General features: G+C 39.5%; 52 protein-coding genes and 1 pseudogene (1 of these 53 running past the window's edge). 39 read left to right on the top strand and 14 right to left on the bottom strand.

Features of this window, described 5'->3' with window-relative positions; translation table 11 throughout:
* The 4 genes from AC3ANL_RS24115 to AC3ANL_RS24100 form a co-directional block, all read right to left on the bottom strand.
* Positions 1-518: the 5' portion of a zinc-dependent alcohol dehydrogenase gene (locus AC3ANL_RS24115; protein WP_488326845.1), read on the bottom strand. Its footprint begins 508 nt before the window's first position; the window shows 518 of its 1,026 coding nt (coding positions 1-518); the start codon lies at positions 516-518; the stop codon falls past the left edge of the window.
* Positions 519-654: 136 nt separating this feature from the next.
* Complete coding sequence (locus tag AC3ANL_RS24110; RefSeq protein ID WP_488326844.1) at positions 655-1,488, bottom strand: carbohydrate ABC transporter permease; 834 nt, start codon at positions 1,486-1,488, stop codon at positions 655-657.
* Positions 1,489-1,506: 18 nt separating this feature from the next.
* Positions 1,507-2,454, bottom strand: a complete 948-nt coding sequence (locus AC3ANL_RS24105) for a carbohydrate ABC transporter permease (RefSeq protein WP_488326843.1) — start codon at positions 2,452-2,454, stop codon at positions 1,507-1,509.
* Positions 2,455-2,459: 5 nt separating this feature from the next.
* Positions 2,460-3,149 (bottom strand): YesL family protein, encoded by a 690-nt coding sequence (locus AC3ANL_RS24100; protein WP_488326842.1) that lies wholly within the window; start codon positions 3,147-3,149, stop codon positions 2,460-2,462.
* Positions 3,150-3,415: 266 nt separating this feature from the next.
* Between AC3ANL_RS24100 and AC3ANL_RS24095 the strand changes: the two genes are divergently transcribed.
* The 3 genes from AC3ANL_RS24095 (at position 3,416) to purU (ending at position 6,790) form a co-directional block, all read left to right on the top strand.
* A complete protein-coding gene (locus AC3ANL_RS24095) occupies positions 3,416-3,703 on the top strand; it encodes a putative quinol monooxygenase (protein WP_488326841.1) in 288 nt (95 codons plus the stop codon).
* Between the two features lie 423 nt (positions 3,704-4,126).
* On the top strand, positions 4,127-5,764 hold the full coding sequence (locus AC3ANL_RS24090; protein WP_488326840.1) for an Ig domain protein group 2 domain protein: 1,638 nt from the start codon (positions 4,127-4,129) through the stop codon (positions 5,762-5,764).
* A 126-nt stretch (positions 5,765-5,890) separates the two neighbouring features.
* Entirely contained in the window at positions 5,891-6,790 is a 900-nt protein-coding gene (gene purU / locus AC3ANL_RS24085) for a formyltetrahydrofolate deformylase (RefSeq protein WP_488326839.1), read from the top strand.
* 227 nt (positions 6,791-7,017) lie between these two features.
* Here the strand turns inward: purU and AC3ANL_RS24080 are convergent, their stop codons facing one another.
* Entirely contained in the window at positions 7,018-9,231 is a 2,214-nt protein-coding gene (locus AC3ANL_RS24080; protein ID WP_488326838.1) for an RNA degradosome polyphosphate kinase, read from the bottom strand.
* A 136-nt stretch (positions 9,232-9,367) separates the two neighbouring features.
* Positions 9,368-10,894 carry a Ppx/GppA phosphatase family protein gene (locus AC3ANL_RS24075; protein ID WP_488326837.1) on the bottom strand — a complete coding sequence of 509 codons (1,527 nt, stop codon included), beginning with the start codon at positions 10,892-10,894 and terminating at the stop codon, positions 9,368-9,370.
* A 412-nt stretch (positions 10,895-11,306) separates the two neighbouring features.
* Between AC3ANL_RS24075 and AC3ANL_RS24070 the strand changes: the two genes are divergently transcribed.
* The 4 genes from AC3ANL_RS24070 (at position 11,307) to AC3ANL_RS24055 (ending at position 16,936) form a co-directional block, all read left to right on the top strand.
* Complete coding sequence (locus AC3ANL_RS24070; RefSeq protein WP_488326836.1) at positions 11,307-12,245, top strand: FkbM family methyltransferase; 939 nt, start codon at positions 11,307-11,309, stop codon at positions 12,243-12,245.
* Positions 12,246-12,489: 244 nt separating this feature from the next.
* Positions 12,490-14,274: a LytS/YhcK type 5TM receptor domain-containing protein gene (locus AC3ANL_RS24065; RefSeq protein ID WP_488326835.1), complete on the top strand. Its 1,785-nt coding sequence runs from the start codon at positions 12,490-12,492 to the stop codon at positions 14,272-14,274.
* The gene (locus AC3ANL_RS24060; protein WP_488326834.1) at positions 14,249-14,995 is read left to right on the top strand and encodes a LytR/AlgR family response regulator transcription factor; all 747 of its coding nucleotides are present in this window, start codon (positions 14,249-14,251) and stop codon (positions 14,993-14,995) included. The genes AC3ANL_RS24065 and AC3ANL_RS24060 overlap by 26 nt, the downstream gene beginning before the upstream one ends.
* Before the next feature lie 135 nt (positions 14,996-15,130).
* A complete protein-coding gene (locus AC3ANL_RS24055; RefSeq protein WP_488326833.1) occupies positions 15,131-16,936 on the top strand; it encodes a carbon starvation CstA family protein in 1,806 nt (601 codons plus the stop codon).
* 83 nt (positions 16,937-17,019) lie between these two features.
* Here the strand turns inward: AC3ANL_RS24055 and AC3ANL_RS24050 are convergent, their stop codons facing one another.
* On the bottom strand, positions 17,020-17,295 hold the full coding sequence (locus tag AC3ANL_RS24050) for a CC/Se motif family (seleno)protein (protein ID WP_488326832.1): 276 nt from the start codon (positions 17,293-17,295) through the stop codon (positions 17,020-17,022).
* Positions 17,296-17,600: 305 nt separating this feature from the next.
* Positions 17,601-18,209: an MFS transporter gene (locus AC3ANL_RS24045; protein ID WP_488326831.1), complete on the bottom strand. Its 609-nt coding sequence runs from the start codon at positions 18,207-18,209 to the stop codon at positions 17,601-17,603.
* Between the two features lie 184 nt (positions 18,210-18,393).
* On the opposite strand from AC3ANL_RS24045, the gene AC3ANL_RS24040 reads away from it, so the two are divergent.
* Entirely contained in the window at positions 18,394-19,503 is a 1,110-nt protein-coding gene (locus tag AC3ANL_RS24040) for an FtsZ/tubulin family protein (RefSeq protein WP_488326830.1), read from the top strand.
* A 58-nt stretch (positions 19,504-19,561) separates the two neighbouring features.
* Here the strand turns inward: AC3ANL_RS24040 and AC3ANL_RS24035 are convergent, their stop codons facing one another.
* Positions 19,562-20,314: an ABC transporter permease gene (locus tag AC3ANL_RS24035; RefSeq protein WP_488326829.1), complete on the bottom strand. Its 753-nt coding sequence runs from the start codon at positions 20,312-20,314 to the stop codon at positions 19,562-19,564.
* A complete protein-coding gene (locus AC3ANL_RS24030) occupies positions 20,311-21,042 on the bottom strand; it encodes an ABC transporter ATP-binding protein (RefSeq protein WP_488326828.1) in 732 nt (243 codons plus the stop codon). The genes AC3ANL_RS24035 and AC3ANL_RS24030 overlap by 4 nt, the downstream gene beginning before the upstream one ends.
* Positions 21,043-21,316: 274 nt before the next feature.
* Between AC3ANL_RS24030 and AC3ANL_RS24025 the strand changes: the two genes are divergently transcribed.
* The 5 genes and pseudogenes from AC3ANL_RS24025 to nagE all read left to right on the top strand — a co-directional run bounded on the left by AC3ANL_RS24025 (position 21,317) and on the right by nagE (position 26,812).
* On the top strand, positions 21,317-23,014 hold the full coding sequence (locus AC3ANL_RS24025; RefSeq protein ID WP_488326827.1) for a metallophosphoesterase family protein: 1,698 nt from the start codon (positions 21,317-21,319) through the stop codon (positions 23,012-23,014).
* A gap of 250 nt (positions 23,015-23,264) precedes the next feature.
* A complete protein-coding gene (locus AC3ANL_RS24020) occupies positions 23,265-23,513 on the top strand; it encodes a hypothetical protein (RefSeq protein ID WP_488326826.1) in 249 nt (82 codons plus the stop codon).
* 172 nt (positions 23,514-23,685) lie between these two features.
* Positions 23,686-23,844: pseudogene (locus tag AC3ANL_RS24015) on the top strand (aromatic ring-hydroxylating dioxygenase subunit alpha); the annotation flags it as partial.
* Between the two features lie 215 nt (positions 23,845-24,059).
* Positions 24,060-24,827, top strand: a complete 768-nt coding sequence (locus tag AC3ANL_RS24010; RefSeq protein ID WP_488326825.1) for a TerC family protein — start codon at positions 24,060-24,062, stop codon at positions 24,825-24,827.
* Between the two features lie 539 nt (positions 24,828-25,366).
* The gene (nagE, locus tag AC3ANL_RS24005) at positions 25,367-26,812 is read left to right on the top strand and encodes an N-acetylglucosamine-specific PTS transporter subunit IIBC (RefSeq protein WP_488326824.1); all 1,446 of its coding nucleotides are present in this window, start codon (positions 25,367-25,369) and stop codon (positions 26,810-26,812) included.
* An 88-nt stretch (positions 26,813-26,900) separates the two neighbouring features.
* Here the strand turns inward: nagE and AC3ANL_RS24000 are convergent, their stop codons facing one another.
* Positions 26,901-27,728 (bottom strand): PRD domain-containing protein, encoded by an 828-nt coding sequence (locus AC3ANL_RS24000; protein ID WP_488326823.1) that lies wholly within the window; start codon positions 27,726-27,728, stop codon positions 26,901-26,903.
* Positions 27,729-27,934: 206 nt separating this feature from the next.
* Between AC3ANL_RS24000 and AC3ANL_RS23995 the strand changes: the two genes are divergently transcribed.
* From AC3ANL_RS23995 to AC3ANL_RS23955, 9 genes are all read left to right on the top strand, one after another.
* A complete protein-coding gene (locus tag AC3ANL_RS23995; protein ID WP_488326822.1) occupies positions 27,935-28,534 on the top strand; it encodes a methyltransferase in 600 nt (199 codons plus the stop codon).
* A gap of 271 nt (positions 28,535-28,805) precedes the next feature.
* Entirely contained in the window at positions 28,806-30,167 is a 1,362-nt protein-coding gene (locus AC3ANL_RS23990) for an arsenic transporter (protein WP_488326821.1), read from the top strand.
* A gap of 20 nt (positions 30,168-30,187) precedes the next feature.
* Positions 30,188-30,862, top strand: a complete 675-nt coding sequence (locus AC3ANL_RS23985) for a DUF2642 domain-containing protein (protein WP_488326820.1) — start codon at positions 30,188-30,190, stop codon at positions 30,860-30,862.
* 281 nt (positions 30,863-31,143) lie between these two features.
* A complete protein-coding gene (locus AC3ANL_RS23980) occupies positions 31,144-32,169 on the top strand; it encodes a DUF418 domain-containing protein (RefSeq protein ID WP_488326819.1) in 1,026 nt (341 codons plus the stop codon).
* A 180-nt stretch (positions 32,170-32,349) separates the two neighbouring features.
* Positions 32,350-33,300 carry an ABC transporter permease gene (locus tag AC3ANL_RS23975; protein WP_488326818.1) on the top strand — a complete coding sequence of 317 codons (951 nt, stop codon included), beginning with the start codon at positions 32,350-32,352 and terminating at the stop codon, positions 33,298-33,300.
* Positions 33,293-34,243, top strand: a complete 951-nt coding sequence (locus tag AC3ANL_RS23970; RefSeq protein WP_488326817.1) for an iron chelate uptake ABC transporter family permease subunit — start codon at positions 33,293-33,295, stop codon at positions 34,241-34,243. Before AC3ANL_RS23975 ends, AC3ANL_RS23970 begins: the two co-directional genes overlap by 8 nt.
* Positions 34,240-35,001 (top strand): iron ABC transporter ATP-binding protein, encoded by a 762-nt coding sequence (locus AC3ANL_RS23965; protein WP_488326816.1) that lies wholly within the window; start codon positions 34,240-34,242, stop codon positions 34,999-35,001. Before AC3ANL_RS23970 ends, AC3ANL_RS23965 begins: the two co-directional genes overlap by 4 nt.
* Before the next feature lie 19 nt (positions 35,002-35,020).
* The gene (locus tag AC3ANL_RS23960; RefSeq protein WP_488326815.1) at positions 35,021-35,977 is read left to right on the top strand and encodes a siderophore ABC transporter substrate-binding protein; all 957 of its coding nucleotides are present in this window, start codon (positions 35,021-35,023) and stop codon (positions 35,975-35,977) included.
* 189 nt (positions 35,978-36,166) lie between these two features.
* A complete protein-coding gene (locus AC3ANL_RS23955) occupies positions 36,167-37,627 on the top strand; it encodes a PAS domain-containing sensor histidine kinase (protein ID WP_488326814.1) in 1,461 nt (486 codons plus the stop codon).
* 52 nt (positions 37,628-37,679) lie between these two features.
* Here the strand turns inward: AC3ANL_RS23955 and AC3ANL_RS23950 are convergent, their stop codons facing one another.
* Complete coding sequence (locus AC3ANL_RS23950; RefSeq protein WP_488326813.1) at positions 37,680-38,216, bottom strand: ribonuclease H-like YkuK family protein; 537 nt, start codon at positions 38,214-38,216, stop codon at positions 37,680-37,682.
* A 405-nt stretch (positions 38,217-38,621) separates the two neighbouring features.
* Here AC3ANL_RS23950 and AC3ANL_RS23945 point away from each other — a divergent pair, with 405 nt between their 5' ends.
* The 3 genes from AC3ANL_RS23945 to AC3ANL_RS23935 all read left to right on the top strand — a co-directional run bounded on the left by AC3ANL_RS23945 (position 38,622) and on the right by AC3ANL_RS23935 (position 40,624).
* Positions 38,622-38,780 carry a hypothetical protein gene (locus tag AC3ANL_RS23945; RefSeq protein WP_488326812.1) on the top strand — a complete coding sequence of 53 codons (159 nt, stop codon included), beginning with the start codon at positions 38,622-38,624 and terminating at the stop codon, positions 38,778-38,780.
* Positions 38,781-39,027: 247 nt separating this feature from the next.
* Entirely contained in the window at positions 39,028-40,101 is a 1,074-nt protein-coding gene (locus AC3ANL_RS23940; protein WP_488326811.1) for a DUF2157 domain-containing protein, read from the top strand.
* Positions 40,094-40,624 carry a GDYXXLXY domain-containing protein gene (locus AC3ANL_RS23935; protein WP_488326810.1) on the top strand — a complete coding sequence of 177 codons (531 nt, stop codon included), beginning with the start codon at positions 40,094-40,096 and terminating at the stop codon, positions 40,622-40,624. Before AC3ANL_RS23940 ends, AC3ANL_RS23935 begins: the two co-directional genes overlap by 8 nt.
* Before the next feature lie 204 nt (positions 40,625-40,828).
* Here the strand turns inward: AC3ANL_RS23935 and AC3ANL_RS23930 are convergent, their stop codons facing one another.
* Complete coding sequence (locus AC3ANL_RS23930) at positions 40,829-41,605, bottom strand: GNAT family N-acetyltransferase (protein WP_488326809.1); 777 nt, start codon at positions 41,603-41,605, stop codon at positions 40,829-40,831.
* 180 nt (positions 41,606-41,785) lie between these two features.
* On the opposite strand from AC3ANL_RS23930, the gene AC3ANL_RS23925 reads away from it, so the two are divergent.
* Together AC3ANL_RS23925 and AC3ANL_RS23920 are read left to right on the top strand one after the other, a co-directional pair.
* Positions 41,786-42,385, top strand: a complete 600-nt coding sequence (locus AC3ANL_RS23925; RefSeq protein WP_488326808.1) for a biotin transporter BioY — start codon at positions 41,786-41,788, stop codon at positions 42,383-42,385.
* A 228-nt stretch (positions 42,386-42,613) separates the two neighbouring features.
* On the top strand, positions 42,614-43,084 hold the full coding sequence (locus AC3ANL_RS23920; RefSeq protein WP_488329821.1) for a nucleoside deaminase: 471 nt from the start codon (positions 42,614-42,616) through the stop codon (positions 43,082-43,084).
* Between the two features lie 116 nt (positions 43,085-43,200).
* On the opposite strand, the gene AC3ANL_RS23915 is transcribed toward AC3ANL_RS23920, so the two are convergent.
* Positions 43,201-44,070 carry a hypothetical protein gene (locus AC3ANL_RS23915; protein WP_488326807.1) on the bottom strand — a complete coding sequence of 290 codons (870 nt, stop codon included), beginning with the start codon at positions 44,068-44,070 and terminating at the stop codon, positions 43,201-43,203.
* A 182-nt stretch (positions 44,071-44,252) separates the two neighbouring features.
* On the opposite strand from AC3ANL_RS23915, the gene AC3ANL_RS23910 reads away from it, so the two are divergent.
* The 12 genes from AC3ANL_RS23910 to mglB all read left to right on the top strand — a co-directional run bounded on the left by AC3ANL_RS23910 (position 44,253) and on the right by mglB (position 57,531).
* On the top strand, positions 44,253-44,633 hold the full coding sequence (locus AC3ANL_RS23910) for a GntR family transcriptional regulator (RefSeq protein ID WP_488326806.1): 381 nt from the start codon (positions 44,253-44,255) through the stop codon (positions 44,631-44,633).
* A complete protein-coding gene (locus tag AC3ANL_RS23905) occupies positions 44,630-45,532 on the top strand; it encodes an ABC transporter ATP-binding protein (protein WP_488326805.1) in 903 nt (300 codons plus the stop codon). Before AC3ANL_RS23910 ends, AC3ANL_RS23905 begins: the two co-directional genes overlap by 4 nt.
* A complete protein-coding gene (locus AC3ANL_RS23900) occupies positions 45,510-46,259 on the top strand; it encodes a hypothetical protein (RefSeq protein WP_488326804.1) in 750 nt (249 codons plus the stop codon). The genes AC3ANL_RS23905 and AC3ANL_RS23900 overlap by 23 nt, the downstream gene beginning before the upstream one ends.
* Positions 46,256-46,966 (top strand): hypothetical protein, encoded by a 711-nt coding sequence (locus AC3ANL_RS23895; RefSeq protein ID WP_488326803.1) that lies wholly within the window; start codon positions 46,256-46,258, stop codon positions 46,964-46,966. Before AC3ANL_RS23900 ends, AC3ANL_RS23895 begins: the two co-directional genes overlap by 4 nt.
* A 227-nt stretch (positions 46,967-47,193) precedes the next feature.
* Entirely contained in the window at positions 47,194-48,375 is a 1,182-nt protein-coding gene (locus tag AC3ANL_RS23890) for a galactokinase (protein ID WP_488326802.1), read from the top strand.
* Positions 48,375-49,856 (top strand): UDP-glucose--hexose-1-phosphate uridylyltransferase, encoded by a 1,482-nt coding sequence (gene galT, locus AC3ANL_RS23885; protein ID WP_488326801.1) that lies wholly within the window; start codon positions 48,375-48,377, stop codon positions 49,854-49,856. The genes AC3ANL_RS23890 and galT overlap by 1 nt, the downstream gene beginning before the upstream one ends.
* A gap of 33 nt (positions 49,857-49,889) precedes the next feature.
* A complete protein-coding gene (locus tag AC3ANL_RS23880) occupies positions 49,890-50,951 on the top strand; it encodes an aldose epimerase family protein (RefSeq protein ID WP_488326800.1) in 1,062 nt (353 codons plus the stop codon).
* Positions 50,952-50,954: 3 nt separating this feature from the next.
* Complete coding sequence (locus AC3ANL_RS23875) at positions 50,955-51,944, top strand: LacI family DNA-binding transcriptional regulator (protein WP_488326799.1); 990 nt, start codon at positions 50,955-50,957, stop codon at positions 51,942-51,944.
* 217 nt (positions 51,945-52,161) lie between these two features.
* Positions 52,162-53,166 (top strand): sugar-binding protein, encoded by a 1,005-nt coding sequence (locus AC3ANL_RS23870; RefSeq protein ID WP_488326798.1) that lies wholly within the window; start codon positions 52,162-52,164, stop codon positions 53,164-53,166.
* Entirely contained in the window at positions 53,166-54,620 is a 1,455-nt protein-coding gene (locus AC3ANL_RS23865) for a sensor histidine kinase (RefSeq protein ID WP_488326797.1), read from the top strand. The genes AC3ANL_RS23870 and AC3ANL_RS23865 overlap by 1 nt, the downstream gene beginning before the upstream one ends.
* Position 54,621: 1 nt before the next feature.
* Positions 54,622-56,208, top strand: a complete 1,587-nt coding sequence (locus AC3ANL_RS23860; protein WP_488326796.1) for a response regulator — start codon at positions 54,622-54,624, stop codon at positions 56,206-56,208.
* Between the two features lie 258 nt (positions 56,209-56,466).
* On the top strand, positions 56,467-57,531 hold the full coding sequence (mglB, locus tag AC3ANL_RS23855) for a galactose/glucose ABC transporter substrate-binding protein MglB (RefSeq protein ID WP_488326795.1): 1,065 nt from the start codon (positions 56,467-56,469) through the stop codon (positions 57,529-57,531).
* Positions 57,532-57,671: the final 140 nt, after the last annotated feature.

Below are 57,671 nucleotides of genomic sequence, written 5' to 3'. Positions count from 1 at the left end.
TGAAGAGACAATAGCTGTGCCGCTAAATTCCCAATCATGCCCATACCTAATACAACAACAATATCTCCTATTTGTACATGGCTTTGGACTACGGAGGTCATACAAATTGCAGCTAACCTAGAAAAGACTGCCTTGGCCCCTAGCTCCTTATCATCAAGCTTAATAACTGGCCAAGGCCCATTTCCAACAGACACGATATTGTAGGCAGCATGAGTACCTATAGTGTAAACAATATCGCCTATTTGGTAGTTCTCTACCTTGCTCCCAACTTCTACGATTTCTCCTACTACCGAATATCCAGGATAAAAAGGATATTTCGCAAAATGATTATGAGGATCTTTAATCCCAACATGTGTACCAGTATACAAAGCTAACTCGGTTCCTGGGCTTATTAAACTATTAATGGTACGAACTAACACTTGCTTCTCTTCTAAAATATCACTTCCTAGCGAGTTAGATTCAAACTCAAGTTGAAAGGGTTCGGTAAACATTATTTTCTTATTAACATAGTGGTTCACGCTTCTCACCTCATTTTTTTCCGTTTTGGTTGGAGTGTTAAAAAAGTAAAGGCGCTTACTTTGCAGGGATAAACAAATTTTTTACACCTCCTTAAGCTATACTTGACCCAGCAACTAAACTAATTGTCCCAAAAGATTAACCCTTAACCCCTCCTAGGGCAATTCCTTCAATTACCTGTTTCTGGCCAATGATAAAGACGATAATGAGTGGGAGAATCGCTGATACAGCTGCCGCCATAATTAAGGAATAAAATTCACCATTTAAGGATGTGAATTTTTGCATCGCTAATTGTATTGTGTACAATTCATCTGTACGTAAGAAAATTAAGGGATTTTGGTAATCATTCCAAGTCCAGATAAAACGCAAGATTGCATAGGTTGCAATCGCTGGACGGACGATGGGCATGGCAATCGTCCAAAAAATTCTAAAATGACCTGCACCATCGACTTTGGCTGCATCTATATAGTCTGAATGAATCCCCATAAAGAACTGTCTTAACATAAATGTTCCTAATACACTAAAGCTTCCTAATAGGATTAAGCCGGTATGGCTGTCAAATAATCCTAAATAACGATATAAAATAAACTGAGGGACTAATATCGATTGTTGAGGCACCATAAAGGTTGTCAAAACAATGAGGAATAGAAATTTACCCGCTGGAAAATTTACTTTCGAAAAACCATAGGCTGCTAAGGCTGATACTGTTACCGAGATCAGCGTGGTCATGACAGTAATCTTAATCGAATTCCAATAATATAGAGCGAAAGTGTACTGACCTAACCACACTTCTTTATAGTTTTCCAAACCATTCGACCTTGTTGGAATCCACTCAATTGGAAATTTAAAAACATCTGCTTCAACCTTAAAAGAAGTAGATAACATCCAAATGAATGGTAATAAAAAGGCAATACTGACCACAAAAGTGATAACGGTGAACACTAGCTTTCTAATGCTAAACCCTTTCCCCATGAACTAACCTCCATATTTTTAATAATTCACCCATTTCTTCTGTAAAGCCCACTGAACTAAAGTAATCAGTAAGACGAAGAAAAATAATACAACAGCAATGGCTGAGGCATAACCAATCTTCAAATTAACGAAGGCGCTATCATACAAGTGCCACACAAGCATGGAAGTAGAATTAATAGGCCCGCCCTTTGTTAATACGGCAATTAAGTCAAATACTTTAAATGTCGCAATAATTCCAGTAATTAATAAAAAGAAAGTGGTCGGCGATAAAGCTGGCAGCATGATATGTTTAAATTTATCCAAAGGAGTTGCTCCATCCATATCGGCTGCCTCATAGAGCTCTCTAGGAATTGATTGTAAACCAGCTAAATATATGATCATATTAAAGCCAATAGATGCCCAAATTTGGATGATCATAAGGGAAATGAGTGCGAAATTAGGATCTGCTATCCACTTAGGTGGATTTTCTATCCCTAAGGAAAGTAAAAATTGATTAATCGGACCCTCAGTTGGACTAAATAAAACCTGCCATACTACCGCAATGGCGACAATGCTTGAAATGTACGGCATAAAAAAGGCTACTTTAAAGTAACTCTTCATATAGACATGCTTATCGATGACAATGGATATGAGCAAGGAGACAGCCATACATATTGGAACTGTTAATAGAAAAAGTAAATTGTTTAATATTGATTTAATAAACACTTCATTTGCAAAAAGTTCTTGGAAATTTTGCAATCCTACCCATTTAACGGACTTAATTCCTTGAATAAAATTCCAATCAGCAAAGGCTAGAAAAAACGTAGAAAGGATAGGGATAAGCGTCAAAACTCCCACCCCGATTAACATAGGGGACACAAACAAAAATCCTATCCAATTTTCCTTTCTTGAAATGGCACTTTTCCTTGAATTTTTTACGGTAACATACCCTGCTTTTTCAAGAACTGGTTTTGCTTCAACACTCAAAACTCTCACCCTTTCGAAGGAGTATTATTTTTTCTAATAAATAATGGATGACCCTTTGACAATGTTCCGTTTTTGGGCAGCTGACCTGCCTGGGTTTCCATTTTTTTGAATAAGCGCAAGGAGAAAAAGGATAGAATGAATGCCAGGCCACTTGCTGAAAAGAGATAACCTGACATTGGAAGGAAAGCAAATAAAAATAGTAAAGAGGTGATCGAAATAAACATCATCAATGTATGAAACGGATAGCTGATTCCAATTAGAAAAGCTATTTTAATAGTAGAAAAAACCTTCTTTTCAACCTTCAGATAGATTGGGAACACGTACATTAAGGTGATCCCATACAAAAAGAAGGTACCTAATAGAATTCCTTTAGCGGTCATCGCTAAAGTTCCTGTATACTGTTTAATAAAAAGCCAATCGGTGTAGAAGATAATTGGAATCACCGTCAAGACAAGTCCCAATCGATTAGCTCTGCTAAATTCCTTCTTAAATACCATCCGAAATTCCTTGAAAACCCTTACATTTTGGCCCGTTTGAAGACTTCTTAAGACAGTAAACAATGCAACAGTTGCGGGAAAAATTCCTACTACGATTCCAGCGACCGAAAACAGGAGCCATAGCAGATTCAGATAAAACAATTTAACCAGCCATTCACAAGCAGTATTAATATTGTTCATTAGTCTAGTTGAGTCCATCGTACCCTCCTTAAATCGTTTAATAGGTATTTAATCCTTCTCTATAAAACTAATTGTAAGAAAATTATGAAAATAACAACATATAAATTTTTGACCTCTTTGAAAATTTTTTGACTTCTTTCTAAACATAGAGTGCCTGTCACTCCCCGTAATTTGTCGATATCTTTTCGATAAAATTCGGTTGTGACAGGCATTTCTTTTAGAGAACATGTATAATATTGGTACATACTAAACTAAGTAAATATAGATAGATAGGAGCTAATGACATGATCAGAGTGGTTGCTAAGGGTAAATTAAAACCAGGCGTAAATGTGGACGAATATTTGAAGCTGGCCAAAGAGCTTGTTGTTGAAACCAATAAAGAAGAAGGATGCATTTCATACGTCCTTCATGAAGATATCCATGATCCGTCAATCTTTACTAATATTGAAGAATGGGTGGATGAAGAGGCCATCAATCTACATAATAGAAGTGAACATGTCAGAAAATTAGTACCGGAGTTAAGGAAACTAAGAGAAAGTACCGAAATCAACCAATATAGAGAAGTGAAATAAATAACATAAAGTGCCTGTCACACCCTGGAAGTGTCGAAAGCTTTTTAGACAACTTTCGGGGAGTGACAGGCTTTTTTAATGAGATAAGAAAGTATAAAAATCTTTGAGAATTGTCTAGCTCCAGCGCCCTAGCGGCTAGTGTCCTTCGCTCTCCGCCCTACGATAAGTCAACATCGAATCGCCTCCGGCTCTCCGTGTTTCCTTTATCTCAGTCCGAAGCGCTCCATAAGGAAGGCTTCGGCAGCATTGGCATCGCACGAAGGAAAAGCGTTAGCTTTTCCGAGGAGGCCATACGCCGCTGACCAGGGCGCTTCCGCTTTTCTTAATGATACTTGGGAAAATTTTTAATTTATAAGATTCTTAACATTCCGTCAACATTGGTGTGTTATTTTAATGAGGAATACACCAAAAGGAGTGAAGAGAATGACCCGTAAAAGGTTTTCGATTTTCGCATTATTACTTTTGCTTTTGTCTCCAGCTTTCTTTACTGTAACATCGTTTGTTTCAGCTGAAAATGCACTCGATCCAGCCCCGCAGTTGCAGCCGGTCGGGACGGCAAATGGCAAGAAGATCTTATTCGATAACACTCATGGACAAACAGCCGGTGCAGCGGACTGGGTTTTGGATGGAGGATTTTCTGATTTTGCGAATGCCTTAGCCAGCAAAGGCTATTATGCTAAGGAGCTGCGAAAAACTACTCCGATTACTTATCAAGACTTACAAGACTATAATGTGCTCGTTATTGGAGAAGCAAATATTCCCTACAAAACATCTGAACAGGATGCCTTGATCCAATATGTTCAAAACGGTGGGAGTATCTTTTTTATAGGTGATCATTATAATGCAGACCGTAACAAAAACCGCTGGGATGCTTCGGAGGTCTTTAACGGCTACCGCCGGGGAGCCTATTCCAATCCAGCAAAAGGGATGGGAACGGAGGAAGCCTCGTCAGCCGCCATGCAAGGTGTAACGGGATCGGACTGGCTGTCAACCAACTTCGGAATCAGGTTCCGTTACAATGCGATTGGCGATGTAACAGCTAATGATATTGTAGCACCGAGCCAGACCTTTGGAATTACCACAGGCGTCTCAACTGTTGCGATGCATGCAGGCTCAACCTTAGCCATCACGGATCCCAATAAGGCAAAGGGAATTGTCTATCTTCCTCCAACATCAGCAGCCTGGGGCTCAGCTGTCGACCAAGGTGTTTATAATGGCGGGGGCAGAGCGGAGGGTCCTTATGCAGCAGTTTCGAAGGTAGGATTAGGAAAGGCGGCCTTTATCGGTGACTCTTCACCGGTAGAAGATGCGACACCTAAATATTTACGTGAGGAAAACGGTGCTAAAAAGACGACATATGATGGTTTTAAAGAACAAAATGATGGTACATTACTAGTAAATATCATCGATTGGTTATCAAAACAGGAAAGTTATACAGGATTTTCCCAAGTTAGCGGATTACAGCTTGATCAGCCCACCACCTTGCTTTCCATGGAAAATCCGCAGACCTCAACGGAACCAGTAGCAGAGCCATGGGCAGCACCAGCTGCAGGATATAAATGGTATGATACGTCAACGTATAAAACAGGTTCATATGGCTATGGCTCTAGTGGATCGGGCGGAACGGCAACATTGACGGAAAAATTTGAGTCTGGCAGCAAAACAGCATATTCAGCAGGCAATGTTACCCTTTCGAGCGGTTCTTGGTATTTTGATAACGCCTTGATTGGAAATTTATCTGGGGATAAGAAAACTGGTTTACAATCTGCACGTGTTCGTGCAGCCGGTGCCATAACAATGAATTTCAATGTAAGCGGAGCAAAAAGTATTCAAATAGCCCATGCGAATTTCAGTACGGACAGCGGGGCTGCTTGGCAGCTTCAAATGTCTACTAATAGCGGTTCGACATGGACAAACGTGGGCAGCTCTAATACAAGTTCCTCCACTTTAACAGTGAAAACTTTTACCCTTTCCCAAACCGCTCCTGTCCGATTCCGAATAGTGGTGTCAGGTACGACGGGGCAGAGGATCAATTTCGATGATATTGTAATAACTAATTAAATAAGCGCCTGTCATTCCCGGTAGTTGTCGATAGATTTTCGACAATGTTCGGTGGTGGCAGGCTCTTTTTTAGTGTAAAATCAGAATAATACTAATTTTTAAATAAATATATAAAGGGAGAATTTCATGAATATTGCAAGTCAAGATCAACTTCAAGCATTTAGAGAAAGTCGGAAAAATAGAGGACGTTTACTTATCAATTGTCCTGACCAACCCGGCATTGTGGCGGCTGTATCAAAGTTTCTTTTTGAAAATGGCGCAAACATTATTGAATCTAGTCAGTACACGACCAACCCAGAAGGCGGCAACTTTTTCATGCGGATTGAATTTGAATGCCATGGACTTTTAACAAAAAAAGAAGCGTTACAGGGTCAATTTCAAGCGATAGCCGATACATTTTCAATGGAATGGAAACTATCTTTTGTTCATGATTTGAAGAGAACAGCGATTTTTGTATCAAAAGAGCTTCATTGTTTACGTGAGTTATTATGGGAATGGCAAAATGGGGATTTAATGACTGACATTGCGCTTGTCGTAAGTAACCATGAGGAAGGGAGAGAGCTGGTAGAATCGTTAAACATTCCATTCTTCCACATTCCAGCAAGTAAAGAGAATCGACAGGAAGTGGAAGAAAAACAGCTTCAGCTGTTAAAAGAATATGAGGTGGACTTGACCATCTTAGCAAGGTATATGCAAATATTGACCCCTGCCTTTGTCGAGGCGCAGCCATTTAAGATTATCAATATTCACCATTCCTTCCTGCCTGCTTTTGTCGGGGCAAGGCCCTATGATCGTGCCTATCAGCGAGGGGTGAAAATTATTGGGGCAACATCTCATTATGTAACCAATGATCTTGATGAAGGACCAATTATTGAACAGGATATCAGGCGTGTTGATCACCGCGACAACATTGAAGATTTAAAAAAGAGCGGACGCTCGATTGAACGAAGTGTTTTGGCAAGAGCCGTAAAATGGCATTTAGAAGATCGAATTATTGTTCATGAAAATAAAACGATTGTTTTTTAATAAGAAAAGCGGAAGCGCCCTGGTCAGCGGCGTATGGCCTGGAGCGCACCAACTGAGATAAAGGAAACACGAAGAGCTGGAGGCGATTCGATGTTGACTTATCGTAGGGCGGAGAGCGAAGGACACTAGCCGCTAGGGCGTTGGAGCTGGACAATTCTCGAAGCCAAAACTTATAAATTCTTATAGAGTAAAAAGATAAAAGCAAACGCCCAAAGGGCCGTTTGCTTTTACTCTTTTTTTGATGTTGAATGTTTATAAAGATTTCGCAAGTTTTCTAGGGATAAAACTCCAATCCTTTTTCTCAGATTCCATCCATAAGAGCTTTTTTTGGCTAATTCTCCTACTTGCTGTGCGATGTTACACAACATATGTTGACTATCGATTTCTAACTCATCTTGTTTTCGTTCGACATAATGGTAATGGCCTGATGATTCTTGCTCACGGGCTTTAACATTGTCTGCTAACATCAGACCAATCCATTTTACAATCCGTTGTTTTAAATGATCTTCCAGGATTGGGAAGAGAAGTTCCACACGATTCTCCATGTTTCGCGTCATCATATCTGCTGATGATAAATAAATCTTTTGCTCTCCATTATGATAAAAACAATAGATGCGATTGTGCTCTAAAAATTTTCCTACAATACTGCGAACCTTAATATGTTCACTTACATTTTTTATCCCCGGACGTAAACAACAAATCCCTCTAACGATTAGGTCAACTTTCACCCCTGCATTGGAAGCCTCATAAAATTTTTTAATGAGTTTTTTATCTGTTAAAGAATTCATTTTGGCGATAATATATCCATTTCCATATTGTTTATGAAGAGCGATTTCGCGATCAATCAAATCTAAAAATTCGTCTCTTATGTCAAATGGAGACACGATTAAATGATGGTAATTCGGTTTTTCCATATACCCGCTTAGGTAATTAAAAAAGTTTGTTGCATCGAGCCCAATCTTTTCATTCGCTGTAATTAATCCCATATCTGTATATGACTTTGCGGTCGAATCATTATAATTACCCGTTCCCAGATGAACGAATCGTTCTATTCTATTTTTTTTGCGGCGTACAATTAGAGTGATTTTGCTGTGGGTTTTTAAATGTGTAATGCCATAAATAACATGACAACCTGCCTTCTCCAATTCCTTTGCCCACTGTACATTATTTTTTTCATCAAACCTAGCTTTTAATTCTAAAAGAACCGTAACCTGCTTACCATTTTCAGCCGCTCTCTCGAGACTTTTAATAATCGGAGAATGTCCGCTTACTCGATAAAGAGTCTGTTTAATAGCTAATACATCAGGATCATCTGCCGCCTGGGATATGAAATCAAGGACGGGTTTAAAGGATTCGTATGGATGATGAAGTAAAATATCTTGATTCAAGGCAGTATCAAACAAATCTTTCTTTCCGATTAAATCTTCAGGAATTTGAGGAATGTAGGCCTCATCCACTAAGTGTCCATGAGTCGATTCAATCGTCTTGCAGAAATTGAAAAGAAAGGTTAAATCTAGGGGAGAATCCACAAAATACACATCTTTTTTATGGATTTCTAATTCCTCTATTAAATAATCAACCACTTTTGTGTCAGAAAAATGTGTTTGAACTTCCAAGCGAACAGTAGCTCCCCATTTACGCTTTTTCAATTCCTCTTCAATTTCACGTAAAAGGTCATCGGCACCATCTTCGTGAATCGTTAAATCTGCATTGCGTGTGATACGAAATGCAGTGACAGATTGTATATGATATCCCATAAATAATTTATGAATAAAGCATGAAATGACTTGCTCTAATAGGACAAATGTTCTTGAGCCATCCTCCTTGGGCAATTCTATATAACGCGTCAGTACAGATGGAACTTGAACAATTGCAAGTTTGTCCCAATCGGGTTTACTGTTAGGATCCTTTGATTTTTCACTGAGGGTAATGGCTAGATTTAATGACTTGTTTGATAACATAGGAAAAGGCCTATAGGCGTCAATTGCCATAGGCGTTAACACAGGAAAAATATGTTCATCAAATTGTTCTTCTAGGAATGACATTTCAGTGGTAGATACCTCAGAAATGGGGGTGATTTTTACCCGTTCTTTTTCCAAAAGGGGTGTGAGCTGATGCAAATAAGTATCATCTTGTTTTTCAATCAACCTATGAGTAATCTCAGAAATGGCCTCTAGCTGTTCCATTGGTGTTAATCCAGCTTTATTTTCAGGGCGGCTATAGCCAACTTTTACTTGATCAAGTAAGCCTGCAACACGAACCATGAAAAATTCATCTAAATTAGAGCTGGAAATGGCCAAAAATTTATATCTTTCAAGGAGAGCATTCCGATCATCCATTGCTTCTTCTAATACTCTTAGATTAAAATCGAGCCAGCTTAATTCTCGATTATTATAGAAGGATGGGTTATCTAAGTTGGTTTCAGAAACTGTAGACTCCATGATCTTACATCTCCTTTTTTGAAAATTGTTACAACTGTTTTAAAAATATCAAATTAGTGTAAAGAATACGTAAATATTATATTAAAATATTGTAAAGATAATTCATCACTTTCTGATAACATCTACTGGTCATCAATTAGATGACGTGAAAGTGGGGAATAAGTGATATTTTCAATAACTTTTCTAAATGTTTTTTTTGCTTTTCAAAATGATATTCTTCTGAACGATAGTAGTCCTGACATTGAATATTTAAGAACCAACGGTCTTCAACAGCGGTAATGTCTAATCTCATCACAATATCCTGATGTGTTGCATTTAAACTTTTGGCTATTTTTAAAATGGCTCCCAATACTGCTAACTTAGTTTGTTCTTCTTTTGTAAACCACTCCTTAAAAGGCCGCACGTATTTTTGAAAGGTACCTTTTCCTATAAAGGAAGCAACAAGAACTAATTTTAACCGCTCACGATGGGAGAATCCCAAAAGGGTCCGATTGGACAACAAGTAAAATGCCGCATTGCTTGATTCTGTATCTACTCTTTTTCCTAATAGGTAAATACGAGCGGCTCGCCTTAATAAGGTTAAATCTTCATCAGAGAAATTTGCACCTATTCCCCTTATTTTTTTAACTTGTTCAAAGAAGGCGATGGCGATTTTCGTTATTTGTTTTTCGTCTAAAGTACTAATATTGAAATCCTCTATAAATTCCTCAAGACTTACATCTGCTAGAGGGTGGGAGTCAAGATTTCTGTTCATCCATTTTTGATATAGGATCCCATCCCTTACCCCTTTTCTGCTGATAATAAATTTTGTTGCCATTGAAGCCTCACACAAAACCTTGAATACCTCAAGAGCTGGCAGAATTGTATCTGCACGCTCCTTTGAAAGTCCCTCCGCCTTTTGCAATTCAGAAAAGGATAGAGGAAGGAGCTTCCCTTTAACCATTGCAAGATCAGATACATTCATTTCATATTGGTGTAAGCCGCCAAGTGGATACTTAGTGAATTGTTGATGCAGCCCAACTACATTTCTTGCACTTCCTCCCATTGCGATAACAGGAATATGTCGATCAGATAACCATGGAAGTGTTTGAATTTGATCTTGGATAAACCGACTCATTTCTTCTCTTTCTTCAAAACTAGGAAGGTTTCCCTCAACAAATTGCAGCTTTAAGGACAAGGCCCCAAAGGGAAAACTATGATAGTGAATCAACTGACGGTCACGAAAATAGGTGATTTCTGTACTGCCTCCTCCAATATCTATGGTGATTCCTTCCGTGATATTGGTAGAGTAAATAACAGAAACATTTCCATAAAAAGCTTCTTCATATTCGCTTAAGATGGTTAAGGGAATTTGGGTTTCCTCCATAATGGTCTGTAAGACAGCTTCCTTATTGGCCGCTTGACGAAGGGAGGCTGTGGCAGCGCATGTGACATGTGATACATGATAATGTTGAAGGATTTTTTCGAAGTCCTTAAGACTACTGGTCAATAAGCGGATCCCATCTTCATTTAAAGATTGAGTATGGTCATAATAGGATCTCAGGCGAGCATATATTTTTATGTTTTCGATTTCCTTAAAGTTTCTGGTCGATGTTGATTGCTCAAAGATCACAAGTCGAATCGTATTTGAACCAATATCAATAATTCCTACTCTTTCTGTCAATTTATCTGCCTCCTTATTGGGAAAATTGATTTTATACTTATCCTATAGGTTACTTTCCCCTTCATCAAGTCGCAATATCGACGACGACTAAAAATATCGTAAAAGGACGTAGAATTTTACATTCTACTCAACGTTAATTTTTTGTAAATCCATATATCTATGATAGGACTTTCATAAAAGTAAGGAGAAGTTTTCATTATTAGAAAAGCGGAAGCGCCCTGGTCAGCGGCGTATGGCCTGGAGCGCTCCAACTGAGATAAAGGAAACACGAAGAGCCGGAGGCGATTCGATGTTGACTTATCGTAAGGCGGAGAGCGAAGGACACTAGCCGCTAGGGCACTGAAGCTGGACAATTCTCGAAGCGAAAACTTATAAATCCTTAAATAATAAAATTAAGCAGGAGGACAGATATTTGATTTCAAAAAGGGGTTTCGTTCGTAAACCAATGTTTATGAAAATGTGGGAGGAACATCCGACGATTTGGAAATTGTTAATTGATCTCGGAATTTTACTTAAATATAAAACATTAAAGATCGATAAATTGCCTAATAAAGTCGTATTACCCTCTGAAACTATTATGTATGTGAATGCAAATGAAAATCGAGGCAGGGCATTATTAATAAGTGACGGCATAACTCAAAACAGGCTTTTTCGATTTTGGAATCGGTCTGTAGAAGCTTGTTTACCAGAATTGATCATTGATGTTGGTGTCAATTATGGTGAATGTATATTTTCTGCCACCTATCCTGAACATGCAAAAATAGTTGGAATTGAGGCCAATCATCGCTTAATTCCATATATTAATCAATCGAAAGAGAATCACCCGAATAAAGGACAAATAACGATCATTCATGCCTTAGCATCCGATAAAAATGACCTCCAAAAAGATTTTTATATCGATCAACACTGGTCAGGCACCTCTTCTGCTTCCTATATGCCCGCTCATAATATGATTGAAAAAGTACCTGTAAGTGCCATCACAATTGATTCTCTCTTTGCTCAAAAGTTGTCGTATGGTAACGTGCTATTTAAGGTAGATGTTGAGGGGTATGAGGCATTTGTTTTAAAAGGAATGACAGAGTTGTTAGATAAATGTGAGGCGGCGATTGGTTTTATTGAATTTAACAGTGAATATATAGAAACATCAGGCATAGAGGCAGATGAATTCTTTACCTTCTTAAAAAAGAACTTTACAGTTTACATGTATGTAGACGATGATACTTTAGTAAAAGCAAACCTAATAAATTATAAGGATTTACAAACTATTTTTGGTACTAACTATATTCATACAGATTTTATTTTACTAACAAATGACGAGATGATAGAGGTATTTGATTTTACACTAATATAGATATTGTTTAAGGGGTAGTTTCCGATGGCGGTTAAGCATTGGGGACTGCCCTTTTTTACATTTCCTGTTTTACTAAGTAGGTGCGGGCTTCAAAAAAATAAATTCAGCAAACCTGGGATATTATAACTCTATAATTCTCTTTCGAAAAGCCCTTTCATTTTCTATAATGAAGTAGAGGACACGAATGTTTTGACCTGATCCTAATGACCATGTTTGCGTGTAACAACTGTAAGGGAGGGGTACTATGTTAAATTTAGCTCCATTGATGCTCGAAAAGGTGGGAATCATCGTTATTGTTGCTTTTTTGCTGTCGCAGATACGATCCTTCCGCCAAGTTATTCAAAACAAGCACAGCCCAACTGAAAAAATGATGCTCATTTTACTTTTTGGTACGTTTGGTATCATTAGTAATTATACCGGAATTGAAGTTCATCATCATACAATCGGCAGACCAGAGTGGCTTTCTGAAATGAATGAGGAGAGTGCCCTAGCCAATACGAGAGTTATGGGGATTGTGATAGGAGGATTATTAGGGGGTCCAACTGTTGGCATTGGTGCAGGGCTAATTGCAGGTCTTCATCGTTATACCCTTGGGGGGTTCACAGCCCTTTCTTGTGCCCTTTCAACCATTCTAGCCGGAATCGTTGCAGGATATTTTGGAAAAAAACGGAATCATAAGGGGAAACAAATTACACCTGGATTTGCTGTCATGATCGGAATGGTCTTAGAAACGGTTCAAATGTTAATCATTCTTGTCGCAGCAAAACCATTTAATCATGCCTGGGAGCTCGTTCAGCTTATTGGCTTCCCGATGATTTTTGGCAATGGATTAGGAACATTGCTGTTTATGCTCATTATTCAAATCATTAAACGGGACGAGGAACGTGCCAGAGCTAATCAAACCAACCTTGCCTTTCATATTGCAGATCAAACCCTGCCATTCTTTCGGCAAGGACTAACCATTCATTCGTGCAAGGAGATTGCTGAGATAATGCTTAGGCTGACGAATGCCGATGCAGTGGCGATCACGGATGACCATCAAGTTTTAGCTCATGTCGGAGCTGCCGCAGATCACCATATTCCCAAGTCAAAGCCGGAGACAGGCTTGACGAGGAAAGTACTCGAGAACGGTAAGATTTCCATTGCAAGATCGAGGGAGGAAATCTCCTGCCATCATGGTCAATGTCCGTTAGCTGCAGCGATTGTCTTACCCTTAAAGATAAAAAACAAAATCTTTGGCACCTTAAAAATGTATTATACAGAGCCTGAAAAACTGGATAAGGTGCAGCAGGAATTAGCGGAAGGGCTGGGCAATCTTTTTTCAACACAGCTGGAGCTTGCCGAGGCAGAGAGACAGACGAAGCTGTTAAAAGATGCAGAAATTAAAGCATTACAAGCACAGATTCATCCGCACTTTTTATTTAATAGTATTAACACCATCTCGGCACTGTGCCGGACAAATCCGGATAAAGCTCGTAAATTATTATTGGAGCTCAGTTCCTTTTTTCGCGGCAATCTTCAAGGCGCAAGGCAGATGCTGATCCCCCTAGAAAAAGAATTAGCGACTGTTAAGGCCTATCTATCATTAGAACAAACTCGTTTTCCTAACAAATATAATATTGAATTTCAAATCGAACCGAATCTCGAAAAGGCCCTGATTCCCCCCTTTACTTTGCAGCCTTTAGTGGAAAATGCCATTCATTATGGTTTTCCTCAAAGCAAATCAGTCGGGGAAATTACCATCACCATTTTTTCGAAAAAGAATCAATTGAACATTATCGTTGCGGATAATGGAAAAGGCATATCAGAAGAACAAATGGAAGTGCTCGGTAAGCAAGTGGTCGATTCTAAAAAAGGAAATGGCACAGCCATTTTTAATATAAGTGAACGTTTAAAAGGAATTTATAATGGCCAAGCCCATTTATTCTTAAAAAGTAAACCAAATCATGGAGCGACCGTTACCATTTCCATACCGCTTGATAGTAAAGGAGTTTTGGATCAAGATGTTGAAAGCGTACATAGTGGATGACGAACCATTAGCGAGAGATGAATTAAAATACCTGCTTATTCGAAGTGAACAGGTGGAAATTTTAGGGGAAAGTGATTGCCTGGAGGATGCACTTGCGGCCATTACATTGCTAGAACCAGATCTTGTTTTCTTAGATATTGAATTAGCTGAAGATAATGGGTTGAGTTTAGCGAGACAATTAGAAGCTCTTGATCAACCGCCCGCGATCGTTTTTGCAACCGCATATGATAACTATGCGATAGAGGCATTTGAAGTAAATGCGGTTGATTATATATTAAAACCATTTGATGAGGAACGAATTCAAAAAACCTTGGAAAAAATGAAAAAAATCCATTATCTTGGGACTAAAAAGGTGCAAGCACCTATCCATACCGCAGTGAATCAGCAGGACAGTACTGGAAAAATGGCGGTTCTTGTGGATGAACGCATTATGTTACTAACCATAGCCGATATTCTTTATTTAGAAGCTAGTGATGGCAAGTGTAACATCATTACGATTGATCAAACCTACAAAGTGGGGGATGCTCTTGTTGTGTTGGAGAAAAAGTTAACGAACGCTAAATTTCTACGTATTCACCGAAGCTTTATCGTAAACTTGGATCATATTGTCGAAATCGAACCATGGTTTAATTCTACCTATAATTTACATATGAGGGATGGCTCGCAGGTTCCGGTAAGTCGAACCTATGTAAAACTATTAAGGCAGCAACTAGGTTTTTAGAAAATTTGCATTTCATTGTTTGATTTTTGCAATTCAACCTTCTATTTCTGCATTTTATCTTGAAAACGAAGTAAATGCGCTTTCATTTTGTAAAATGGATGATGTAGAAACAATAGTAAGGGGGATTAGAGAAAAATGAATGCGATTACAATTGTTATTGCTTCAATATGTATCCTTTTAATTGTGTACCGTTTATATGGTACTTTTATGGCAGCAAAGGTTTTAAAGCTTAATGATTCAAAACCGACACCTGCTCAGAAGTTGGAAGATGGACGAGACTATGTCCCAACAAACAAATGGGTCGTTTTTGGCCACCATTTTGCGGCGATTGCAGCAGCAGGTCCGTTAGTTGGTCCTATTTTAGCAGCACAATTTGGTTATTTACCGGGCTTGATTTGGCTCCTTGTCGGTGCAGTTATTGGTGGAGCGGTTCACGATATGGTCGTTCTGTTTGCCTCTATGCGTCGAGATGGAAAATCTTTATCAGAAGTAGCCAAAGAAGAACTTGGACCTGTCGCAGGGTTCTGTACAGGACTAGCCATGTTATTTATTATCACGATAACGATGGCTGGATTATCAATGGTTGTTCTTGGTGCACTTGAAAGAAACCCATGGGGAACATTTGCTGTAGGGATCACGATTCCAATTGCGATGGGGGTTGGATTATATCATAAAAAGACCGGAAACTTAAAAATTGCCACGATTGTCGGCTTTGCTTTAATCATGGCAGCTATCATCCTAGGGCCAAATATTCAAGGTACATGGTTTGGCGACATGTTAACGCTTGAAAAAAGCACATTAGCACTTATTCTTCCAATCTATGCTTTTTTTGCAGCAGCATTACCTGTTTGGTTATTGCTGGCACCACGCGATTATTTAAGCACATTCATGAAAATTGGCGTATTTGCAGCCCTCATTATTGGGGTATTCATTGTAAATCCAGATGTTCAATTTCCAGCCTTTACTCAATTCTTAAATGGCGGGGGTCCTGTTGTAGCAGGTCCGGTTTGGCCGTTTATCTCCATCACCATTGCTTGTGGAGCCATTTCCGGTTTCCACGCATTCGTCGGCTCTGGTACCACACCGAAAATGATTAATCGTTGGAGCGATGTGAAAGGTGTTGCCTTTGGTGCCATGCTTGTCGAATGTTTAGTTGCGATTATGGCTTTAATTGCCGCTGTATCATTGCAACCAGGTGATTATTTTGCGATCAATTCCACACCAGAGAAATTTGCTGCTCTTGGAATGGAAACCGTTCATTTAGATGAACTTAGTAAAGAAGTGGGAATGGACCTTGAAGGAAGAACAGGTGGAGCGGTAACGCTTGCTGTCGGAATGACATACATCTTTGCTGCTGTTCCATTCTTTGAAAAATTAGCTTCCTATTTCTATCAATTTGTTATTCTATTTGAGGCTGTCTTTATTTTAACGGCGATTGATTCCGGAACGCGGGTTGCTCGTTACCTTATTCAAGATTTCTTAGGGGACTTTATTAAACCGTTAAAACGTACCGATTCATTAGGAGCTAACATTGTTGCCAGTGCGTTGGCCTGCTTCGTCTGGGGATATCTGCTTTTCTCAGGGGACATTAGTTCCGTCTGGGCACTGTTCGGTGTATCCAACCAATTGATGGCATCAATCGGTCTCATCATAGGTGCAACAGTTGTACTGAAGATTGCAGAAAAACGGTGGTACATGCTGACATGTCTCATTCCACTAGCCTATTTGTTCGTAACCGTTATGGTAGCAGGTTATTGGATGATGAAAAATGTTTACTTTAATGCAGCAAACCCTGGTTATAACGTATTAAATGGAATCCTTTCCATTATCATGCTCGTCCTTGGAGTCGTCATTATGGTTACGTCGATTACTAAATGGATCAAGCTATGGAAAATTCCACAACATATTTTAAAGAAAAATTCCGATAAGGAAGTTGCATAACAACACAGAAGCACTCATCACTTGGATGGGTGCTTCTCTGTTTTATGCTATGTACTGTGAAAGGAAAGAGCGTGTTATGAAAATTATTGGAGCTTTGCGGAAATAGATTTTAGGAAGCTAAAACCTGAAGTGGATAGTTTAAGTGTTTCTTTGCCTCTAATTGTTTTTTGTACATAGATGGCGAGATCATCGACTAAGAATTCATGAAAGTTAGTTATTGTCTTTGGTTTTCCAGGAACAGCAACCAGATCCTGTACTCCTGGAGCACAACAAGCCTTTACTTCCATTGTTTTTACGGTTAATTGATTCCCCTTCAAGGCGATCCAATCTTTTACCCCTGCATCCACTTCGATATTCATATTCCATTCCACCTCTTTTTTTCGTCCTATTATCTAGTATAATATAGAAATTTTTCCTATAATAGCAGCGACTTGAAAAAAAGCAGCCCCATTCTGGACCTTTTTTTAGAATGGCATTATGAACAAAAAGATCGTGTTCTACCCAAAAGTGCTCTAGAAGAAGAAAGTCGGCCGACTAATACTTAACCCATAATCCAATCCTGCATGGAAGCCATCTAGAGTTTATTTGACGCTTGCTTTCCTCCTAGACGAAATGAGATAAATCAATAAAATGGCAATCATTGAAATGGATGAATACCCAAATGTCATTCCATAACCGACATACTTTGCAAGGAATCCAAGTCCATGCTGTCCTTTTTTATTAATAGACTGCAGATGAATGAAAAGAACATGAGGAAGAGAGTAATAACCAGCATCGATTTGAAAGAATGATTAGCTAGATAAGCAATTGCGATCATCGGCCCAAGTGACGTTCCAATGCTGGTTGACATGGCGAAGAAAACAAGGCCTTCACCTAAACGGGAACTTGGAACTATGCTGCTAGATAGGGTATAGAGTAAATTTGTCAGCAGGCAGAATCCTATACCTTGAATCGCTCGAATAAAAATTAAAAATCCAATAGAATCATTAAAAAAGATAAGTACAATGGTTGCCATAAAATAGATAAGGGAAACAAGGAGGAGTACTTTCATATTTATTCTTTGGATAATTACACTAGCGAAGAATCGTGTGATGAGAGAGGCGATCATTAAGGTTGTCGTCAATGTCCCAGCTATAGCAGGATTATTAGCTATTGTGGATACATAGAGTGGAAATCCTGATGTAATCATATATAAAGCAGCAAACATAACTAATGATGAAATAATGATTGAAGTATATTGACCTGTCCATAATTTTACTTTTGTTTGATTCAAGCTGACTTAACTCCACTAAATTTATGAACTTTTTGGTGAATTCATGTCCTCACTATTTTATCCTTTTCTTGGAGAAACTATGTGAACCCGTTTACATTTGAATAGACAAAGTGAACAGTTGCGAAAAACAGCATAACCCACAACTAACATGAGTATGATTTTAGAAAGAGAAGGAGGCGATCTGATGAAATCAATTGGGATTTTAGGAGTCGGTCAAGCAGGCGGTAATTTAGCGGAAATTGCCTCATCGATGGGGTTTCAAACCGCACTTATTAATACAAATCAACGTGATGGCTTAGTGAACACAAGGGTGGAAAAGAAGTATTTTGTGCCGGGTTACAATGGTGCAGGTCAGGATCGTTCGATTGGATTACGAGCGGTTAACGAAAACTATCGAGAGATTGTAGACTTTGTACAGGGTTCCTTTAAAAATATTAGACTGTTATTAGTAGCCTTTTCAACCGATGGCGGTACTGGGTCAGGGATGAGCCCGTTGTTGATGGATTTGTTATTAGACCAAATGCCTGGGGTTAACATAGGGGCGATTGCAGTTGTGCCTGATCGAAATGTATTAGCCGGTAATCGCATTAATGCGGCTGAGTGTATTGAGGAGATTTCTAAGATAGATTCGCTCTCATCGGTGTTCCTGGTTGATAATGATCAAATGAGGAAGTTAAACCCACAATCCAGTAAACATCAGATCTACCTTTCGTCTAATCATCAAGTCATGGAAGCCATTATGAGTGTGCTGCAAGTAACGAAAAAGAGCTCGTTTTACGGAAATTTTGATGAAACCGATCTAATGAATATATTGGGAACAAGAGGCGTAACACTCATTTCTTCTGCCGCGATTACCGATGCAAAAACAACCTCCGATGTTTCTAGTAAAATCCAACAGTCCTGGGCAAATTCAATTTTCTGTCCAGTGGAGTCAACCGGTGTCATCCGCGCGGGTTTAATCTACGAAGGGTCAGAAAAAATGGCTAAGCTTATTAATGTACCATCAATTTTTGAACGGATTGGAGAGCCGCTGGAATTATTCGAAGGGACCTATATCTCGGAAGCGGACCCGACGGTAACAACTATTTTAGCGGGACTCGCCTTTCCTTCACGGCGTCTGCATGCCCTTGAAGAATCCTTAGAGAAGAACAAAGACCGGCTGCAGAACCTAGTCAAAAAGGAACATACCCAGAAATATGAATCAAAAATATCATGGGCATCAAACCTAAAAGCAAGACCCCAAGAAAGAAAATCCAGCACATTCTCATCTAAGCTAAATAAATACCAAAAATAAGAGGGAAATATAGTAAATGGTGTCAGGCACCACATCGTGGTGCCTGACACCATTTGCACTATTTAGCCCTTAGTAACTGCATGCGCTGGTTGAAGAGGCCTGGGTATGATAAGTATCCGAGCATGGCGCTTGTGACGGCTGCGGTTGTTAAGAGTAGAAAGAGGATGAGCAATTGAAATTGGACTGCTTGCATAGGGTCGGCTCCTGCGATGATTTGGCCGCTCATCATTCCCGGCAGTTGGACAAGGCCGATTGTTTTTTGGCTCTCGATTGTCGGAATCATACTTGCTTTTATCGAAGTAATCAGCTGTGTATGGATCGCTTGTTTAGGTGTCCCGCCAAGTGACAGGATGAGTTCGGTCTCATCTTGATGTGCGTCTACTTCTGATGTAAATCTGTTAAGGAAAAGAATCGCGAGCACCATCGAGTTACCGATGACCATGCCGCTAAGTGGGATGATGTACTGGGCTGTTGCCGGCGTGATCTTGAACCCAAGTAAAATACTTTGCGTCAGCACTTCGATCACAACTAGTGTGACAACCAATTTCCAAGTGATCCCTTTAATCGAAGCGCCTTTTTTTCTAGCATTTTGTGTGGCCGCAGCAATCATAATGGTTACCATCAGTAAAATATACACCATATGCTCAGCATCAAATACAAACTTCAGAATATAACCAACCACCAATAATTGAATGATGGAGCGTACCACTGCGATGATGGTGTCCCTTTCCAGTCCTAGGTTAAGCGTTTTGGATAAAACGATTGGAAGGATGACGAAAATAAGGGCAATGGTTAATTGGAGATAACTCATTCCAACTCCCCCTTTACAAAATGTTGCACTTTTTCATGAACAGGTGAGCGAAGTAAGTCGCTTTTCCCGGTTTCAATTACTTCCCCATTCATCATGACCCAAGTGTAATGTCCAATCGTCATTGCCTGCTCTAAATTATGCGTAATCCAGATAATGGTGGTCGCGTATTTTTGATTGATATTAACAATTAATTCTTCGATATCCTGCTGTGAGATTCGGTCCAATGAAGAGGTGATTTCGTCCAGCAATAATAGCTGGGGATGATTAACAAGTGTCCTTGCAATCGATACCTTTTGGCGTTGTCCCCCTGATAAATCCTTGATAGACCGATGCAGAAATTCTACCCCCAACCCCACATCATGCAATAAATTTTTAGCGTCTTTTTCAGCTAATTGCCTCCCCTGAAGTGCTAACGGTAAGGCTAGATTTTTCAAAACGGTGCCATTGATCATGGGCGCACTTTGAAGGGCCATTCCCACAAGTCTGCGTAATTCCACTGGTTCATAGCTGCTGATCATTTTCTCTTTGATATGAATATCTCCACTATCAGGTGATAGCAGACCATTGCATAATTTCAGCAAGGTTGTTTTTCCAGCTCCTGAAGGCCCTACTAACGTGGTGATATAGCCTTCCGGAAAAGACCCGGTAATATTTTTTAAAATCTGGTTACCATCTACGGAATAATTGACTTGGCTAAAATGTATGGCGGGTTTATAGCCTGAAATCATCAAGTACACTTCCTTAAAGAAAGAAAACAGCAACCAACATCCAATTCTGTTTTCTTCAAATTCTTTCAACCTTGAAGAGCAACTCTTTTATTACCAATTTAATTTTACTGTATGGAGAACTAATTTAAAAACTTAACAGAGTTAAACAAACTTTTATTTTTTGAGTATTTATCGGAAAGTTTACACAACTCCAACTCCAGCTTAACATTGGCTAAATGATTATTAAGTAATATTTTAATAAAAGAATAGCATCATGTTGGGAGGAAAATGAACCGTGAAAAACCAAACAGTCGATAAAGATGTAAAACCACCCCATTATAAGGAAATGAACCGGCGCGCCTTTTTGCATAAGACAACAATGGTTGTCGGAGCGGCTGTGGGGGCCACGCTTGTAAACTCATTAACAGGTTTGCCGGTCAGTGCTGTATCCAATTCATCTATAATGAATTCAATGGAAAACAAACCAGATTTAGTTTTTCCTGTTATTAGTGATGTACATATTAAGTCAAGTAATGATCAAACATTGGAAAAGTTCGTGACGACATTAGAGCAATTAAACCAAGTTGCACCCAATCAGGATGCATTTTTAGTTGTTGGCGATTTAACGGATAATGGTTATACATTAGAATATGATAAATTTTTCTCAGCTTATAATAAGAGGAAACAAACCCAAGCTGTTTCGATGTTTACCATCGGAAATCATGATTACTGGAATGGACTCTCTGTAACAGACGCCAAGAAGCGCTTCCTTGAAAAGACGGGGATGGAATCCATTTATTATCATAAAGTCATCAAGGGCTATCATTTTATCATACTTGGCCCAGAAGATGGCGTAACGGAAGGGACATACTCTGAGCATCAAATTGCATGGCTGGCCGAACAACTCAAGCAGGCGGCAGCTGAGGACGCACATAAACCTATTTTTGTTTTCCATCATCAGCCCATTAAAGGAACCGTCTATGGAAGTGAATGGGGTTTTTCGAAAAATAGAGACCTGTTCTACAATACGTTAAAACCTTATCCCCAGGTGATATCTTTTTCCGGTCACACCCATTACCCATTAGATGACCCAAAAATTATTCATCAACAGGATTTTACCTCGATTGGAACTTCAACAGGTGCCTACTTGTGGCTTGATAGGGGAAGAATTCAAGGGGAAGTTCCAGAGGGAGCAGACGTCTTGAATCAGGCACTGATTGTTGAGGTACATCATAATAAAGTCTTGTTGAAACGCAGGGATATTCATAACAATGATTGGACCGGAGAGGCATTTGAAATCAGTCTGCCTGCAAAGAAGAATAAATTTACATACACAGAGGATCGCGATAAACAGGCGCCTATTTTTACCAAAGAGGCAATGATCTCTATCGTTCAGGACCAAACGGCAGCATCTGGCCTTGCTGTGATGTTTACTCAAGCCAAAGATGACCTGCTTGTTCATGATTATAAGCTAAAAGTAATTAATGTAGAGACAGGGAAACTGGAAAAAGAAATTCTTGCCTTTTCCGAGTTTTATAAGGATCCAATCCCCAATCCTTTAACATTACCAATCAATGGTTTAAAATCAAATACTTTTTATGAAATAGAAGTAGTTGCTCTTGATGCATTTGCCAATGAAAGTCCTACCTCGTTGAAGACGTTTGGAAAAACTGCACAAGGACCTGTCATGACTCTTTCTAAAGGTACAACCAATGGTGTAGACGACAAAGTAGATATAATTGTAGAAAATGTAAGAGTTCCAAATGGGGACTGGATTGGTCTCTATGAAGGGAATGAAAATCCTGGTAATGTAGCTTCCATCTGGTGGATGTACACCAAAGTGACAGATGGAACCTTTAAAATTACCTATGATCCAAAAAACAATTCATTTCCAGCGAGATACAAAGAAGGCGGAACCTATAAATTCGTTTATTTCTATGGCAGTGGGTATGATGCTGTGGCTGAAACAACCTTTACAGTTGGAAGCAAATAATCTCAGTTCAATCCAAGTAAAGAGGAGTCCGAAACAAAGCGGTTTTCTATCCACGGATATATCATAAAATTCGCGGTTAAGGTGTAATCTTACACTTGGATATATCCATTTAGGAGATCGAATGTAGGGAAAAACAACAATCAGTACGAAAACGGCCATAAAATTAGGACAAGATAGGTGGTTTGCCTTTCCACATAAATGACATCCTCCATATTTTATAGTAAGTCCAAGTATAAAAGGAGGATTTTTCATGCAACTAGATTTTAATCAAGCAAAGCGTTTAGAGGGTAAGATGATTCAGTTTAAAAATAAACAAGGAGAATGGTCAATCGGAAAAGTGGCTAAGGTATCAAAAGAGGGACTTGAGATTGAAGAATTAAGTTCCTCTAGCCCTAATGATGGTTATGGATTTGGTTTTTGGGGACCGAGACCGTTTTTTAGAAGACCGGTATTCTTCACATTTGTCGGATTTGGTTTCGCTCCATTCTTCCTTTGGTAATAAATATGTGTTCTACAAAAAAGATCACAAAAAGCACTGAAGCGCCATCTAATCGATGGAACTTCGGTGCTTTTGTTAGTTTTTGTCCTCTTTAGACAAGAAGATGATGACTTTTTTACTTGAAACACAAGGTCGAGCAAAATACATACTTCATTATGTCAATGATTCCTGCCCCCAAGATAAGCCTATTGTTGAAAATCAGAATCTGGAGGATTTACCACTGGATTTGCAAGTGGAGCTTTCGTTGAAATGTGACCGAATGAGCATTGCTTATCGTCAAAATTTAAATAAACTCGGTGTTACACTCGGAACGGAACAAAAAGTATTGTAGAAAAAGGATGAACAGTTAGTTCGGAAAGTAAGAAACAAGTTGGAACCTAGTCGGATGAGGTGTGTTTTCACACTTTAGCCGGCTTTTTTGTTTAAAAGTGAGCGGTCTGTTGCGGCGAAAAATTTGAAAATATGGGAAAAATACTATACTGTTTTAGTATAGACAGAACACTTAATTGTTAACTTAGAAACAAGTGTTTACACAATAAAGGAGACTTGAACATGTTAGACGAAGTATTATCAACCTTTGCATCTATGCTGGATTGGCAGATGTGGGCAGAGGTGTTGAGTTCGCCAAAAGCGTGGGGATTAATTTTATCCTTAGCTGTGCTGGAATGTATTTTATCTGCCGATAATGCCCTGGTGTTATCAGCCTTTGTTAAACCATTACCAAAAGAGCAGCAAAAGAAAGCATTAATTTATGGCCTTTGGGGCGCGTATGTATTCCGGTTCATTTTCATTGGACTCGGTACCTTTTTAATAAAATTATGGTTTATTAAGTTAATTGGTGCCTTGTATTTATTATATCTGTCAGTCAAGTTCTTTATCGACAAGTTTAAAAGCAAGGACGATGGCGAAGAGGAAGAAATTCGCAAGCCAAAGGGCTGGTTAACAACTACCTTTGGTGTATTCTGGGCCACGGTTATTAGTGTCGAGCTAATGGATTTAGCCTTTTCTGTTGATAGTATTCTTACCGCACTTGCTGTCTCCGATGAAGTCTGGGTAGTCTTACTTGGCGGGATGATTGGAATTCTATTAATGCGGGGAGTTGCCACCTTCTTTATTAGCTTAATGAACAGAGTTCCCGAGCTTGAAACAACAGCATATGTATTAATTACATTTATTGCGTTTAAAATGGGGCTGACTCTTGTTGGAATTGAAATTCCAAATGAAATATTTATAATCGTGATGATCCTTGCGTTTATCGCAACGTTTATCATCCACGGGATTCGAAAATCGCGGGGAGAAAAGTATTCGCACTAACGAAATTAAAGCAGATGGCAACGAGGGTTATTATAGCCCCTGACTCATCTGCTTTTTTTATTGTTACCTTAATAAAAATCATTCAGTTTGTTAGATAAATCAAATAATTGACAACGTATACATGTTGATTTTTTAATAGTTCGATGGTATGATGCTCTTAAGAAATTTAATATCGATCACATGTTACTAATAACTATTAGGCATGGTGGTAAATAAATGGCCTCCACAGGCTCTTTTATTGTACCCCCATGCCTTTTTTATTTGTAATCTACCCTGAGTACCTGTACTAGGCGGGAGTAAAAGGCAGTAAGATAATACTAGGCAGTTTTTTTCTAACCATGAAAGTTCTATAAATCCACTAGTAAATGTACAAAGTATCCTGCTTGAGGAGATTTCAGGTTTTTAAGGAGGTGATGATAAAGCAAGACCTGGCAAAACAGCAACTATCTTATTTGTTTAAAGTAATTATTCCTTATCGTTGTTTTTGAAGATTAGTTGTTTTGTTGGTAGAAAAAAATATAAATAGGGGGTTTAGACTTATGAAGAAATATCTACAAAAACTCGGAAGTTCATTAATGTTACCGGTAGCCGTATTGCCGGCTGCAGCTATTTTGATGGGTATTGGTTATTGGATTGACCCTGCTGGTTGGGGTGCTGACAGTCCGTTAGCCGCTTTCTTAATTAAAGCTGGTAGTTCAATCATTGACAATATTCCCATCCTGTTTGCGGTTGGTGTAGCATTAGGGATGTCAAAGGAGAAGGATGGTTCAGCTGCTTTAAGCGGTCTGGTTGCCTTTTTAGTTGTTACCACATTGCTTTCAACAGGTACTGTAGCATTGTTGGAGGGAATTGATGTCACCAAAGTTGACCCATCCTTTGAAAAAATCAAGAATGCGTTCGTCGGGATCATTTCTGGTATCGTTGCATCAATGATGTACAATCGTTTCAGTCATGTCAAATTACCAGATGCTCTGGCTTTCTTTAGTGGGAAACGATTAGTACCAATTATGACGGCTGTTTCCATGCTGGTGGTTTCTGGAGTATTATTCTTTATTTGGCCAGTTATCTATACTGGGTTAGTTACGTTTGGTAAAACCATTAGTGATTTAGGTGCATTTGGTGCAGGACTATACGGATTCTTTAACCGATTGTTAATTCCAACAGGGTTGCATCACGCGTTAAACTCCGTGTTCTGGTTTGATGTAGCCGGAATTAATGATATTGGTAATTTCTGGGCCAGCAAAGGGGAAAAGGGTGTAACGGGCATGTATCAAGCTGGTTTCTTCCCGATCATGATGTTTGGATTACCAGCAGCAGCGTTAGCCATGGTTCATACAGCTAAAACGAAGAGGAAAAAGCAAGTCGCTTCGTTAATGTTGGCAGCCGGCTTTGCAGCCTTCTTTACAGGTGTTACAGAACCAATTGAATTTGCCTTTATGTTCTTAGCGCCAATGCTTTACCTCGTGCATGCGATTTTAACTGGTCTTTCATTAGCGATTGCAGCAGCGTTCCATTGGACGGCTGGATTTGGTTTTAGTGCCGGACTTGTGGACTTTTTATTAAGCTTAAGAATCCCAATCGCCAATCAGCCTTATATGTTATTGGTGCAAGGTTTAGTATTTGCTGTTATCTATTACTTCCTATTCCGCTTCATTATTGTGAAGTTCAACTTAATGACTCCTGGCCGTGAAGAAGATGAGGAAGAGGAAGTAGAAGGAGCTGCGGGAGACAATAAATTTGCTTCAATGGCTGCAACTATTTATGAAGGATTAGGCGGAGACGCGAACGTCGTTGCGGTTGATAACTGTGTTACACGGTTAAGATTAGAAGTCAAAGACATGAATGCTGTCGATCAAAAGAAAATCAAATCTACCGGTGTACCTGGAATTAATGTGGTTGGACCGAAGAACATTCAGGTTATTATTGGAACCAATGTCCAATTTGTAGCGGATGAGGTCCATAAAATCCGTAAAGAAAATAAATAAGGATCAATAGAAAAACGCTTAGACACATGGGTCTAAGCGTTTTTTTAATGCGTGTCTTGGCTTTTGCCTGTACTGGCTCACCCATTGTCTAGGTTTTTTTAAGTCCGCGCAATCTTTCAATATGTATGGTGATATAGCCCAGTTCTTGAGCTGGAAGCTGAATTCCAGCGCTTCTCGAGAGGAGTTTAGCGACATGCTCCGCACACTGATAGGAAAAGGAGAATTTATTTTTTATCATCGTTAGCATCTCGGTATCCATTATTGAACTTTGGGGATGATTGATTCGAGAGACTGCGAAGCGAAGATGCGTCATTAAACGTTGATAGGATAAATCATCTTCCTCAATCTCTATGTTCATGAATTCTTTAATCGCCTGAATCATTTCACCGATAATCGCTGTCTGTCTTAGCGTTTGCTTCAGGTCACCGCCTTGCAGCTTAGCAGTATGGATATGAAGGGCTAAATAGGCCGCTTCGTCAACCGGCATTTTTATGTTCGTCTTTTTTTCAATGTGCCGAACCGCCCACATTCCGATTTCAAATTCCTTTTTATAAAGAACCTTGATTTCTTGTAAGAGCTTATTTTTAAGATGAATGCCTTCCCTGACCCGTTCAATAGCAAAGGATAAGTGGTCCGTTAAGGCAATATGAATATGGTCGTTTAATTTTGAACCAAGAGATTCTTCTGCATACGTGATGATTTCCTCAGCGAGGGCGAAGTGTTCCTCAGGAATTTGGAGCAGCAGCTGTTGGAACTTCTCGTTTTCTTTTAAAATAAATAGCTTTTCAATTTTTGCCGGATTAATAATATCATTCTTTCTTTTTTGAAAGGCGATTCCCGCACCAATGGCAATTTTTTCTTCGTTATCATCTGAAACAACAACAGCATTGTTATTCAATATTTTTTTTATTTTCAACTTGGAGTCAGCTCCTTGTTTTATATGTCAACGAGCCCGTGCCTAATATAGGTATGTCTTAATAAAATAGCTTTCGACATAATTTTCTGTTTTCCCTTCTTATTACGCTAATTATTTGTAATTAAGAGAGGGAGGGCTCCATTTTTTAAAAATAAATGTCATAATATGAATAGTAAATGATGAGAAAAAGTATATAGGAGTTACCCATGAAAGAATACCAGTATGATAAGTTACTTAACATAAAAACTCGTGAACTGCAGCAAGGATTTAACAAATCCGTGCATTATCATCGATATGAGCCCACACCATATGCAGCACTGGAGGAGCTATTCCGTCACTATGAAGTAAAAAGCAGTGACCACATTGTTGATTATGGCTGTGGGAAAGGGCGGCTAAATTTTTACATTCATTATTTTTTTAATGCCTCTGTTTCAGGAATTGAGATGAATAAGGTCCTCTTTCACGAAGCAATACAAAATCGAAAGAGTTATGTTAAAAAAAATAATAAAGAGAAGCTCCAGTTTCTTTGCTGTCTTGCTGAGGAGTATGAGGTTACGGACTTGGATGACCGCTTTTACTTTTTCAACCCGTTTTCAGTTCAAGTTTTTCGGAAAGTTATTCATAATATCTTGTTATCCGTCGAAAAATCTCCGCGCGCGATGGAACTTGTCTTATATTACCCGTCAGCGGACTATATCTTTTTCTTGGAAAATGACACCCCCTTTGAGTTGAAAAAGGAAGTACTGGTGCCGTTTGTTTCCAAACATAATCCCAATGAGCGTTTTTTGATTTATTCCCTTCAATAGTTAACGGTGTCAGGCATCATAGATGGACAATTGTCCATCCGTGGTGCCTGACACCGTTTTTGCTTCCGTTTTAATATCTAGATTCATGTGGATTTATTCGGGAAAAGGGTACAAACCTAGAGCCTGTCTTAGTTGGGCTACATATAAATAAAGTACAACCATACAAAGAGATAAATGGAAGGGAGGGACATGAGCGGACAAACTTCGGTGAGGAGGTAGGGTCGTCTCATGGTATATCATGAATTACTAGCTAGATTGAAAGGAGAACAACATGTTTTTACAACCAATGGTTTGGATGACCATACTATCTTTTGTGGCTACACTTATCTTTATTCTTTGGAGGCCAAGAGGAGTTAACGAAGCAATTCCAGCAACAATTGGCGCGATATTTGTTTTACTAAGCGGCAGTGTCTCATTATCTGACCTCGGGGTCATTACGGAAACCATCAGCGGGGCCGCGATTACCATTATTGCTACGATTGTCATGGCAATCGTCTTAGAAAGCTTTGGTTTTTTTAACTGGGTAGCGGAGAAGCTGGCTGCTAAAGCAAATGGGTCCGGTATTCGCTTATTCTGGTACGTTAACCTTTTGTGCTTTCTTATGACCCTGTTTTTTAATAATGATGGAAGTATCTTAATTACCACCCCCATCCTAGTGATGCTGCTAAACAACATGGGCTTGAAAAACCATCAAAAGATTCCTTATTTATTGTCAGGCGGCTTAATTGCCACAGCATCGAGTGCTCCAATCGGAGTAAGCAATATTGTCAACCTAATCGCCTTAAAAATTGTCCATATGAGCTTGTATTTGCATACGGCGATGATGTTTGTACCGGCAACGCTCGGCCTTTTGCTCTTAGTTTTTCTTCTATACCTGCGCTTTAAAAAGGTATTACCGAAAACTATTCCCACTAAGGTAACAGGGATTACCTTTTCATCCTACCACCCACTAAAACCAGGACCGAAATATACTTCTGAAAAAGACCGATCAAAATTTATGCGCAATGTGCTCCTGTTTGTCTTCGCTGTCCGGCTCAGTCTGTTTGTGGCGTCCTTTGTAGGGATACCAGTTTCCGCTATGGCCGTGTTTGGTTCACTTGTCCTTTTAGGCTGGCGATGGGCCTATTTAAAAATACCGCCATCAGATATGATCAAAAAGACACCTTGGTATATTCTCGTTTTCGCCTTTAGTATGTATGTCATTATTTACGGTCTGAATAATATCGGTCTAACGGACTGGTTAATTGGTTTCATGCGCCCGATGGTTTCTGGAAGCTTACTTCATGCAAGTGTCATGATGGGGGCACTGCTAACGGTTCTATCCAATATTTTCAACAATCACCCCGCCCTCATGGTTGGAACCCTTACGTTAACGAATATGGATCTACCCCTGCTCACCTTGAAAGTAGCCTATTTAGCCAACGTAATAGGAAGTGATATGGGATCGTTGCTGCTTCCAATGGGAACTCTGGCGACGCTGATGTGGATGCATATCATTCGGAAGGGGAAAGTCAGGTTTTCATGGTGGGAGTATGTAAAAATCACGGCTCTTGTAATACCGCCGGCTACATTATTCACGTTAGTTGTCTTATATTATTGGGTTTCTGGTCTCTTTGGTGGAGCACTTCAATAAGAGGGTAAGGAGAGTTTAATATGAATGAATTTCAAGAATTATTGGGGAAAAATATAGAGCTTGAGATTTCAGGCGGTCACTATCACAAAGGAATCCTACTTGATTTTGGACTAGACATCGTCGTGATGTATGAAGGAAGGACCCAATCTTTTCTGTACATTCCGGCGGTTCATGTTCAATGGTGGAAAGAAGTCATGCTAGAAGAGTATGAAGTATATGATCCGCCTGGTGAAAAACCACTTAAAGCGGAGTCTTCAACCATATCATTTCGTAAAATCTTAACGAACGCTAAGGGGCGATTTGTGGAAGTATATGTAACTGGAAATAAATCCATTCATGGGTATGTAACAAGTATTATGAATGATTATCTCGTTTTTAACTCACCCGTCTACAAAACAATGTTTATTTCGTTGAACCATGTAAAATGGCTGATTCCTTATCCGGATCAGAAAACACCTTATTCTCAAAGTTATCAGTCTCTGCTTGTTAAAACAAGTACAGTTCCGTTAGCCCGATCATTTAATGAGCAATGTAAAAAAGTCCTAAATCAATTTGTGATCATAGATGGCGGGGAAAGTAATGGAAAAATCGGCTTACTGCAAAATGTTCAAAATAACCAACTGGAACTGATAACAGCAGAAGGGGATACGGTCTATCAAAATCTAGAACATGTTAAAACCATCCATCTGCCCTAACGAAATCGATCTTGATAATGGAGTGGAAAAATTAGCAAAGGTGAGTTATTTGATGAGTAAAAGGGCAAAAAAAATAATCCACACTTGTTTGGCACACAAAGGATGGATTAGTCGTTTACTTTTCCACATTTCATTTCTCTCAGACCGTGATATTCAGGTATCATGGTCTTTTTTGATATCATGTATATAAATAAAATATGATTAAATGGATAACTATGTTCATAACGTTTTAAAAAATACTAAGATTATAATGGGTGTCAGGCACCAATTAGGAGTTTACTATGAGACCAATAGAGTTAAATGGAAAAGGGCGGATTGAGGAGCTTGATTATTTAAGAGGGTTTGCGTTGGCGGGGATTATTTTGGTTAATATTGTTTCTTTGTTGTCTGTTTCCCTGCCGGCTGCTGGCTCATTGGATGCTTCATACTGGCGGTTTTTGTATTTATTTGTAGAAGGGCGTTTTTATACGATTTTTACTTTTTTGTTTGGAGTGGGATTTTATCTTTTTATTTCACGTGCCAATGCAAGGGGGAAGAAAGGGTCTGTCCTATTTTTGCGGCGTATCCTTGCCCTATTTTTAGTTGGATTGGTACACGTCCAGTTTCATCCTGGCGAGGCGTTAACCGTTTATGCCATTTCCGGCCTGATTCTCCTGCCCTTTTACAAAGCTAATAAGGCAATCAACCTTGTATTCGGTGCAGTCATGTTAGTCGTTTTAAGTTTGTTTGCCGCTAAGATTTTTATGGTGATTCCCCTAATGTTATTAGGGATCGCCGCTGGACAGTATCGCTTGTTTGAAGGAATGTCACACAAGATAAAAAAAGTGGCCCTTTTTACGGTCGTGATGTTTGTCTTAAGTATGATCGGTCTCGTTTATCAATATCACTATGCCCGGTTAGGACTTGGACATGCTGCAAGTGCGGGTTACCCAGATACTCAGCGGTTTATCAGGATCGGGATTACGATTGGACCGATTGTCTCCGCCTTTTATGTGGGATGTATCATTTTGCTATTGCAAATTCCGTTTTTCCGACATTTAGGATCTCCGCTAAAAAGCTATGGAAGGATGGCATTCACGAATTACCTATTCCAAACAGTCTTAATCCTGCTTGCCGGCAGAGTCCTGCTTTTATTTAATCACATCACCTATATCCAATCTCTATTTGTCTGTTTAACCATTTATGTCATCCAAATGGTTTTCAGCACCATCTGGATGCGTTTTTTCAACTTTGGCCCTTTGGAATGGGTGTGGAGAATACTAACCTACTTGGAAATACCACCGATGCGTAAAAGAAACGACGTATAGCTTAATTTTTTGTCCATCTTTTGAACAAAATAAAAATAGCGAAATGTTTATTGATAGAAATTCTCAATTACACATTGACACTATATTCACAGGTGTTATAATCAGAATTGTAAGTATAAATGATAATGATTTTCAATATCACATATAAAAATATAAAAATAAGCATAGTTGGGGACTGCAATGAAGAAACGATTTTTATTATTGGCATTAATTATCTTATCTGGGGTTTCATTGTTTGTGGGGGTTAGCAGCCTTACACCAGCGGACCTCTTGGATTTTAAGTCCGAAGAAACACAAATATTTCTGATCAGCAGGGTACCGCGGCTAGTGGCTATTTTACTCGCTGGGGCAGGGATGAGTATTGCTGGTTTAATTATGCAGCAGCTCAGCCGCAATAAGTTTGTCTCACCAACAACGGCAGGGACATTAGATGCCACTCGTCTAGGGATACTAGTCTCTATGTTGTTGTTCGCAAATGCAACTATGTTAGAAAAAATGGCCGTGGCCTTTGTCTTCGCCCTTGCCGGCACCTTTTTATTCATGCAAATACTGGACCGAATTAAGTTCAAAGATGCCATTTTTATTCCGCTTGTGGGCTTAATGTTCGGAAATATTCTCTCCTCTGTTACCACGTTTTTTGCGTATCGGGCAGATGTTATTCAAAATATGTCCGCATGGCTGCAAGGTGATTTTTCGATGATTATGAAAGGGCGTTATGAACTCCTATACATAAGTATTCCGATTTTGGTAATTGCCTATTTGTATGCTAACCGTTTTACGGTAGCCGGGATGGGGGAAGATTTTTCGAAAAATTTAGGCCTCGCTTATCGCAGGGTTGTGAATATTGGACTCATCCTTGTCGCGTTAATAACTGCAACCGTGGTCCTGACTGTCGGTATGATCCCATTCCTAGGTCTAATTATACCTAATATCATCTCCATTTTTAAGGGCGACCACTTGCAAAAGACGCTGCCACATACGGCCCTTTTAGGAGCTAACTTTTTGCTTGTTTGCGATATTTTAGGCCGAGTGATTATATACCCATACGAGATTTCAATTAGTCTCATGGTTGGTGTGATCGGCAGTGGTGTTTTCCTATACCTGCTTTTTGGGAGGAAGGCCTATGCGTAATTCAATAAAAATGACCATCCTTGTGTTGATCGCAGCAGCCTGTTGTGCTGTTTATTTATTACATGACTTAAATGGCAGTTTTGATTATGCATTGCCAAGAAGGGCGATAAAAGTAATTGCCATGGTTATTACAGGGGTTACGATTGCCTATGCAACGGTGGTCTTTCAAACCATCACCCATAACCGAATTTTAACACCGAGCGTCATGGGGCTCGATGCCCTCTATTTACTTTTACAAACCGTCATCATTTTCTTTTTAGGATCCGGCCACATCATTGTCGTCAATAAACAGGTGAATTTTCTCCTTTCCGTAGTGGTGATGATTATCTTTGCCCTGTTCCTTTATCGGTTTTTATTTAAAAAAGGCGGCCAGTCCATTTACTTTTTACTGCTGGTCGGGATTATCATCGGTACTTTTTTCTCAAGCATCTCGACGTTTTTTCAGGTGTTAATTGATCCGAATGAGTTTCAAATTGTTCAAGACCGGATGTTTGCAAGTTTTAATAATGTTAATTCCGATTTGGTCTGGATGGCCCTGGTCATCGTGGGCCTTGTGTTGATTTATGCATGGCGCTTTGTGAAATATCTTGATGTACTCTCACTGGGACGGGAAACGGCCATTAATCTGGGTGTACCGTACGATTCCATTGTGAAACAGATGCTCGTAATCGTGGCGATTTTCATTTCGATTTCCACTGCGTTAGTTGGCCCGATTACCTTTTTTGGCTTAATTGTCGCCAACCTAGCTTATCAGTTTTTTAAAACCTACAAACATAAGGTATTGATTAGTGGTGCCATGGCGATGAGTGTCATCGCCCTTGTCGGCGGACAATGGATAGTTGAACGGGTCTTTACTTTTTCAACCACGCTTAGTGTGATTATTAACTTTATCGGTGGCGTTTATTTCATATATTTATTACTGAAGGAGAGGAAAACAGCATGATCCAAGTGAGGTCGTTATCCAAGTTTTACGGGAAGAAGGCGGTTGTTGAAGATGTATCAGTCAATATTCAACCGGGAAAAATCACTTCCTTTATTGGGCCAAACGGTGCGGGGAAATCGACGCTATTGTCGATGGTCAGCCGTTTGCTTGATGCCGATACAGGTGATGTGCTGGTTGATCAGTCTGATGTTCGCAAGATGAAATCCAATGATTTTTCTAAGCGTGTGTCGATTTTAAAACAGTCGAATTACATGAATGTCCGTCTCACTATCCGCGAACTTGTATCGTTTGGCCGGTTTCCATACTCCAAGGGGCGCTTAACCGAGGCGGATGAGCAGATGGTGGACCAATCCCTAGAGTACATGCATTTAACGGAAATGCAGGACAGCTTTTTAGATGAGTTATCGGGCGGTCAACGGCAGCGCGCCTTTATTGCGATGGTCATTGCCCAGGATACCGATTATATTTTGCTGGATGAACCGTTGAATAATTTGGATATGAAGCACTCCGTTCAAATCATGAAAATTTTGCGTCGCTTAGTGGATGATCTCGGTAAAACGGTTGTGATCGTCCTCCATGATATTAACTTTGCCTCTGTCTATTCAGATTGGATTGTTGCCATGAAGGACGGCAGAGTGGTGAAGGATGGGCCGACGGAAGAAATCATTCAATCAGAGGCGTTGAGTGAGATTTATGATATGGATATTCCAATTCAAGAAATGAATAACTGCAGAATCTGCGTTTATTTTAAATCATAAAAAAGGGAGAGATGAATAGATGAGAAAGTGGAGTATACTTGGGTTAGTTTTGTCGATAATGGTTGTTTTAGCTGCCTGTGGCGGAGCCGCTAAAGAAGATGGAAAGTCGAAAAATGCTTCTTCTAGTAAGACAGAAACAGCAGAGAAAATGACGATTAAACATAAATATGGTGAAGCAGTCGTGGCGAAAAATCCACAAAAAGTAGTCGTTTTTGATTTTGGTATCTTGGATACCCTAGATGAGTTGGGTATTGAAGTGACAGGTGTTCCTCAAGCTACCATTCCTACTTATTTGAAAAAATACGCCGATAAGAAGTATACCAATGTTGGCAGCTTGAAGGAACCGGATTTTGAAGCGATTCATGCTTTAAAGCCAGATGTTATTTTTATCTCTGCCCGTCAGGCAGAATTATATGATCAATTTGCTGAAATTGCACCAACTATCTTTGTGGACTTCGATTATACCAATTATATGGATTCTTTTGAGAAAAACATGAATATCATTGGTGATCTATTTGGGAAAGAAGATCAGGTTGCCAGTGAATTAAAGGATATTAAAGCAAGTGTTACGGAATTAAATAAGAAGGCCTCTGTCCTTGATAAAAAAGCATTAATTGTCTTGGCAAATGAAGGAAAAGTAAGTGCATATGGACCAAATTCCCGGTTCGGCTTAATTCATGATGTATTCGGCTTTGATGCGGCTGATAAAAATATTGAAGTATCCACGCATGGACAAAGTATTACGTTTGAATATATCATGGAGAAAAATCCAGACGTACTGTTCGTAATCGACCGAAATGTAGCGGTCGGCGGCGAAACAGGTGCGAAAAAGACCATTGAAAATGAACTGGTTCAAAAAACAACGGCTTATAAAGATGGAAAAATCATTTATCTTGATCCTGATACTTGGTACTTAAGCGGCGGCGGCTTAAAATCGGTCAAACTAATGACTGAAGAAATCGAAAAGTCACTATAGAATGTAAGAGGATGTCTTAAAACAAAGGGTCAGACCCTTTTGAGACATCCTTTTTTTCCTTTTTTTCCATACAGCTAAAAAAACAACACTGTCCACTTGAAAATGATAACAGGGGAAAATACTTCTTTTCTTTATCGAATTATTCTGTAAAATGGAGTTTGAAAGCCTAACGTGTTTGGAGAGATTTTAATGACAAAGAGTTTCCCTATTTTTGGTAAAGAAAATGAGTCTGTAGTCTATAATCCTGATGAGTTAATCGACCTTTTTCTCAGTTGCACAGCTGATGGAATATGTATTATTGATATGGAGAATCGGTTTATTCGCATAAATCATATGTACACCAAAATTTTCGGTTATACAGAAGAAGATGTTCTGGGAAGAACGTACGAGGAATTTCCCCATTCTGACAAAGCAAACGAGATAATAAAGGCAGTTAAACAAGGGGAAATCTTCCATGACATTGTTACCCAACGTTACCATAAGAATGGCAGCCTGCTTGATATTGCTGTATCTTATTCTCCTTTTCGAAATTCAGCAGGTGAAATAATTGCCACCATTGCCATTTGTCGGGACATAACTCAATATATAAATATAGAAAGAGAATTAAAAACAACACGTGAATTGTATAAATTAATTACCGAAAATACATCAGATATGATAAAGCTTTATACGAAGGACAAAACGATCATCTATGCTTCACCCTCACATGAAAAAGGCGTTGGATATACTCCTGAGCAATTAATCGGTCAAACAGCATATGATGTAGTTTGGCCAGAGGAAATTGAACAACTTGAAAGTGCTTATCAAAAACTAGTAGAAACGAGAGAGCCCCAATTGCTTCAAGTCAAAATAAGGACCAGTAAAAACGAATTTATAGAATCTGAGACCACTCTTTCTCCTATTTACAATGAACAACATGAACTTGAATCCTATGTAACCGTTGGTAGAGATGTTACGGATCGGATAAAAAATGATGATGCCCTTCGGAATTTAGATCGCCTTTCGATTATCGGACAATTAGCTGCCGGTGTCGCTCATGAGATTCGAAATCCCTTAACATCTTTGAAAGGGTTTTCTAAGTTATTAAAAAATACAACGGACTTAGATAAACAGGAGAATTACTTATCGATTATCATGAATGAGCTGGATCGAATTGATATGATAGTCAATGAATTTATGTCGTTAGCTAAACCCCAAGCCATTCACTTTGAACGGGAAAGTCTACATGCCATTTTGGAAAGTACCGTAAATATACTTCACCCACAAGCTTTGCTGCACAATGTGCAAATTATAAACCACTATTTAACAAACGATATTGATTTGCGCTGCAGCCCTAATCAACTCAAGCAAGTCTTTGTAAACTTTCTAAAAAATGCTATCGAATCCATGCAGTATGGCGGGAGCGTGTCGATTGATGTCCAAAAGGTTGAAGGGAAAAGAGTCATCATTAGCTTTACAGATGAGGGCATTGGAATAGACTCAGAACTTATGGATTATTTAGGAACCCCATTCTATACAACCAAGGACAAAGGAATCGGCCTAGGTCTAACCGTAAGCAATAAAATCATCCAAGAACATAAAGGCACCATGAAAATCGAGAGCCAGCTCGGCAAAGGCACCATCGTAAAAGTCGAATTAGACTATCTATAAGTGAAAAGGGTGTCAGGCATCATGTGAACTTTTCACATGGTGCCTGACACCCTTATTTTGTGTAACGGTTGGCATAGCTTGAGGCAACGAAGGCGTTAGGTTTGATTTTGGGTTCGACTCCCATGGATTCCATTCTTGCCACCATTTCTTTGACAAATTCCCTCGTTTTGTTTCGTTTTCCTGCACCGATATCGATATGACCTTCCATTGTGAAGGTGGCTCCTTCATAGAGATGGGGAAGGACAATTGAAATCAACTCGTTTTTCCGTTCTTCGGTGAACAGAGAAACAATTTCTTCCGTTAACGATAATTCGAGCGAGATTCTTTCATGCAATTGCGTCATTTTCCTTGGAATAATCACCTTTCTAATACATGCCCACACACCATTCCCCTCATTTTGAATCACAATTCCTGTGATAAAAATAGTCTGGGATTTATGAACTTGAGAATCCGTCCCAACCATCAGGCGGTAGTGTCCGTTTGGGTCCATCCTCATAAAAGCAGTGATTCGTGCAAAGACCTGTTCAAATGACATTCCATTCTCCTGCAGATTTTGAAATGATTGGTGATAAACTGAATAGTTTTTCATATGAAAGCACCACATCTTTCCCTTCCGTTTAAAAGTTTAAATACAACTCTTATTCCTATCTTATGGAAAGTGGTTTATGGTCGTGCGGCGAATGAATGCATTAATCCTCTTTGAAATGTATGAAAAAAAGGAAATTAAAATGCCGCAAACGGAAGAGTGGGTTTTAGAAGAGGAGTGTTCCATATAGGAGCCAGATCTCTTTTTCTACATATAGATTCAGTTTTGAATAGCGGGGATCACTTGTCCCTAGGAAAAGGTGTTAATTAATATTTAAAAATAACTTTCAGAGGATAATTTTAAATTCCATCCTCCGACAGGAAAAAAATCATTGTTTGCCTATCAATATTTGTGCCAGTCCATCATTTAATAAAGAAACAAGATTTAATATGGATAGGATGATGAAGAGTGGCAAAAAGAAACCGTGGAAAAACAATCAACAACCTGCCCTCAAATGGCCGGGGGACATGCCCACTATGTGAAAGAACAGGAATAAAATTACTATATCCACATAAAACAGAAACAAACCAAACCATCAAAGTCTGCAAAAACTGCCGCAATAAATAACCAACTACCATCGGCAGCTACCATGTCCTTTTGGAGTGGACAATGTCTTTTTGTGGTGCCTGACACCATTATTACTACTATTAATATTGTAAACATATATAAAAGGGTGGGGCGCTGTTGTTTGACTCATCCTTTCCTTATGAAGGTTTTTATGTGATTTTGTCGAATTACTTTATTTGTAAGCGTATTGCTTAAAGTACGTCGGAGAGCAAATGGATGGATATACCATTGAAAGGGGTGGGGGGGCTTGACCAAGCGGATTGTTAAGCAGAGTGAATTTAATTTCTTAAAGCATGAACTTCGGTTTTTAGAGGACTCTGAAGTTCTGTCAGCCGGAAAAGCAAAAGAAATAGAAGAGATTTACGAGGTGCAGAAGCTTTCTTTTACAAAAACCCTTTTATACGTCGGGACCATTTTGATTGGCGCCGGGATTCTTAGCTTTATTGCCAGCAATTGGGATGAAATCGGGAGAACATTAAAATTCATTTTAATCATTGGACTGTACATCACCTGTAATTTATCAGGTCATAGACTGGAAAAAAACTTGCCGAAAACGGCAAAGAGTCTTTATTATTTGGGTGTTCTCGTGTTCGGTGCTGGAATATTTTTAGTAGAGCAAATGTTTCATCTTGGCACGAGTTTCCAAACGGCCTTTTTATGGTGGTCCCTTGGAATTTTGCCATTGGCATGGGTATTAAGGGATAAATGGATTCTCATGGCTGCATCCTTGTTTGCCCTGTTCTATATGATGGACGAAAGATATCTTCAAGGCGAAGCGATTCCGTTCTGGATTCTATTTTGGATTGTTGCCGTTTATTTCTTAAATATAAAAATTCAGTTTTCACGAGTGACCGGTTTTGTCACTGGCTTGCTATCGCTTTTCTTTATTGGGACGATCATTAGTTTCTTTATTAACCGATACGAAAATTTTGATGATCCCTATGTGTATGGTCTAATCTATTTAATTATCGGCATTACCCTTGTATTTGCAAAAGGAAAAATAAGAGACATCTATGTGGTTTTGGGATACCTTGTTCATGGTGCGGCAGCCCTGCTGCTATCTTTTGAAAATGCTTGGCCGATGGATTGGATGTATATACCGTTCTCCCTCGTCTACATACTATTTATTTTGTACTTGATTAAAAAAGGGAGTCTGCTCAGTATTATTATCCTATGCGTGATGATTTTCCGCTTTTACTTAGATTTATCCTTTGAATTCCTGCCAAAGTCATTGGTATTTATTATTGGAGGGTTCCTATTGCTTGGCTTCGGGTTTTATTTTGAAACACAACGAAAAAAAGGGGTGGGAGTGCATGAATAGTCGAACGAAACAGTTGATATTGGCCTGTTTGGTGCCGGTGCTGATTCTTTTAGGCATGTGCTTTAAACCCATATACACGGTGGTAATGGGCGAGGACATTGTTCTGTCGACTATACCAGTTGACCCGTCCGATCTCTTTCGCGGCGATTACGTGACACTTCGCTATAAGGCAGAAGAAATCCCAGCAAAATTGGTAGAAAAAGATGTCATAGACAAATTGCAAGATCATTGGGGAGAGCTAACCGTGTATGTCCTATTACAGAAAAAGAATGGAATCGACACCCCTATAAAAGTCAGCTTAGAAAAGCCTGATAAGGGAATCTACCTAAAAGGCACATTAACCTATATTGATAAAAACATAAGTGGACAAGATACCGCCTTTATTGAATACAGCTTAGATAAATACTATGTCGAGGACAACACAGGCACAGAATGGGAAAAAGCATCCGCACAAGGCGGAATCCTAGCTAAACTAAAAGTAAACAAAGGCTACGCCATTCTAACCGACATTATGATGAAGTAAAGCGAGTTGGGTGTTAGTTTAGTTTTGGATCAACAGTTGGGTATCACACAAATTTGGTGGCAGGCACTACCCGTGGACAAATGCCTCATTTGTCCACCTGGGATGGACAGTGTTTTTTTGTGCCTGCCACCCCCAATGCTACAACCAAAGCTACAACCAAAGTTATACCATTCCCCAAAGTACTCCATCAAAGTGGGCGGCAAGCTAATTCTTTTTCGGTGATAGGCAGGGAGTTGAGCGTGCTAAACAGACGAATCCGTGTTTTTCAAGGATAGGCTCGCTCATGGAGCTGGCGTCCACCATTAATATTTGATAGCCTTGTTCAGCTGCATCATGCGCGCGGTTTCTGAGCAGGGAGCTATAAAAACCTCTTTTTCGGAATTCTGGTAAGGTGGAGCCGCCCCAAAGGCTTGCGAAAGGTGTGCCTTCATACAAATACATCCATGCGGCACTTACGACTCGCCCATCCACATAGGCAGCATACATCAATAATCCTGATGAGGGATCGTGCAAATCTTTTACGAGCCGCTCGCCGAGATCCTGGTGACTTTCGTCCCAAACTTCGTTCTCAAGTTTGATGATTTCCCATATGCCTTGCTCATCGATAATCCGCTTTATCTCAAACTGTTCCGGAATGTCGAGCAGGTGCTTACCCTCGGTTAAATCAAATACCATTAGTGCTTCCTGGTCCTCAATCGTAAAACCTCTCGCCCGCAATTTTTCCCTAAGATTTAATGGTTGGTCATAATCAAATACCTTCCATTCAAACGTCTGTCTTAAGTGTGAAAAATAAGCGATTTGTTCATTAATTACATCATCAGCGGTTATCTCGTTCATGTCTGAGTAGATGATAAATCCAGGTTCGTTTGTTGATGAAATTTGCCTAATAACAGTGTGAGTTCTCTCCCGTCGATAGCCTGGGTAGGTGATGTCAACCCGTAAATGCTTATTGAAAAGGGCAAGCATCTTTTCTTTGTCCAAATCTAAACACTCCTTAATGAAGGTTATTGCCTATTTTTTTGTTCGAAAAATTACTAGCTACTACTTATAATAGACTACTATGTTTGAAAAATATTAATGTTAACCAAAATTATTTTTAGGTTGACAATAAAACCCTTACCCTTTATTTTAAATATAAGATATTTAAATATGGGTGGGAGAATGATTATGAAAAAGTTACGGGCAATAGATTTAACATTGGCAAGTATGTTTGTGGCACTTATGGCAATTGGTGCGAACATTACGACGATTGCTCCATTTTTGCATGTTGGTGGAGTGCCTATTACACTGCAAACCTTTTTTGCTATTTTAGCAGGGGCTATTTTAGGCAGTCGATTAGGTTCCATTGCCATGATTGTTTATATGTTAGTTGGATTAGTGGGTGTTCCCGTTTTTGCTGACTTCTATGGGGGGCTATCTATCATCATTAGACCTACCTTCGGCTTTATCATCTCCTATATTTTCACGGCTTTTATCATTGGGAAAATTGTCGAGAAGAATAAGAGTTTGACAGCCTTTATTATAGCCTCCTTAATAGGAATGGCTGTTAACTATCTGTTCGGGACAAACTGGATGTATTTTGCATATAAACTTTGGGCAGCAGCTCCGGAAGGATTTACCTATAAAATGGCATGGCTTTGGATGGTTGCTCCATTACCAAAGGACATTATCTTAGCAATACTTGCGGGAATGATGGCCCATCGCCTAGAAAAAACCGTATTATCAAAAGGTCAATTTAAAAATATAAAACGTGTATCCTAAAAGGTACCTGGCACTTAAAAAACAGCTCAATAAAGGCATCACATAAAACTCACCAAAAAGACACTGTCCTCCTAAGATGGACAGTGTCTTTTTGTGGTGCCTGACACCACTCAGCTTCAGCCAGAAACAAATAATTTCTTATACCTATTAGATCCCTATTCTTTTTCCTCCCTTAGATTAATATCTTTTACGATAGAAGATGGTGTCATAAAGGATGGGGGGCTGATGATGAGTGATGAGCTGTTTATGAGGATAGCAGTAGATGTAGCAAATGAAAATGTCATCACCAATGGTGGTGGTCCTTTTGGGGCAATCATTGTAAAAAATGGAGTGATTATAGGGGCCGGTAGAAATGAAGTAACCACCGCACACGATCCGACAGCCCATGCTGAGGTGCAAGCCATCCGTGCTGCATGTAACTATGTAAATAGCTTTCAATTGACAGATTGTGAGCTTTATACGAGCTGTGAGCCATGCCCTATGTGTTTTGGCGCCATCTATTGGGCGAGACTTAAGGCAGTGTACTATGGATGTACCCAACAAGATGCAGCAAAAATAGGCTTTGATGATCAGTTTATCTATGACCAGCTTGCCTTACCATTAGATAAACGCACTATTCCCATGAAACAAATCATCCCATCAAATACCTACCTGCCATTTCAAGCCTGGACAAACAAAACAGATAAGAATCCATATTAAAAGGGTGTCAGGCACCATCCGTGGACATTGTCCACGAGTGGTGCCTGACACCTTTTGACAGTTAAGCAAAATGCAATTAAGGAATATGGTGTCAGGCACCTAACTAGGGCACCTATCTAAAGACATCTATTGAAAGTCACCTTTAAAATACCTTTATATAGGTGTTTGCTTATGAATTCTGTATACCTTAAGGAAATTACTGAAAGGCCTAGATAATACCAAGGGTCCCACCATACCAGGCTGTGCAGGATACCTGTCTTTCTAAGTATGATGGTAGCGATATACACGGACAGAACGGTCAAGCTATATTTCAACCATCGAGGAAAAAAATCCCACTTTGTCATAGCCACATAGAAAAGGGTGACGCTCAAATAGTACACAGCCGCAAAGGCGTTGGTATCCTTTGCTTGATTAGTAAACAAGCCGAAATCATAATACCGATTGGAAAATAACATAATCGGTAGAATCTGAAAGGAACCTGCAAAGGGACTTAAGATTAAATATAGGCACAGCGTGTGAAAAACCCCTCTTAAGGGTAGAGCTACCTTTTTGTAGAGCAGTTTGGCAATCATAAAATAAACAGGAAGGCCAAGTGACGTAAATCCTATGTTCCACCAGTGGTGTTTATAAATATGTAGTTTCAAGAATCCCCACTCAATCGCCGCAAATAGGACGATCATCCCCACAATCCAAAACCAATTTTTCCGAAAAGCAGCCAGAAAGGTTGCAGCCGCAGGCAAGGATAGGGCATTCGATGCAATCGCCCCGAAATTGCTGTCGTATACGGGATCATGCTTGATGATTTTAGGAATGTATTGATAGCTGTCTAAGAAATTATAAATAACGGCCTCAATCATATATCCGAGTCCGACCATTGCTAAAAAAGTCAGCAAACCTTGTCGAATGCCAGTTTTTAAGCATACATAAGAAAGTAGAATGATACTGATGAAACCTAAGCCGAGATAGCATAATGAATTTAAATTCACTTATACACACTCCTTCTAAAAATTAGTATTAAACTAGATTGGAAATTTATTCAAAAATTTCTAATATCCCTCTCATATCCTAATAATTTGAAAAAATACCATTAATGTAATTGCGTTTTATTTCCAATTATAATATACTACATTACATCAGTAATGCACTAGTTTAGGGAGGATGGGGAATTTTGATTCTTAACTTGGACGGATCCAAGCCGATTTATATTCAATTATCAGAATGGCTAGAAAACGAGATATTGAACGGAAATTTTGAAAGCGAGCAAAAAATTTACTCACAGTATCAGCTAGCAGAGATTTATAATATCAATCCCGCAACGGCGGCAAAGGGGCTGAACCTATTGGCAGAGGAACAGATTTTATATAAAAAACGCGGACTTGGCATGTTTGTATCGAACAACGCCAAAGAAATGATTTTAGCCAAGCGGAAAAATCAAACCTTAAAGCGGTTAGTAAAGGAAATAGTGTTGGAAGCCGAACGGTTGCAGGTAACTAAAGAGGAACTTATTGAAATGATTAAAACAGCTGATGTAGAGGAGGGAGACCTATGAGTTCCATTGAATGTCAAGAATTGACGAAGGTATATGGCGGCGTAAAAGCCTTAAACGGTTTTTCCTGCAAGATAGAAGACAATAAAATTATCGGACTGATCGGCCGGAATGGTGCAGGGAAAACAACGTTGCTCAGAATGATCGCCGGTTTGATAAAAGAGACCTCTGGGGAGCTTCGGGTTTTTTCCGAAAGGCCTTTTAATAATCTTACCGTATCAGCGAATACCATTTTTATTCATGATCAAATGGACCTCCCGACTGCCTTAAATCTTAAAGAAATTTTACAAGTGGCAGCGAGCTTTTATCCAAGCTGGGATCGGGAACTTGCTGATCGTCTTTTTGATTATTTCTCCCTTAACCCCTTGCAGCATCATAATGGACTATCGAAAGGGATGAAAAGTACATTTAATATGATTCTAGGATTGGCTGCCCACGTTCCTTTAACTCTCTTTGATGAACCGACGACTGGGATGGATGCCGCGGTCCGGAAGGATTTTTATCGTGCTTTGCTTAAGGACTATCTTGCCTTTCCAAGGACGATCATTATTTCCAGTCATCATTTAAATGAGATTGAGGATTTGCTGGAAGATATTCTCCTTATGAAAGATGGGAAAGAACTTCTTCATATGCCAATCGATGATTTAAAGGAATGGGCGGTCGGACTGCAAGGAAAGACCGCTATTATTGAAGAATGGACGCAAGGTAAAGAGGTTATTTTTACAAAAAGCATAGGGGTAGACCAGACCTATGCTGCAATAAAAAATGATGTCTCTGATACGGAATATCACCGTGCCCAACTCAACGGAATAAGCCTAACACCAGTTTCGTCAAGTGACCTTTGTGTATATTTAACTAGCAAAACGAAAGGGGGAATAGATGATGTCTTTAATAAAGATTAGTCTGTGGGAGATTGTGAAAAAACAATATGCCTATAAGCTAAAATTCTATATGCAAATATTCAATAACCTAATCTGGATGCAATTGTTAGCTATATTCTTCTCTTTAAACGGGGTCGGATCAATGGGATCCAGTAGTGAAAGTTACGAAATTAATGTCCGTTTTTATTCAGCTGATATAGTCGTAGCTTTTACCATGTTATGGGGTCTTATTGCAGCCATCACGATCACGACTAAGGCCTATCGAAATGATGACTTCGCCTTTGTCACAAATCGAGTATCCAGTAATCTTTCGAATGCCTTATTCTTGGTAACAGCAAGTATCATCGGCGGAATTACGGCTATGCTTTCTACTTTTTTGATGAAAGTAATCAACTATTTGTTTATAGGCACGACACTAATGAACGAAACAAGTGTGGTAGCTGCCCCGTTGAAATTAGGAGTGGGTATGTTAACGACAACTCTCTACATCATCCTCTTCGTTGCATTAGGTTATTTAGTGGGGATGCTCGTCCAAGTAAACAAAGTATTTATTATTTTACTCCCGGGTCTATTTTTCTTCGCTGTGATTGGCGAGGGAATTGGGAATACAAAGCTTATGACGTCTGCCTTTGACTTTATTTTTAGAGAACCATCCATCCCGTTATTTATGTTCAAGATTATCGTTATTGCGGTCGTGCTTTTTTCTAGCACAATGGCCTTGTCAAATAGAATGGAGGTCAAACAATGATCATGATTGCACCTATTCTTATCATCTTGGCCATCATTATTATTGCGTTTATCTTCATGATGAGGAAGAGAACTTTCAATCGAAGCGGAAATTATTCGTATAGCAAGCGGGTTCGGTGGATATTTGGCGGTTATCTAGCGATTTTACTGATTTGCGCAGGCATAGATGTTGTACTCCCTGAAAAAGGTGCTGCTGATATGAAATCAGTCGATGTTAAGGATTTAGAGAAAGAAAGTAGGGTACTCTATAATGCAGCAATTGCGGGGAGAATTGATAAGGTTGATCCGTCTTTTATATCAAAAAAGTGGAATTTTGATTTTCAGGACGCTAAGCTGAACCTAGCTGTGGGGAACAATGAATTCATATATATCCCAATTGTGGTCGAGAGAAAGACAATGAATGATGATAAGGTGGAAGCTGTACTGTATCGAACACGTTCAAGCGTAAATAACATGGATTTAACAAGCCTAATTCATCCACCTCAGATTAAACTAGAGGGAAGCAAATTAACCTTAATCCATCCGAAGAAAAGTATTATCAATTTAAGCCGGTTTCAACAACCATTTACCATTAACCAATTTACCGGAGAAAGTACCTTCAGTCACGAATCATCCTTTTTTGATGGCCAAACCATTCTTTATCTCAAGATTCCGAAAGATCTAGAACTCTTCAACACAACCGACCTACCCTTGAAGTATGTGAAATAGTGGTGTGTGGTGAAGTGGTGCCTGACACCAAAGAAATACATTTGTCCTCCCTGGGTGGGTAATAAATAAAAAACAAAGGATGGACTAATCTCCATCCTTTGTTTTTAGTAAAATTTTTAGTAAAAATATTGAGTATTTTTACCTTGGGTTGTAAGATGAAAGTAAAGATATTTATTTGCTTTTTGTGAAATGAAAGGGATTACATAGAATGGAGGAGGACGTTAAAAATGAACATCACAGCTCTAAATACAGCATTCAAAGAAATATTTACTGCCTCACCAGAGCAAGCTTTTTTTGCTCCTGGAAGGATTAATTTGATAGGTGAACATACCGATTATAATGGAGGACATGTGTTTCCATGTGCCATTACGTATGGAACCTATGCGGTCGCAAGAAAGCGGAAAGACAATCTAGTCCGTTTGTATTCTATGAACTTCGCGGACAAAGGAATGATTGAATTTAGCTTAGCTCAACTAGATTATGATAAAGAACACAATTGGGCCAACTATCCGAAAGGGATGATTCGTTACATAATCGAAGCTGGTTATGCTATTCCAACTGGATTTGAGTGTGTCATCCATGGGAATATCCCAAATGGTGCTGGTCTTTCTTCGTCAGCATCGATTGAATTACTAGCAGGTGTGCTAGTTGAGGGATTGTTTGGATTAGAGGTTCCACGTCTCGAGGTCATCAAGCTAGGCAAGCAAGTGGAAAATCAATTTATTGGCGTTAACAGCGGAATCATGGATCAATTTGCGATTGGGATGGGAAAGAAAGATGCAGGGATTTTGCTGGATTGCCAATCCCTTCACTATGAATACGCACCGATTCAGCTTGAGAATCACAAAATTATCATCATGAATACAAACAAGCGCCGCGAGTTAGCGGACTCCAAATATAACGAGCGCAGAGGAGAATGTGAAAGAGCATTAGAGCAGCTGCAGCAGAAACTCCACATTGAGGCGCTTGGCCAACTTTCTGAGGCTGTGTTTGATGAAAATCAGTTCTTAATTACCAATGAAACAGCTCGTAAACGGGCGAAACATGCCGTCTATGAAAATATTAGAACCTTAAAGGCCTTAGAAGAGCTAAAGACCGGGAATTTGGAAGCTTTCGGCCAATTGATGAATCAGTCACATCAATCACTAAGAGACGATTATGAAGTGACCGGAATAGAGCTTGATAGTTTGGTAGAAGCAGCATGGGGGCAGCAGGGAGTTCTAGGCGCACGTATGACAGGAGCTGGATTTGGCGGCTGTGCCATTGCGATTGTTGAAAATGAACAGGTAGACAGTTTTATTGCCAATGTCGGTGCGGCCTATCTTGATAAGATTGGCTATGAAGCTGATTTTTATGTGGCCAGCATTGGTGACGGCGCAAAAGAAATTGAAGTAGAGGCGGCGGTGTAATGATTTTTCAACTAATACAGCAATTAATCAATCAAGCCCTTGCGACTCAGTTAATCGAGCAGGAAGATGTCGTGTATGCACGTAATCAAGTGCTAGCAATGCTTAATTTGGAAGAATTTAAGGATGAAGAAATAACAGGCTCAAATCAGGAAATACCTGATTTGCTAGAACAGATGGTGGATTATGCAGTTGAACAAGGAATTATTGAAGATCTATTTGATGAAAAGGATATTTTTTCAAGTAAAATCATGAATTGCTTTATCGCACGTCCTTCGAGTGTGAATCGGCTTTTTTATGAAAACTATCAACAAAATCCTGAAATGGCCACCCAGTATTTTTATCAGTTAAGTCAACATAGTAACTACATCCAGATGAAACGAATCCGCCAAAATATTGAGTACAAGGCTCCGACCGCATATGGCGAATTAGACATTACGATTAATTTATCGAAACCGGAAAAGGATCCAAAGAGTATCGAGCTGGAGCGGCTGGTGAAAAAAACAGATTATCCGAGCTGTTTACTGTGCGTGGAGAATGAAGGGTATGCGGGAAGAATCGGCCACCCCGCCCGCTCGAACCATCGAATGATTCGCTTAAATTTGATAGGCGAAAAGTGGTATTTGCAATATTCTCCTTATGTTTACTATAACGAGCATTGTATTGTGTTATCAGAAACACATACCGATATGAAAATCAGTCCGTTGACATTCAAGCGGTTATTAAGCTTTGTCGAGCAATTTCCGCATTATTTTCTTGGTTCGAATGCCGATATCCCGATTGTGGGCGGCTCGATCTTATCACATGAGCATTATCAAGGCGGTAATTATCAATTTGCGATGGCCCAGGCAGAGGAGGAATGGTCATTTAACATCGCTGGTTTTTCGGAGGTGGAAGGTTCCATTGTCAAATGGCCAATGTCTGTCATTCGTCTTCGTTCGGAACGAATGAATGCGCTTGTGGAAGCAGGGGCTCATATTTTAGCAAAATGGAAAAATTACAGTGATGAGGCACTCGAAATTCGTGCCTGGACAGGAGAAACTCCGCATAACACCATTACGCCGATTGCCCGCAAAAAGGGTGACCTTTTCGAACTGGACTTGGTTCTGCGTAATAACCGGACGAGCGAGGAGCATCCACTTGGTATTTTCCATCCTCATGCCGATGTCCATCATATTAAAAAGGAAAACATCGGACTGATTGAGGTTATGGGATTGGCAGTATTACCAGCTCGCTTGAAAGCGGAGCTTAGTGAGGTGGAGAATTTCATCCTTGGCAAAACCGATCAGGTTGCCGACTATCATCTAGATTGGGCAAAAGAGTTGAAAGCAGGTTATGGAACGATTGCCACCGATTCTAATGTAGAAACCATCGTGAGGGAAGAAGTGGGGAAAAAGTTTTTAAGGGTATTAGAGGATGCTGGAGTATTTAAGCGGAATGAAGAGGGATCAATGGGATTCCGTCAATTTATCAGTACATTATAAGATGACCCTAAATCATAAAGGAAGTGGAGAACCATGAATATAGATGATAGGTTATTCGGCCATTATAAAGGTGTAGATGTAACCGAGTATACCCTCACTAATGATTCCGGCATGAGCGTGTCCTGTCTAAATTACGGCTGTGTCATTCGTAAAATATTTGTCCCTGACCACTCTGGTAATCTGGAAAATGTGGTTTTGGGTTTTGAGAACTTTGAGGATTATCTGAAATGGTCACCGTACTTCGGGGCAGTTGTCGGCCGCGTGGCAGGTCGAATAAAAGGTGCCCAATTTGAACTTGATGGTAAAGAGTATTTGCTTGCAGCTAATGAGGCCCCGCACCACCTTCATGGCGGGGTGAGGGGCTTTAGCTCTGTAATTTGGCAGGTGGAAACAGTTGAGGAAGAACAGGCTGTTGGGGTGAAGTTCTTTTATCAAAGTCCTCATGGGGAAGAAGGCTATCCAGGTAATTTAGATACCACTGTTACCTACCTATTAACGAACGACAATGAGCTTTGGATGACCTTTGAGGGCAGGACAGATCAAAAAACGTTAGTCAACTTAACAAATCACTCTTATTTTAATTTAAGCGGGAATGTGAAACGAGATTGTGCTGAACACAAGCTTGTATTGGATAGTGATCGCTTTTTAGAGCTGGCTCCCGACCTCATTCCTACGGGCAAAATGATCGAAACAGGGAAAACACCATTTGATTTTAAGCAAGGGAGATCCTTAAAGGAAGGGATGAATTCATCACATCCCCAAAATGTTTTAGCTGGACACGGTTACGACCATCCGCTTGTTTTTTCGAAAAAGGGCGAAAATCGGATGGTGCTAAGTGAGGAAGAAAGCGGCCGGATCCTGGAAGTAACAACGAATCAGCCTTGTGTGGTTCTTTATACATCGAATCAATTGGAAGGGCCGTTTTCGATTTCAGGAGTTCAAGCGAGAAATTATTTGGGCGTTTGTCTTGAAACGCAGGGACTACCTGATGCCATTCACCGTCCGGAATTTCCGTCTATCATTTTAGCACCGGGAGAATTATACTATTCACAAACGAAGTATCGTTTTCTGTTGGATAAAAAAGTAGGGGATTGAGATATGGCTACAATTAAAGATATTGCTGAAAAAGCTGGAGTATCGATTGCTACAGTATCCCGGGTGCTTAATTATGATGCATCGCTTTCTGTCAGTGATGAAACGAAAAAGAAAATATTTGAGGCCGCAGAAGAGCTGTCTTATAAAAAGAAATCTGTCCGAAAGCAGGAGACAGGAAAGATTGCCGTCCTCCAATGGTATACCGAAAAAGAAGAACTTGAGGACTTATACTACATGTCGATTCGGCTAGGAGTCGAAAATCGCTGCCGCCATCATGGCCTTCAGATGGTCAAGTACTTTCAAGATAACTATGAGGACTTGAAGCAGGATGATTTACAAGGGCTGATTGCAATCGGAAAGTTTAGCGGTCAGCAAGTGAATGAGCTGCGCTCGCTGACAAAAAATATTGTTTTTGTTGACACTTCTCCAGATGAAGAACGGTTTGATTCGATTGTCATTGACTTTGAGAAGGCAACGAAAAAGGTACTGGATCATTTTGTTGAAAGAGGTCATCAGAAAATAGGTTATATTGGCGGAAGAGAGGTTTTTAAAGATCGGACTTCCGCGATTGAAGACCCAAGAGAGCGTGCATTTAAACGTTATTTAACTGAACAGGGTTTATTTGATGAAAGGTTTATGTATAACGGCAGCTTTTCGGCGGATGATGGTCATGCCTTGATGAAACAAGCAATTCAAGAGCATGGCGGTCATTTACCGACGGCGTTTTTTGCAGGAAATGATTCCATTGCAGTTGGCGCATTGCGGGCCTTGCTTGAGGAAGGCATTTCTGTACCCGAGCGGGTGAACATCATCGGAGTAAATGATATTAGTATTTCAAAATATGTATTCCCAACCTTAAGTACGGTTAAAGTGTACACAGAATTGATGGGAGAAACAGCGGTCGATATCTTATTGGAGAGAATAGACGGTCGAAAAACCGCTAAAAAGATATTCATCGCCACCAAACTCATCATTCGGAATAGCAGTTTTTAAAATTTAAAAGGATGTCTCACAACAAAGGGTCAGACCCTTTGTTGTAAGACATCCTCTTTTTGTCCACCCCAGGCGGACAAATTGGGCAAAGTGTCCTTTTGTGGTGCCTGACACCCAAAGGACCCCCATTGTCGAATTTTGTGATGTTACGTATAATGTGTTTATATGTTTTGGCAGCGATTACATGCTAGGCTGGTAAAGGGATTGGAGATGTTTTATGAGTAAGTTTTCTTCCACTATGGCGTATACAATAGGAATCATATTTTTTCTTGTGAGTTGCTCATTTTCGATATTTTATGGATATAAAGTAGTCATTCATGATATGCCCAAAGACGAAAAGACAGTAGAAAAGGCTAACTACCATCTAGTGCTTGTACCTGAGGAGCTTGAAAACGAATATTGGCATCTAGTAGAGAAGGGGGCAAAGGCAGCGGCCCAAGATTATGGTGTTATGCTCGAATACGTTGGACCAAAGCAGGCAAATATTGATGATCACTTAAAAACCATTGAAATGTCAGCTGCCTCTAAGGTGGATGGAATTTTGACACAAGGATTGAGTGACGAGCAATTTACGCCACTCATTAACCGCGTCATCTCAAAAGGTATTCCTGTTATCACTGTTGATACAGACGCTGCTAATAGCAATCGGATGGCCTATATCGGAACAGATAATTATTATTCAGGATTTTTGGCAGGAAAGGCACTCATTGCCGATACAAATGGCAAGACAAATGTTGCGATTATTACTGGGAGTTTCTATGCCAACCATCAACAACAGCGGGTACAAGGTTTTATGGATGCAGTAAAAGCAGAAAAAGGTATTCATATTATTGATGTAGTAGAATCTGAAATTAGTAGAGTTCGGGCAGCGGAAAAAGCCTATCAGATAGTAAAAAAGCATCCAGAGGTTAATGCTTTTTATGGGACTAGTGCGTTAGATGGAATAGGGATCGCCCAAGTGGTGGATAAGTATGCTAAACCCGGACAGATCTATATTATTGGGTTTGATACACTACCTGAAACCCTTAAGTATATTCGAAAAGGAACGATTAAAGCGACCGTCGTCCAAGAGCCATATGAAATGGGCTACAAAGCGGTGAAAATGATGATTGACCTCATCAAAGGGAAAGCGGTGCCTCCCATTGTCCATACGGATACGCGCATCATGAGAGTAGGAGATTTACCTGTGAGTCATCTCGGAAGGTTGGAGGGGGACCAGTGATGTTATTTCGAATCAGGTCAAAACTGCTTTTGTATTTCATTGTCCTTGTGGTTTTATTAACTTCAGTCGGATTGATTTTTTATAACAGCAGTGAAAAATTGGTGGTTGAATATGATGCTAGCTTTGAACAATTTCTGTTACTAAACGATATCTCGCAACGGAGCAATTTAATTGCGGAACATCTTCGCGGCTATCTCGCGAATAAGGAAACGGCCTATCTAAAGGATTATAAAAAAGAAAAGCTTACGTTGATTCAAGACCAAAAGCGGCTTACGAAAGAAATGAATAACGGTGACATTACGCTTATTAATTATAAAAATATGATTGACAGTTTTCTAGACGAATGTGATGCGACCGTCGGTTCCTTCCAAAAGGACGACATAAACAGCTATTCCAATCATTTTAATGAAGTCTTGAAAATCGGTTCATTTCTTCAAGAGAGTACACTAGCACTTTTAAATAATAAATTGACCGACAATCAAAAATTCTATAATCAAATGGAAAAACAAAACCATTATTATAAGCTCATGTCGATTTCGCTATTTACCGCGGCCTTCTTTCTAAGTACTCTATTGGCTTTATGGATTTCGGGCGGGATTACCAAACCTATCCGTTTGTTATCAGAAGCAGCGAAGGATATTTCAAAAGGAAATTTGGCTGGAGATGATATAAAAGTTACGACGAAAGATGAATTAAAGCCATTAACAGAAACCTTTAATCAAATGCGCACAAATTTACGGCAGCTTGTGACGGAAATCAAGCAAAAGTCGGAAATAGATAAGCTATTAAAAGAATTAGAGTTAAGGAGCCTGCAAAATCAAATTAATCCTCATTTTCTCTTCAATACCTTAAATACGGTTTCAAAGATGGCTTATTTAGAAGAAGCGGCAGAGACTACAAGACTAATAGAAGCGGTTGCCGCCATTCTCCGCTACAATCTCAGTGATTTCGATAAGGCTTCGACGCTAAGAGAAGAAGTAAGAATTGTTCAAGAATATTTTTATATTCAACAAACACGTTTCGGGGAACGGATTACCTTCGTCACAGATATTGAGGATGATTGTTTAGATTTTGAGATTCCTAGTTTAATTTTACAGCCCTTAATCGAAAACGCCTTCATGCATGGGGTAGAATCCTACGAAGCAAATGGAATTATCAGCCTTCATATATACAGACTTGATGACCGAATCTATGTAGACGTCATGGATAATGGAGCTGGTATGGATGTGCATACCAAAAAAAGATTACTACGGTATGTGGATGCTTCTGAATCAGAAGAAGGGTACGATTCTGAAAAATCAAAAGGACAGTCGACAGGCATTGGTGTGAAGAATGTAATTAGAAGACTGCAGCTCTTTTATCAGCAAAAAGACATTGTGGAAATCGAATCTGAATGGAACAAGGGTACCACTTTCAGACTGACCATTCCGATTGCTCCAATAGGGGGAAGCTAATTTGTTGAAAATTCTTGTTGTTGACGATGAGGTTCTAGAGCGGAAAGCATTAACGAAAATCATAAACAGCTCTTTTGAAGATGTACAGGTAATCGGTGAAGCCCCGAATGGCAGATTAGCAATTGAAATGGCTAAAGAACATCGGCCTGATATTATTTTTATGGATATTAAAATGCCTGGAATTGATGGGGTACAAGCTGTAAAAGAAATAAAAAAGATTGAGCCTGGCATTCGGTTTATCATGGTTTCTGCGTTTAATACCTTCGAATACGCGAAAGAAGTGATGCAGCAGGGGGTAAAAGAATACATCTTGAAGCCGAGCAGAAAACAGGATATTCTTGGCGGACTGCAGCGGGTCTCAGCTGAAATAAGAGAAGAACGCAAACAACGGGAAGAGCACCAAAGCTTGAAGGAAAGCTTTAGTCGAGCCATCTCGATTGCCCAAAAGGAATGGGTAACGTCTTTGTTGTTGAACCAGGTGAAAGATATTACCTTTGATGAGTGGGGACAACTATTAGGAGTTGAAATTACTTCTGGCTATATCATGCTATTTTCGTTTCAACCACAAGCGGAAACGGTACGATCCACCAGTGAACAACTAACATGGTATACATGGCTTAAAGATACCTTGAATGCAGTGGTGAAAAAGAAGGAGATTGTGTTAGGGCCGCTGACCGACAACCATATTCCCGTCTTATTTCTATGCCAAAAAACGACGGAAAAGGTTCATTTTAAAACAAGTGCCCAGACCACGATCGAGCAATTAATGAAACTTTTTCAAAGAGAAGCTTTTAAAGGTGAATTACGGATTGGTGTTGGTCTCCCTTATAATTATGCACATGAATTAAATCAATCATATCATGAAGCAGTTGTCGCGTTAGAGAGGCTTTTAAAATCGCCGAATCAAAAGTATATAATCTCTGATAAACATAAATTACCTGAACTGCCCACTCAATCAAAGCTTCTGGAAATTGAGAAAAAGCTGTTAGATGCAGTCAGACAAGGTGACGTTAATCAAGTTCTTTTTATTTTTGAATCCTATGTAAGCGGGCTTTCAGAAAATAAAGACTTAAAAGCACCATTGGTTAAGAAGTCATTTGCTGAATTATTTATACTCATTTCCCGAATGCTTCATGAGCTGGGAATTACTACTCAGCCATCACCTGTCATAGAGGGAGCAGAAGAGGTGAAGAGCTTGATAGAAAAAGGAAAATCCTATTTACTTGCGGTAGTCCAGCATGTTCAAATTTGGCGTAATAATCATGCAAAAGGAATGCTCCATAAGGCTAAGGAGTATATCGAAATTCATTATTCTGAATCCCTTACATTAGAACATGTGGCTGAATATGTAGAACTTAGTCCATTTTATTTTAGTAAATTATTTAAGGACCGGTTTGGGATGACGTTTATCGACTATTTGACAGAGATAAGGATAAAGATCGCAAAGGCAGAAATGGTTGACCCTGGAAAAAGCTTAAAGGAAATCTGTTATTCAGTAGGCTACAAGGATCCAAACTATTTTAGCAGAGTGTTTAAAAAACATACGGGGCTATCACCTACAGAGTTTCGGAAGGTAACTGGAAGTTAATAGTAAATTGTAGTAAGGACCAATTTTTCTTGGAAAAGTGGTCTTATTTGTTTTGTAGACTAGCAGAAATATTACAATGCTATTTTAAACATTGCAAGATAATCTAGAAAATCACAATTTTGTGCTACATTTTTAAACTATTGAAAACGATATCATCATGCTAACATATTTGTAAGGGCTTACATTAAGGGTGAGTAAGGCTATTATACCAGGCTGCTTACCAAAGTCTTTACAAAATAGTAAAGGGAGAATGATGACATGTTGAAAAAGAAAAAAGGCTTAATTTTATCATTAACGGTTGCTTCTAGTATTTTACTAGCAACAGGCTGCAGCAGCTCTACCAGCGGATCAGGTGATTCTGGAAAAGGTAAGGACGGCGACCTTCCAGCGGTTGGGGCAACGATTTATAAGTTTGATGATAACTTCATGTCCTATGTACGTCGGGCAATGGAAACTTCAGCAAAGGGCAATGTCAATCTAATGTTGAACGACTCCCAAAACGATCAAGCAAAACAAATTGAACAGGTGGATACACTTATCGCAAAAGGCGCTAAATCCCTAGCGATTAACCTTGTGGATCCAAAAGCAGCACAAACAATTGTGGACAAAGCGAAGCCAAAAAATATTCCAGTTATTTTCTTCAACAAAGAGCCAGATGAAGCGGTATTAAAAGGCTACGATAAAGCTTACTATGTTGGAACAACATCTTCAGAATCAGGCATTCTTCAAGGGGAATTAATTGCGAAGGCATGGGAAGCCAATAAAGATAAATATGATAAGAACAAAGATGGCAAGCTCCAGTATGTATTGTTAAAAGGTGAGCCTGGACATCCAGATGCAGAAGCTCGTACAAAATTTGCGATTGATACATTAAAAGAAAAAGGAATCCAAGTAGAAGAATTAGCAATGGATACAGCTATGTGGGATGCAACTAAAGCAACTGAAAAAATGGATGCTTGGGTTTCTAAATACAACGATAAAATTGAATTCGTTATTGCCAACAACGATGGTATGGCGTTAGGTGCAATTGCATCGCTTGAAAAAGCAGGATATTTCACTGGTGACAAATACATTCCAGTTGTAGGTGTTGACGCTATTCCAGAAGCACTTGAAATGATTGAAAAAGGTAAAATGGTCGGGTCAATTTTAAATGATGCGAAAAACCAAGGAAAAGCAACCGTTGAACTTGCAGCAAATGCAGCAAAAGGTAAAGACGTATTAGACGGCACAGAGTGGAAACTTGACGACAAAAAGGCCGTTCGTGTTCCGTACATCGAAATCACAAAAGACAACATCCAAGTCGGTAGAGATGCTTATAAATAGAAAAGCGTAAGCGCCCTGGTCAGCGGCGTATGGCCTGGAGCAGTCCAACTGAGATAAAGGAAATACGAAGAGCCGGAGGCGATTCGATGTTGACTTATCGTAGGGCGGAGAGCGAAGGACACTAGCCGCTAGGGCGCTGG

It is taken from the genome of Neobacillus sp. DHD-1R (assembly GCF_057747995.1).
The sequence above is the reverse complement of the archived record's forward strand: the minus strand, read 5'-3'. Positions and strand labels throughout refer to the sequence as shown.

Bases quoted from the DNA above. Each gene is read 5' to 3' on its own strand.
- AC3ANL_RS24110 (WP_488326844.1), bottom strand. From the start codon at position 1,488: ATGGGGAAAGGGTTTAGCATTAGAAAGCTAGTGTTCACCGTTATCACT.
- AC3ANL_RS24100 (WP_488326842.1), bottom strand. From the start codon at position 3,149: ATGGACTCAACTAGACTAATGAACAATATTAATACTGCTTGTGAATGG.
- AC3ANL_RS24095 (WP_488326841.1), top strand. From the start codon at position 3,416: ATGATCAGAGTGGTTGCTAAGGGTAAATTAAAACCAGGCGTAAATGTG.
- AC3ANL_RS24090 (WP_488326840.1), top strand. From the start codon at position 4,127: ATGACCCGTAAAAGGTTTTCGATTTTCGCATTATTACTTTTGCTTTTG.
- purU (WP_488326839.1), top strand. From the start codon at position 5,891: ATGAATATTGCAAGTCAAGATCAACTTCAAGCATTTAGAGAAAGTCGG.
- AC3ANL_RS24080 (WP_488326838.1), bottom strand. From the start codon at position 9,231: ATGGAGTCTACAGTTTCTGAAACCAACTTAGATAACCCATCCTTCTAT.
- AC3ANL_RS24065 (WP_488326835.1), top strand. From the start codon at position 12,490: ATGTTAAATTTAGCTCCATTGATGCTCGAAAAGGTGGGAATCATCGTT.
- AC3ANL_RS24060 (WP_488326834.1), top strand. From the start codon at position 14,249: ATGTTGAAAGCGTACATAGTGGATGACGAACCATTAGCGAGAGATGAA.
- AC3ANL_RS24055 (WP_488326833.1), top strand. From the start codon at position 15,131: ATGAATGCGATTACAATTGTTATTGCTTCAATATGTATCCTTTTAATT.
- AC3ANL_RS24050 (WP_488326832.1), bottom strand. From the start codon at position 17,295: ATGAATATCGAAGTGGATGCAGGGGTAAAAGATTGGATCGCCTTGAAG.
- AC3ANL_RS24040 (WP_488326830.1), top strand. From the start codon at position 18,394: ATGAAATCAATTGGGATTTTAGGAGTCGGTCAAGCAGGCGGTAATTTA.
- AC3ANL_RS24035 (WP_488326829.1), bottom strand. From the start codon at position 20,314: ATGAGTTATCTCCAATTAACCATTGCCCTTATTTTCGTCATCCTTCCA.
- AC3ANL_RS24030 (WP_488326828.1), bottom strand. From the start codon at position 21,042: ATGATTTCAGGCTATAAACCCGCCATACATTTTAGCCAAGTCAATTAT.
- AC3ANL_RS24020 (WP_488326826.1), top strand. From the start codon at position 23,265: ATGCAACTAGATTTTAATCAAGCAAAGCGTTTAGAGGGTAAGATGATT.
- nagE (WP_488326824.1), top strand. From the start codon at position 25,367: ATGAAGAAATATCTACAAAAACTCGGAAGTTCATTAATGTTACCGGTA.
- AC3ANL_RS23995 (WP_488326822.1), top strand. From the start codon at position 27,935: ATGAAAGAATACCAGTATGATAAGTTACTTAACATAAAAACTCGTGAA.
- AC3ANL_RS23990 (WP_488326821.1), top strand. From the start codon at position 28,806: ATGTTTTTACAACCAATGGTTTGGATGACCATACTATCTTTTGTGGCT.
- AC3ANL_RS23985 (WP_488326820.1), top strand. From the start codon at position 30,188: ATGAATGAATTTCAAGAATTATTGGGGAAAAATATAGAGCTTGAGATT.
- AC3ANL_RS23980 (WP_488326819.1), top strand. From the start codon at position 31,144: ATGAGACCAATAGAGTTAAATGGAAAAGGGCGGATTGAGGAGCTTGAT.
- AC3ANL_RS23975 (WP_488326818.1), top strand. From the start codon at position 32,350: ATGAAGAAACGATTTTTATTATTGGCATTAATTATCTTATCTGGGGTT.
- AC3ANL_RS23970 (WP_488326817.1), top strand. From the start codon at position 33,293: ATGCGTAATTCAATAAAAATGACCATCCTTGTGTTGATCGCAGCAGCC.
- AC3ANL_RS23965 (WP_488326816.1), top strand. From the start codon at position 34,240: ATGATCCAAGTGAGGTCGTTATCCAAGTTTTACGGGAAGAAGGCGGTT.
- AC3ANL_RS23960 (WP_488326815.1), top strand. From the start codon at position 35,021: ATGAGAAAGTGGAGTATACTTGGGTTAGTTTTGTCGATAATGGTTGTT.
- AC3ANL_RS23955 (WP_488326814.1), top strand. From the start codon at position 36,167: ATGACAAAGAGTTTCCCTATTTTTGGTAAAGAAAATGAGTCTGTAGTC.
- AC3ANL_RS23950 (WP_488326813.1), bottom strand. From the start codon at position 38,216: ATGAAAAACTATTCAGTTTATCACCAATCATTTCAAAATCTGCAGGAG.
- AC3ANL_RS23935 (WP_488326810.1), top strand. From the start codon at position 40,094: ATGAATAGTCGAACGAAACAGTTGATATTGGCCTGTTTGGTGCCGGTG.
- AC3ANL_RS23925 (WP_488326808.1), top strand. From the start codon at position 41,786: ATGATTATGAAAAAGTTACGGGCAATAGATTTAACATTGGCAAGTATG.
- AC3ANL_RS23920 (WP_488329821.1), top strand. From the start codon at position 42,614: ATGAGTGATGAGCTGTTTATGAGGATAGCAGTAGATGTAGCAAATGAA.
- AC3ANL_RS23905 (WP_488326805.1), top strand. From the start codon at position 44,630: ATGAGTTCCATTGAATGTCAAGAATTGACGAAGGTATATGGCGGCGTA.
- AC3ANL_RS23900 (WP_488326804.1), top strand. From the start codon at position 45,510: ATGATGTCTTTAATAAAGATTAGTCTGTGGGAGATTGTGAAAAAACAA.
- AC3ANL_RS23895 (WP_488326803.1), top strand. From the start codon at position 46,256: ATGATCATGATTGCACCTATTCTTATCATCTTGGCCATCATTATTATT.
- AC3ANL_RS23890 (WP_488326802.1), top strand. From the start codon at position 47,194: ATGAACATCACAGCTCTAAATACAGCATTCAAAGAAATATTTACTGCC.
- galT (WP_488326801.1), top strand. From the start codon at position 48,375: ATGATTTTTCAACTAATACAGCAATTAATCAATCAAGCCCTTGCGACT.
- AC3ANL_RS23880 (WP_488326800.1), top strand. From the start codon at position 49,890: ATGAATATAGATGATAGGTTATTCGGCCATTATAAAGGTGTAGATGTA.
- AC3ANL_RS23875 (WP_488326799.1), top strand. From the start codon at position 50,955: ATGGCTACAATTAAAGATATTGCTGAAAAAGCTGGAGTATCGATTGCT.
- AC3ANL_RS23870 (WP_488326798.1), top strand. From the start codon at position 52,162: ATGAGTAAGTTTTCTTCCACTATGGCGTATACAATAGGAATCATATTT.
- AC3ANL_RS23865 (WP_488326797.1), top strand. From the start codon at position 53,166: ATGTTATTTCGAATCAGGTCAAAACTGCTTTTGTATTTCATTGTCCTT.
- mglB (WP_488326795.1), top strand. From the start codon at position 56,467: ATGTTGAAAAAGAAAAAAGGCTTAATTTTATCATTAACGGTTGCTTCT.